Origin of the sequence: Wenyingzhuangia sp. (genome assembly GCF_039768515.1) — a bacterium.
Classification (GTDB): Bacteria; Bacteroidota; Bacteroidia; order Flavobacteriales; family Flavobacteriaceae; genus Wenyingzhuangia.
This window is the reverse complement of record NZ_JBDNAI010000005.1, coordinates 1-56,949: the sequence shown is the minus strand read 5'-3', so window position 1 is coordinate 56,949 and position 56,949 is coordinate 1. Positions and strand designations below refer to the sequence as shown.

The 56,949-nt window shown below is 33.1% G+C and carries 58 protein-coding genes and 1 tRNA gene (1 of these 59 only partly in view); 19 read left to right on the top strand and 40 right to left on the bottom strand.

The features are described 5' to 3' along the window. The 4 genes from ABF281_RS00440 to ABF281_RS00425 all read right to left on the bottom strand — a co-directional run. Positions 1-364, bottom strand: the 5' portion of a protein-coding gene (locus ABF281_RS00440; RefSeq protein ID WP_347179732.1) for a phospholipase. Its footprint begins 281 nt before the window's first position; the window shows 364 of its 645 coding nt (coding positions 1-364); the start codon lies at positions 362-364; its stop codon lies off the left edge, out of view. A 3-nt stretch (positions 365-367) separates the two neighbouring features. Further along, on the bottom strand, positions 368-1,624 hold the full coding sequence (locus ABF281_RS00435; RefSeq protein ID WP_347179731.1) for a dihydroorotase: 1,257 nt from the start codon (positions 1,622-1,624) through the stop codon (positions 368-370). Positions 1,625-1,778: 154 nt separating this feature from the next. Beyond that, entirely contained in the window at positions 1,779-2,519 is a 741-nt protein-coding gene (locus tag ABF281_RS00430; RefSeq protein WP_347179730.1) for a 5'-methylthioadenosine/adenosylhomocysteine nucleosidase, read from the bottom strand. Positions 2,520-2,589: 70 nt separating this feature from the next. Further along, positions 2,590-3,252: an ABC transporter ATP-binding protein gene (locus ABF281_RS00425; RefSeq protein ID WP_347179729.1), complete on the bottom strand. Its 663-nt coding sequence runs from the start codon at positions 3,250-3,252 to the stop codon at positions 2,590-2,592. Positions 3,253-3,525: 273 nt separating this feature from the next. Between ABF281_RS00425 and sucC the strand changes: the two genes are divergently transcribed. Next, positions 3,526-4,722 carry an ADP-forming succinate--CoA ligase subunit beta gene (sucC, locus tag ABF281_RS00420; RefSeq protein ID WP_347179728.1) on the top strand — a complete coding sequence of 399 codons (1,197 nt, stop codon included), beginning with the start codon at positions 3,526-3,528 and terminating at the stop codon, positions 4,720-4,722. Positions 4,723-4,826: 104 nt separating this feature from the next. Here sucC and ABF281_RS00415 read toward each other — a convergent pair whose 3' ends face one another. Next, positions 4,827-5,096: a hypothetical protein gene (locus ABF281_RS00415; protein ID WP_347179727.1), complete on the bottom strand. Its 270-nt coding sequence runs from the start codon at positions 5,094-5,096 to the stop codon at positions 4,827-4,829. 88 nt (positions 5,097-5,184) lie between these two features. Between ABF281_RS00415 and ABF281_RS00410 the strand changes: the two genes are divergently transcribed. Next, positions 5,185-6,108 carry a LysR family transcriptional regulator gene (locus ABF281_RS00410; protein ID WP_347179726.1) on the top strand — a complete coding sequence of 308 codons (924 nt, stop codon included), beginning with the start codon at positions 5,185-5,187 and terminating at the stop codon, positions 6,106-6,108. A 77-nt stretch (positions 6,109-6,185) separates the two neighbouring features. Here ABF281_RS00410 and yajC read toward each other — a convergent pair whose 3' ends face one another. Together yajC and nusB are read right to left on the bottom strand one after the other, a co-directional pair. Then, positions 6,186-6,479 carry a preprotein translocase subunit YajC gene (gene yajC, locus ABF281_RS00405; RefSeq protein ID WP_347179725.1) on the bottom strand — a complete coding sequence of 98 codons (294 nt, stop codon included), beginning with the start codon at positions 6,477-6,479 and terminating at the stop codon, positions 6,186-6,188. 60 nt (positions 6,480-6,539) lie between these two features. Beyond that, positions 6,540-7,478, bottom strand: a complete 939-nt coding sequence (gene nusB / locus ABF281_RS00400; RefSeq protein WP_347179724.1) for a transcription antitermination factor NusB — start codon at positions 7,476-7,478, stop codon at positions 6,540-6,542. Positions 7,479-7,656: 178 nt separating this feature from the next. Between nusB and ABF281_RS00395 the strand changes: the two genes are divergently transcribed. The 4 genes from ABF281_RS00395 (at position 7,657) to ABF281_RS00380 (ending at position 13,394) form a co-directional block, all read left to right on the top strand. Continuing rightward, complete coding sequence (locus ABF281_RS00395) at positions 7,657-9,414, top strand: ABC transporter ATP-binding protein (RefSeq protein ID WP_347179723.1); 1,758 nt, start codon at positions 7,657-7,659, stop codon at positions 9,412-9,414. Between the two features lie 56 nt (positions 9,415-9,470). Then, complete coding sequence (locus ABF281_RS00390) at positions 9,471-9,833, top strand: PUR family DNA/RNA-binding protein (protein WP_347179722.1); 363 nt, start codon at positions 9,471-9,473, stop codon at positions 9,831-9,833. Positions 9,834-9,933: 100 nt separating this feature from the next. Further along, the gene (locus tag ABF281_RS00385; protein WP_347179721.1) at positions 9,934-10,647 is read left to right on the top strand and encodes a heavy-metal-associated domain-containing protein; all 714 of its coding nucleotides are present in this window, start codon (positions 9,934-9,936) and stop codon (positions 10,645-10,647) included. 251 nt (positions 10,648-10,898) lie between these two features. Next, on the top strand, positions 10,899-13,394 hold the full coding sequence (locus ABF281_RS00380) for an outer membrane beta-barrel protein (protein WP_347179720.1): 2,496 nt from the start codon (positions 10,899-10,901) through the stop codon (positions 13,392-13,394). A 60-nt stretch (positions 13,395-13,454) separates the two neighbouring features. Here the strand turns inward: ABF281_RS00380 and ABF281_RS00375 are convergent, their stop codons facing one another. Continuing rightward, the gene (locus ABF281_RS00375) at positions 13,455-14,393 is read right to left on the bottom strand and encodes a calcium/sodium antiporter (protein WP_347179719.1); all 939 of its coding nucleotides are present in this window, start codon (positions 14,391-14,393) and stop codon (positions 13,455-13,457) included. Positions 14,394-14,639: 246 nt separating this feature from the next. Here ABF281_RS00375 and ABF281_RS00370 point away from each other — a divergent pair. After that, positions 14,640-14,713, top strand: a tRNA-Arg gene (locus tag ABF281_RS00370). A gap of 40 nt (positions 14,714-14,753) precedes the next feature. On the opposite strand, the gene ABF281_RS00365 is transcribed toward ABF281_RS00370, so the two are convergent. The 7 genes from ABF281_RS00365 to ABF281_RS00335 all read right to left on the bottom strand — a co-directional run bounded on the left by ABF281_RS00365 (position 14,754) and on the right by ABF281_RS00335 (position 19,467). After that, positions 14,754-15,026, bottom strand: coding sequence for a hypothetical protein (locus tag ABF281_RS00365; RefSeq protein ID WP_347179718.1), 273 nt, complete (start codon positions 15,024-15,026; stop codon positions 14,754-14,756). A gap of 1 nt (position 15,027) precedes the next feature. Beyond that, positions 15,028-15,303: an ATP-dependent Clp protease adaptor ClpS gene (locus tag ABF281_RS00360; RefSeq protein ID WP_347179717.1), complete on the bottom strand. Its 276-nt coding sequence runs from the start codon at positions 15,301-15,303 to the stop codon at positions 15,028-15,030. 20 nt (positions 15,304-15,323) lie between these two features. Beyond that, positions 15,324-16,151 carry a 50S ribosomal protein L11 methyltransferase gene (prmA, locus tag ABF281_RS00355; RefSeq protein ID WP_347179716.1) on the bottom strand — a complete coding sequence of 276 codons (828 nt, stop codon included), beginning with the start codon at positions 16,149-16,151 and terminating at the stop codon, positions 15,324-15,326. Between the two features lie 78 nt (positions 16,152-16,229). Next, positions 16,230-16,988, bottom strand: coding sequence for a triose-phosphate isomerase (gene tpiA / locus ABF281_RS00350; RefSeq protein ID WP_347179715.1), 759 nt, complete (start codon positions 16,986-16,988; stop codon positions 16,230-16,232). A gap of 11 nt (positions 16,989-16,999) precedes the next feature. Further along, a complete protein-coding gene (locus ABF281_RS00345) occupies positions 17,000-17,491 on the bottom strand; it encodes a TlpA disulfide reductase family protein (RefSeq protein ID WP_347179714.1) in 492 nt (163 codons plus the stop codon). A 5-nt stretch (positions 17,492-17,496) separates the two neighbouring features. Then, on the bottom strand, positions 17,497-18,567 hold the full coding sequence (locus tag ABF281_RS00340) for an ABC transporter permease (RefSeq protein ID WP_347179713.1): 1,071 nt from the start codon (positions 18,565-18,567) through the stop codon (positions 17,497-17,499). Positions 18,568-18,702: 135 nt separating this feature from the next. Beyond that, positions 18,703-19,467 carry a TIGR02757 family protein gene (locus ABF281_RS00335; protein WP_347179712.1) on the bottom strand — a complete coding sequence of 255 codons (765 nt, stop codon included), beginning with the start codon at positions 19,465-19,467 and terminating at the stop codon, positions 18,703-18,705. Between the two features lie 129 nt (positions 19,468-19,596). On the opposite strand from ABF281_RS00335, the gene ABF281_RS00330 reads away from it, so the two are divergent. Next, positions 19,597-20,274: a DUF2461 domain-containing protein gene (locus ABF281_RS00330; protein ID WP_347179711.1), complete on the top strand. Its 678-nt coding sequence runs from the start codon at positions 19,597-19,599 to the stop codon at positions 20,272-20,274. 38 nt (positions 20,275-20,312) lie between these two features. Here the strand turns inward: ABF281_RS00330 and ABF281_RS00325 are convergent, their stop codons facing one another. The 8 genes from ABF281_RS00325 to ABF281_RS00290 all read right to left on the bottom strand — a co-directional run bounded on the left by ABF281_RS00325 (position 20,313) and on the right by ABF281_RS00290 (position 27,209). Then, positions 20,313-21,110, bottom strand: coding sequence for a carboxypeptidase-like regulatory domain-containing protein (locus ABF281_RS00325; protein WP_347179710.1), 798 nt, complete (start codon positions 21,108-21,110; stop codon positions 20,313-20,315). Positions 21,111-21,127: 17 nt separating this feature from the next. Further along, on the bottom strand, positions 21,128-22,141 hold the full coding sequence (locus tag ABF281_RS00320) for an endonuclease/exonuclease/phosphatase family protein (RefSeq protein ID WP_347179709.1): 1,014 nt from the start codon (positions 22,139-22,141) through the stop codon (positions 21,128-21,130). Positions 22,142-22,145: 4 nt separating this feature from the next. After that, a complete protein-coding gene (locus tag ABF281_RS00315) occupies positions 22,146-22,979 on the bottom strand; it encodes a rhomboid family intramembrane serine protease (RefSeq protein WP_347179708.1) in 834 nt (277 codons plus the stop codon). A 3-nt stretch (positions 22,980-22,982) separates the two neighbouring features. Further along, positions 22,983-23,708 carry a rhomboid family intramembrane serine protease gene (locus ABF281_RS00310; protein WP_347179707.1) on the bottom strand — a complete coding sequence of 242 codons (726 nt, stop codon included), beginning with the start codon at positions 23,706-23,708 and terminating at the stop codon, positions 22,983-22,985. A gap of 4 nt (positions 23,709-23,712) precedes the next feature. Beyond that, complete coding sequence (gene mutL, locus ABF281_RS00305) at positions 23,713-25,587, bottom strand: DNA mismatch repair endonuclease MutL (protein ID WP_347179706.1); 1,875 nt, start codon at positions 25,585-25,587, stop codon at positions 23,713-23,715. Between the two features lie 12 nt (positions 25,588-25,599). After that, on the bottom strand, positions 25,600-25,881 hold the full coding sequence (locus ABF281_RS00300) for a hypothetical protein (protein ID WP_347179705.1): 282 nt from the start codon (positions 25,879-25,881) through the stop codon (positions 25,600-25,602). A 72-nt stretch (positions 25,882-25,953) separates the two neighbouring features. Beyond that, positions 25,954-26,433: a 6,7-dimethyl-8-ribityllumazine synthase gene (gene ribH / locus ABF281_RS00295; RefSeq protein WP_347179704.1), complete on the bottom strand. Its 480-nt coding sequence runs from the start codon at positions 26,431-26,433 to the stop codon at positions 25,954-25,956. Beyond that, positions 26,433-27,209, bottom strand: a complete 777-nt coding sequence (locus ABF281_RS00290) for a tetratricopeptide repeat protein (RefSeq protein ID WP_347179703.1) — start codon at positions 27,207-27,209, stop codon at positions 26,433-26,435. The genes ribH and ABF281_RS00290 overlap by 1 nt, the downstream gene beginning before the upstream one ends. Before the next feature lie 136 nt (positions 27,210-27,345). Between ABF281_RS00290 and ABF281_RS00285 the strand changes: the two genes are divergently transcribed. Further along, positions 27,346-28,428 carry a DNA replication/repair protein RecF gene (locus tag ABF281_RS00285; RefSeq protein ID WP_347179702.1) on the top strand — a complete coding sequence of 361 codons (1,083 nt, stop codon included), beginning with the start codon at positions 27,346-27,348 and terminating at the stop codon, positions 28,426-28,428. Beyond that, positions 28,428-28,748 (top strand): DUF721 domain-containing protein, encoded by a 321-nt coding sequence (locus tag ABF281_RS00280; protein ID WP_347179701.1) that lies wholly within the window; start codon positions 28,428-28,430, stop codon positions 28,746-28,748. The genes ABF281_RS00285 and ABF281_RS00280 overlap by 1 nt, the downstream gene beginning before the upstream one ends. Here ABF281_RS00280 and ABF281_RS00275 read toward each other — a convergent pair. After that, positions 28,745-31,588 carry a hypothetical protein gene (locus tag ABF281_RS00275; protein ID WP_347179700.1) on the bottom strand — a complete coding sequence of 948 codons (2,844 nt, stop codon included), beginning with the start codon at positions 31,586-31,588 and terminating at the stop codon, positions 28,745-28,747. The genes ABF281_RS00280 and ABF281_RS00275 overlap by 4 nt on opposite strands. Beyond that, entirely contained in the window at positions 31,588-33,798 is a 2,211-nt protein-coding gene (locus ABF281_RS00270) for a DNA mismatch repair protein MutS (protein ID WP_347179699.1), read from the bottom strand. Before ABF281_RS00270 ends, ABF281_RS00275 begins: the two co-directional genes overlap by 1 nt. Positions 33,799-33,870: 72 nt before the next feature. Between ABF281_RS00270 and ung the strand changes: the two genes are divergently transcribed. Next, positions 33,871-34,581, top strand: coding sequence for a uracil-DNA glycosylase (ung, locus tag ABF281_RS00265; RefSeq protein WP_347179698.1), 711 nt, complete (start codon positions 33,871-33,873; stop codon positions 34,579-34,581). Here the strand turns inward: ung and ABF281_RS00260 are convergent. The 5 genes from ABF281_RS00260 to ABF281_RS00240 all read right to left on the bottom strand — a co-directional run bounded on the left by ABF281_RS00260 (position 34,554) and on the right by ABF281_RS00240 (position 39,120). Beyond that, positions 34,554-34,904, bottom strand: a complete 351-nt coding sequence (locus tag ABF281_RS00260) for a translation initiation factor (protein ID WP_347179697.1) — start codon at positions 34,902-34,904, stop codon at positions 34,554-34,556. The genes ung and ABF281_RS00260 overlap by 28 nt on opposite strands. A gap of 44 nt (positions 34,905-34,948) precedes the next feature. Further along, entirely contained in the window at positions 34,949-35,908 is a 960-nt protein-coding gene (locus ABF281_RS00255; RefSeq protein ID WP_347179696.1) for a 2-oxoglutarate and iron-dependent oxygenase domain-containing protein, read from the bottom strand. 3 nt (positions 35,909-35,911) lie between these two features. Next, the gene (locus tag ABF281_RS00250; RefSeq protein ID WP_347179695.1) at positions 35,912-36,628 is read right to left on the bottom strand and encodes a DUF6048 family protein; all 717 of its coding nucleotides are present in this window, start codon (positions 36,626-36,628) and stop codon (positions 35,912-35,914) included. Next, a complete protein-coding gene (locus ABF281_RS00245) occupies positions 36,609-37,070 on the bottom strand; it encodes a DUF6452 family protein (protein ID WP_347179694.1) in 462 nt (153 codons plus the stop codon). The genes ABF281_RS00250 and ABF281_RS00245 overlap by 20 nt, the downstream gene beginning before the upstream one ends. Before the next feature lie 223 nt (positions 37,071-37,293). Then, entirely contained in the window at positions 37,294-39,120 is a 1,827-nt protein-coding gene (locus ABF281_RS00240; RefSeq protein WP_347179693.1) for a DEAD/DEAH box helicase, read from the bottom strand. A gap of 272 nt (positions 39,121-39,392) precedes the next feature. Here ABF281_RS00240 and ABF281_RS00235 point away from each other — a divergent pair, with 272 nt between their 5' ends. The 5 genes from ABF281_RS00235 to ABF281_RS00215 all read left to right on the top strand — a co-directional run bounded on the left by ABF281_RS00235 (position 39,393) and on the right by ABF281_RS00215 (position 43,205). Then, on the top strand, positions 39,393-40,265 hold the full coding sequence (locus ABF281_RS00235) for a leucine-rich repeat domain-containing protein (protein ID WP_347179692.1): 873 nt from the start codon (positions 39,393-39,395) through the stop codon (positions 40,263-40,265). 343 nt (positions 40,266-40,608) lie between these two features. Further along, entirely contained in the window at positions 40,609-41,160 is a 552-nt protein-coding gene (locus ABF281_RS00230; RefSeq protein ID WP_347179691.1) for an RNA polymerase sigma factor, read from the top strand. Positions 41,161-41,166: 6 nt separating this feature from the next. Further along, a complete protein-coding gene (locus ABF281_RS00225) occupies positions 41,167-41,565 on the top strand; it encodes a hypothetical protein (RefSeq protein ID WP_347179690.1) in 399 nt (132 codons plus the stop codon). A gap of 88 nt (positions 41,566-41,653) precedes the next feature. Beyond that, entirely contained in the window at positions 41,654-42,142 is a 489-nt protein-coding gene (locus ABF281_RS00220; protein ID WP_347179689.1) for a hypothetical protein, read from the top strand. Positions 42,143-42,254: 112 nt separating this feature from the next. Further along, complete coding sequence (locus ABF281_RS00215; protein WP_347179688.1) at positions 42,255-43,205, top strand: hypothetical protein; 951 nt, start codon at positions 42,255-42,257, stop codon at positions 43,203-43,205. On the opposite strand, the gene ABF281_RS00210 is transcribed toward ABF281_RS00215, so the two are convergent. Then, positions 43,200-43,442 (bottom strand): VF530 family protein, encoded by a 243-nt coding sequence (locus ABF281_RS00210; protein WP_347179687.1) that lies wholly within the window; start codon positions 43,440-43,442, stop codon positions 43,200-43,202. The two genes, ABF281_RS00215 and ABF281_RS00210, sit on opposite strands and share 6 nt — an antisense overlap. Before the next feature lie 164 nt (positions 43,443-43,606). Here ABF281_RS00210 and ABF281_RS00205 point away from each other — a divergent pair, with 164 nt between their 5' ends. Further along, on the top strand, positions 43,607-45,226 hold the full coding sequence (locus tag ABF281_RS00205; protein ID WP_347179686.1) for an ATP-binding cassette domain-containing protein: 1,620 nt from the start codon (positions 43,607-43,609) through the stop codon (positions 45,224-45,226). A gap of 67 nt (positions 45,227-45,293) precedes the next feature. On the opposite strand, the gene ABF281_RS00200 is transcribed toward ABF281_RS00205, so the two are convergent. From ABF281_RS00200 to uvrB, 5 genes are all read right to left on the bottom strand, one after another. Then, positions 45,294-45,572: a DUF3817 domain-containing protein gene (locus ABF281_RS00200; protein WP_347179685.1), complete on the bottom strand. Its 279-nt coding sequence runs from the start codon at positions 45,570-45,572 to the stop codon at positions 45,294-45,296. A 48-nt stretch (positions 45,573-45,620) separates the two neighbouring features. Next, positions 45,621-46,001 (bottom strand): hypothetical protein, encoded by a 381-nt coding sequence (locus ABF281_RS00195; RefSeq protein WP_347179684.1) that lies wholly within the window; start codon positions 45,999-46,001, stop codon positions 45,621-45,623. Then, positions 45,991-46,380, bottom strand: coding sequence for a DUF423 domain-containing protein (locus tag ABF281_RS00190; protein WP_347179683.1), 390 nt, complete (start codon positions 46,378-46,380; stop codon positions 45,991-45,993). The genes ABF281_RS00195 and ABF281_RS00190 overlap by 11 nt, the downstream gene beginning before the upstream one ends. Then, entirely contained in the window at positions 46,380-46,937 is a 558-nt protein-coding gene (locus ABF281_RS00185; protein WP_347179682.1) for a DUF4494 domain-containing protein, read from the bottom strand. The genes ABF281_RS00190 and ABF281_RS00185 overlap by 1 nt, the downstream gene beginning before the upstream one ends. Before the next feature lie 69 nt (positions 46,938-47,006). Further along, complete coding sequence (uvrB, locus tag ABF281_RS00180; RefSeq protein WP_347179681.1) at positions 47,007-48,992, bottom strand: excinuclease ABC subunit UvrB; 1,986 nt, start codon at positions 48,990-48,992, stop codon at positions 47,007-47,009. A 170-nt stretch (positions 48,993-49,162) separates the two neighbouring features. Between uvrB and ABF281_RS00175 the strand changes: the two genes are divergently transcribed. Together ABF281_RS00175 and ABF281_RS00170 are read left to right on the top strand one after the other, a co-directional pair. Then, entirely contained in the window at positions 49,163-50,929 is a 1,767-nt protein-coding gene (locus tag ABF281_RS00175; RefSeq protein ID WP_347179680.1) for an ABC transporter ATP-binding protein, read from the top strand. A 127-nt stretch (positions 50,930-51,056) separates the two neighbouring features. Next, positions 51,057-52,418, top strand: coding sequence for a DEAD/DEAH box helicase (locus tag ABF281_RS00170; protein WP_347179679.1), 1,362 nt, complete (start codon positions 51,057-51,059; stop codon positions 52,416-52,418). Between the two features lie 20 nt (positions 52,419-52,438). On the opposite strand, the gene ABF281_RS00165 is transcribed toward ABF281_RS00170, so the two are convergent. From ABF281_RS00165 to ABF281_RS00150, 4 genes are all read right to left on the bottom strand, one after another. Further along, on the bottom strand, positions 52,439-52,948 hold the full coding sequence (locus ABF281_RS00165; protein ID WP_347179678.1) for a hypothetical protein: 510 nt from the start codon (positions 52,946-52,948) through the stop codon (positions 52,439-52,441). 607 nt (positions 52,949-53,555) lie between these two features. Continuing rightward, positions 53,556-54,944 carry an NAD(P)(+) transhydrogenase (Re/Si-specific) subunit beta gene (locus tag ABF281_RS00160; RefSeq protein ID WP_347179677.1) on the bottom strand — a complete coding sequence of 463 codons (1,389 nt, stop codon included), beginning with the start codon at positions 54,942-54,944 and terminating at the stop codon, positions 53,556-53,558. Continuing rightward, on the bottom strand, positions 54,944-55,252 hold the full coding sequence (locus ABF281_RS00155) for an NAD(P) transhydrogenase subunit alpha (protein WP_347179676.1): 309 nt from the start codon (positions 55,250-55,252) through the stop codon (positions 54,944-54,946). Before ABF281_RS00155 ends, ABF281_RS00160 begins: the two co-directional genes overlap by 1 nt. A gap of 15 nt (positions 55,253-55,267) precedes the next feature. Further along, positions 55,268-56,365, bottom strand: coding sequence for a Re/Si-specific NAD(P)(+) transhydrogenase subunit alpha (locus tag ABF281_RS00150; RefSeq protein WP_347179675.1), 1,098 nt, complete (start codon positions 56,363-56,365; stop codon positions 55,268-55,270). Between the last annotated feature and the right edge of the window lie 584 nt (positions 56,366-56,949).

Genomic DNA, 56,949 nt, shown 5'->3' with positions numbered 1-56,949 from the left:
CATAACCCAAGATAGCTCCTTGGCTAAAGCCCAACAAGGAAATGTTGTTTTTATCAATCTCATACTTTATTTTAATTTCTTCCAAAAAAAAATTTAATTTTTGGACAGCGTCTTTACCTTCAACTGGATCTGAAAATTTATTTTGATCTGCATCAAAAGTAATACTATACCAAGCATAACCACCAAATGGCAGTGATATGGGGGCTTGTACGCTAATGACTAAGGCGTAATCAGGTAGTTCTGGTGCAAAAGAGAATAAATCTTCTTTGTTACTCCCGTATCCATGTACAACTAAAATTAAAGGAGTTTTTTTTCTTTTCTTGATGGGTTCTTGTACTAAATATTCCAAAGATAAATCGTCCATTCTTTAGGCAAGTGTTAAAATTCCATTGTGGTAGGTTCCATATACCTTTCCTGTTGTTTTTTTACCCAGATATGCACTGTTTTTCGACGTTGACAAAATATCATCACTAGTAAATATTCGACTTCCTTTGGTTGAAAATAAACTTAGGTTTGCTTTCTCACCTTGTTGGATGATAGGAGATTCAAGTCCAAAAACCTCCTGAGGGCTAATGGTTATTTTTTCGATAAAAAGATCTAAACCTAAAATTTTATGTAAGCTTACAAATAGACTTTCTAAACCAATACTTCCGTCCTGTGCAAGGCTGAATTCAATCTTCTTATTTTCGATATCGATAGGATCATGGTCTGATGTAATAAAATCAATAGTTCCATTTTTTAGGCCATCGATTAAACTATTTATATCACTCTGGGTTCTAAGGGGAGGTGTAATTTTGAAATTTCCATCAAAGTTAGATAATTCGTCATCTGTTAGTGTTAAGTGATCTGCACTGACACTGCAAGTTACCTTTAGTCCTTTTGCCTTTGCCTCTTTAATTAATGCTACAGATTTAGAGGTGCTAATGGTTGGAATATGCAGTTTTCCACCGGTATATTCTAGTAAAAATAAATCTCTGCTGATTTGTATTTCTTCTGCTATTGTCGGAATACCTTTGAGCCCTAAATTTGTACTGTTTACTCCTTCGTTAACTACACCCTCACCAGAAATGTTACAGTTGTTTGGATAACTCATCACTAAACCACCAAAGCTTTGTGTGTATTGTAAAGCTATCTTTAAGAGGTTTGCATTTTTAATTCCTTTTTTATAATCGTTAAATGCAATGGCTCCTGCTTGTTGCATGTCATATAACTCGGCAATTTCATTTCCGCTACTATCTTTGGTTAAACTTCCAATAGGATAAATATCAACGGGAGTTCCGATAGATTTTGTTTTTAAAAAGTTAACTATGGATTTTGAGTCCGTCAGTGGTGCACCATTTGAATTTAGACCAATTTTAGTAAATCCACTTTTTGCAGCAACTTCAATACCATGTGCTATCGTTTCTCTGTGTTCATAACCAGGTTCTCCAAAACTGACACTGGGATCAAACCAACCCTTTGATACGGTTAAATCATCAAGGTTTATTTCTTTACAGTAAGCTGGGCAAGTGATAGTTCTGCTAATTTTTGAAATAATACCTCCCTCTATGAGTATGTCCATTTTTTGTTTGTGATAGGGACTCTGAGGGTCAATAATGGTAGCTGATTTTAGTAAAATATTCATGCTTTTTGTTTGGTCAAAATGTTGTTAAATGGAACTAGGGTGTGTTCGTAGGTATGTAGACAAACAAATTTGCTCTGTTGAGCTGACGGGTGTTTCGCGTAAAAGTGTTTAGCGTTGTTTGTCATTGTTTCAAGGTGGTTCAAAGATACAGAAACTAAACTAAATTGCAATAATTTTCTATAATCCCTTTTGCATACCTGCTTGCAATTTGTTTGGTAAAAGTTGGAAAATCAATGTACGCATTGCTATCAGCCTTATCTGATATTATGCGAATAATGGAAAAGTCAATTTGGTATTCGTGGCATACTTGAGCAACTGCAGCACCTTCCATCTCTACACACTCTAGAGAAGGTAGTTCTTTTTGAAGTTCTTCTATCTTGTTGGTATCACTGATAAACTCATCCCCACTTGCAATCATCCCTTTTATTATTTTAGGTTTTTGAATATTATAAATAGCAGCTTCTTCTTTAGAAATAAATTTAAAATAATTACGGTGAAATTGCTTAATACACTTGTAAAAGTTTTGGTTTTCAGTTGAAAAAATGGCGGACTTACCTATTAAAGGGATTTCGAATTTATCAAACAAAGGAGAGGCATCCATATCATGCTGAACAAGAGATGTACCATATACAATGTCTCCAATGTTTAAGCTAGGGTTGATAGCTCCAGCTACTCCTGAGAAAATAATTTCCTGAGGTTGAAAGTTGTTAATTAATGTTGTGGTTGTGATTGCGGCAGCTACTTTTCCCCATTTAGAAAACACGATAACTACTTGTTGACAACCAATTGATCCTGAGTAATATTCTCTATTTCCCAAAACAGTAGTCTTTTTATGTTTTAGAAGACATAAAAGTTCTGAAAGTTCGTCATGCATAGCACTTATGATTCCAATCATATATTTCTATTCTTAAGATTGATGATGTTAATGTTTATGTATTTGTAGCGATTGATCCTTTAGCAAAAGATTAATCTACCAAAATTCCGTCTTTCATGTGTAGTTTTCTATCAGCCATATTTGCTAATCTCTCATTGTGGGTGACGATGACAAAAGTTTGTTTGTATTGGTCTCGTAATTTGAAGAAGAAGTCGTGTAAGTTTTGAGCGCTTTCAGAATCCAAATTTCCGCTAGGTTCATCGGCAAATACGATATCTGGTTGGTTGATTAATGCCCTTGCCACTGCCACTCGCTGTTGTTCTCCACCAGATAGTTGATTCGGTTTGTGATTAGCTTTTTCTGCAACCCCTAAAAAGCTTAATAATTCTAGAGCTTTTTTTTGAGTTGAGGTTTTGTTTTGGTTTCCAATATATGCCGGTATACAAACGTTTTCTATTGCTGTAAATTCTGGGAGTAGTTGGTGAAATTGAAATACAAATCCTATGTGATTATTTCTAAATTTAGAAATTTTTTTATCCTTAAGTGCTAAAGGTGATTGCTGACCTATTGTTAATTCACTACCCTCAATCCTATCAGGTTTTTCAAGGGTACTCAAAATTTGTAACAATGTTGTTTTTCCTGCACCTGAAGGTCCCACGATAGCTACAATCTCTGCTTTATTGATCTGTAAATTAATTCCCTTTAGTACTTTGGAATTGTTGTAAGTTTTTTGAATGTTTTTGGCAATGATCATTGGCTATCCGTCTAATACAACGAAATTACAAAAAAGAAAAGATTCTCTATTCTTTGTTTTGTTTTATTTCTATCAGTCAAGCATTTAAAAATGAATAATGAAAAAGCATTAAGAGGAAACTATTCTACAAATCGACGATATTTAAATCTTTTTGAACTGTTTTTTATCAATTGTTTTTATCATGTGTAAATATTTGGAGAATAATGATTAAAAACTTTGATGAGAATAGCGAATATGTTTACTTTTACATCCAATATTAATTTATATACAATAATGAACTTACACGAATATCAAGGAAAAGAGATTTTAAGTAGTTTTGGAGTAGGAATACAAAGAGGTATTGTTGCTCAAACTCCTGATGAAGCTGTTGCAGCTGCAAAAGAATTAACCGAAAAAACGGGAACCAGCTGGTATGTTGTTAAAGCACAGGTTCATGCTGGTGGACGTGGAAAAGGAGGAGGAGTTAAACTTGCTAAAAATTTAGATGAGGTCAAATCAATTTCTGATGATATAATTGGAATGATGTTGGTTACTCCACAAACTTCTGCAGAAGGTAAATTGGTAAATCAAGTATTGATTGCTGAGGATGTTTATTATCCTGGAGAGAGTGAGACTGAAGAGTTTTACGTTTCTGTATTGTTGGACAGAGCAACAGGTAAAAATATGGTTATGTATTCACCAGAAGGGGGAATGGATATTGAACAAGTTGCGGAAAAAACTCCTGAGTTGATTTTTACTGAAGAGATAGATCCAGGGACAGGTTTATTACCTTTCCAGGCTCGTAATATTGCGTTTAATTTAGGGTTGTCAGGCGCTGCTTTCAAAGAAATGACAAAATTTGTGATGGCACTATACAAAGCGTATGAAAGTTCAGATTCAGCAATGTTTGAAATTAACCCAGTTTTAAAAACATCTGACAATAAAATTTTAGCTGTAGATGCAAAAGTTTCGCTTGATGAAAATGCTTTGTATCGTCATAAAGATTATTTAGATTATAGAGATATTAGAGAAGAACATCCAACTGAAGTTGAAGCAAAGGCTGCAGGTTTAAATTATGTTGCCTTAGACGGTAATGTAGGGTGTATGGTAAACGGAGCTGGATTAGCGATGGGAACTATGGATTTGATTAAACAAGCAGGAGGAGAGCCAGCCAATTTCCTAGATGTCGGTGGTACGGCAGATGCAAAAAGAGTAGAAATTGCTTTTAGAATTATCTTAAAAGACCCCAATGTGAAAGCTATTTTAGTAAATATTTTTGGAGGTATTGTTCGTTGTGATCGTGTAGCACAGGGTGTCGTAGATGCATATAAAAATATGGGGGATAGTATAAATGTACCTATCATAGTTCGTTTACAAGGAACCAACGCTGTTGAAGCTAAAGCTTTAATTGATGCAGAAGAGGGGTTAAATGTAATTTCGGCAACGGAATTCCAAGAGGCAGCTGAAAAAGTACAAGAAGTTTTGGCTTAATCTAATCTTAAACTAAATATAAACACCTCCATGATTTTTTCATGGAGGTGTTTTTTTGTTATGGCATCACATAAAATGACTATTTAAAAGCTTTAATCTAACTTTTATTTTATTTGTAGTGTTATTTCACAGTTGATATTAACTTTTTGATCAGGTGTTAAATGTTCTAATTGTTCAAGAATTCCTTTTTGCTTTTCTTTTAATTTTTCGATGGCGTTAAGAAATGCTTTAGATTGGTGACCCGTTCTTTCACAAACCCCAAAATTTTCTGATGAAAAATGAGATAAATTATTTTTTATCATCGAGTTCAATTGAACTTTTGCTTCTTTTGGAGCTAAGGTTAATTCTATGACTGGAATATTTATATCTTTCATTTTATATAGTTTTATTCTTCACAAATTTCAATATTAATGTTTATATATTTATATTTATACTTTATATGTAAATCATAAATATTAGTTTATGCACTATACGTTACATCAACTTGTTGTATACCTTAAGGTGATCCAGAAGAAAAGTATTACCAAAGCTGCAGAAGAATTACACCTGACCCAACCTGCAGTATCAATTCAAGTAAAAAAATTACAAGAACAATTTGATATACCGCTCATAGAAGTAATTGGGAGAAAAATTCATGTTACTGAGTTTGGTCAAGAAATAGGATTGATTTGTCAAAAGATAGTCAATCAGATGGCTGAGATTAAGGACAAGACCATTGCCTATAAAGGAATTTTAACGGGTAAGATTAAAATTTCAGTAGTGTCTACAGGAAAATATGTGATTCCTTTTTTTTTGACAAGATTCTCTAAACTATACCCAGGTATAGACTTTACAATTGATGTAACAAATAAATCTAAAGTTATTGAAAGCTTAGAAAAAAATAACACCGATTTTGCTTTGGTGTCAACCATCCCAGAAAAAATGAGTATCAATAAAATTGAATTGATGACCAATAAGTTGTTTTTAACACGGAAGTTTAATGCCAGAGAAAATTCTATCAATTTTAACACTTCAGACTTAGAAAAAGTTTCTTTGATTTATAGAGAACAGGGTTCAGCGACTAGACAGGCTATGGAAAGATATATTTCATCAAACCATATAAAAACCAAAAAAAGTATTGAATTGGTTTCCAATGAAGCAGTGAAGCAAGCTGTTATTGCAGGGTTGGGATACTCTATTATGCCTTTGATTGGGATGAAAAATGAACTGTTGAATAATGATATTGAAATTGTTTCAATCCCAAATTTACCTATAGAAACACAATGGAATTTAATTTACCTAAAAGATAAGCAATTGTCACCGAGTAGTTTGGCATATCTTAAATTTATTAAAGAAAATAAGGATGCGATCATTCATAATCATTTCGATTGGTATAGAAATTTTTAAATCATATCACAAAAAAAAAGTGACTATCAAAAGATAGACACTTTTTTTGTGCTTGTAATGTGTCGATAATTGTACCGTTATTTTTTTTCAGGAGTGTTATATTTTTTTGTCAATTCCATTGAAAGTGCGGTTTTTTCAATCAGTAATTTACCAGCGTTTGTTTCAATCATAACAGTTCCTTCATTTACTTCTACTAGTTTTCCGTGTATTCCTCCGGTTGTAATTACTTTGGTTCCCTTGACTAGAGATGCTTTAAATTTCTTCTCATTTTTGCTTCTTCTTAATTGTGGTATGATCATGAAAAACACAATGAAAATTACCATAATAATTAAGAACATTGGACTCATAGGTCCTTCTTGTAATGCTATCATTCTATATAAATTTTGAGTTGTTATTGTTATATTTTGTAAACATATGGGTTTGTTTCTTGATTACAAAGTTCCTCTCCCAATTTTATTTAATCGGTTTGTATCTTGAAAATCTTTCCATACTTTATCTAAAACACCGTTGATAAAAGTGCTGCTTTTTTCAGTTGAATAATCTTTGGCAATTTCTAAATATTCGTTTATCGTTGCTTTAACGGGGATAGATGGAAATTTTAAAAACTCACAGATTCCCATTTTAATTAATATTATATCTAAGTCTGCAATACGATCCATTTCCCAATTTGGGGTTTTATCTTTAATTTCTTTCTCAAATTCCTTTAGGTTTAAAACTACTTTTCTAAATAATTCAGAGGCAAATTCTTCATCATCACTATTCTTGTAAAGCTTACCTAAGACAAATTGTTCTTTTGCTTTTAATTCTTGTATTGTTTTTACCATCCAAGTGTTTACAAACGGAATGTCATCAGCCCAGCTAATATTTTCACCCTCGTAATATTCTGCAAGTTTTTCATCTGGAGCAATAAATTCAGCAAAAAACTTTATAATAAATTTTTGATCTTTTTTGTAAGAGGTCTCTTGATCATTCATGTAGTCTTTAAACAAGTCGCTGGAAATCAAATTGTGATACACAATAGATACATATTTGTCGTCTAAATACCAGTTGTTCAATTTGTTCTCTTCAATATAGTTTTGCAATGAGACACTTTCTTTAAAAATTTTAATGACCCTATTGTCTATAAATTTGCGATTGGGGTTTAATTCTTCTTTTGTAGCAAAATATTTTTTCTTAGATACTTCTTGAGTATTTTCAGCCATTTTGTTAACTCTTACTAACATATCTAGGGATAAGATGTATAGATCGTACATCTTATCAATACTTTGTCTTAAGAATTTCTCTTCTTTAACAATATTATCATTGTTTGAATGAATCATCGCATATACCGATTGCATCACTTTAACGCGAATATGTCTTCTGTTGATCATTTATAAAGAACTTAATGGTTTTGAATGCACAAAAGTAACACTTAATTAAAAATATTTGTAAGATTAATGTATAAAATATCATGGTCGATAAATATGTATGCATCTGCTTAAAAACGGAAGATAAAATAGTAATAATATATTATCTTCGTACCTCTAAATGATGAACCTATCCTTTCCCATGAAAGAATTACAATATATCAATCAGTTTTTTTATAAATATAGATTTCGACTACTTTTGGGGATTGTAATATCTATCGCGTCTAGATATTTAGCTGTTAAAGTTCCAGAAATAGTAAAAAACTCTGTTAATGTTGCTAGTGATTATCACCATGGAAGGTTGACGGACTTGGCGTTTGTTGAGAGTGAGTTATTACACAACATATACTTGATAATAGGCTTAGCGGTTCTCTCAGGTTTTTTTACTTTTTTAATGAGACAGACTATTATTGTGACTTCAAGGTTGATAGAATTTGATTTGAAAAATAACGTCTATCAACAATACCAACGCCTATGTCTTAATTTTTATAAAAAAAATAGAACAGGTGATTTGATGAATCGTATTAGTGAAGATGTGGGTAAAGTTAGAATGTATGTAGGTCCTGCTCTCATGTATACCATCAACATGTTGATTATGTTTTCTGTGGCAATTTATAAGATGATTCAGATAGATATAAAGTTAACCCTTTTCACTTTGATTCCTTTCCCTTTGTTGTCCGTTTCCATTTTTGTACTCAGTAGGAGTATCAATAAAAAAAGCACAATTGTTCAGAAACAGTTATCAAAATTAACAACGTTTACTCAAGAAGTGTTTTCCGGCGTAAATGTTATTAAATCATATGCAATAGAAGGCATAACAAAGCGAGATTTTATTGAAATTGCACAAGACAATAAGCAGAAAAACATCAATTTATTTAAAGTACAAGCCTTCTTTTTTCCGTTGATGATTTTATTGATAGGAATTTCAAACATTATCGTTTTGTACGTTGGAGGTATGCAATATATAGGCGGTCAAATTACCATGGGAGTAATTGTAGAGTTTATCATGTATACAAATATGCTTACCTGGCCAGTTGCTGTTGTTGGTTGGGTAACTTCTACCATACAAGAGGCAGAAGCTTCACAAAAAAGAATCAACGAGTTCTTGAGGCAAGAACCAGAGGTTGTCAATATTGTAGAAGAGTCTCATCCCATCAAAGGAGCTATTGCTTTTGAAAATGTTTCTCTGACCTATTCAGACACAAATATAAAGGCTTTGCATGATATTTCTTTTGAATTGAATTCTGGAGAAACTTTAGCAATCATAGGCAAAACAGGATCTGGAAAATCTAGTGTTCTTAATTTGGTTAGTAGATTACATGATGCGACAACAGGGAATGTGAAAATAGATGATCGTCCTATTGGCAAGTACAATGTTTTTAGTTTAAGAAGTCATATTGGTTTTGTGCCTCAAGACCCTTTTTTGTTTTCAGATTCCATTGCTAACAATATCCGTTTTGGTAAAAAAGATGCTACAGATGAAGAGATGATTGACGCGGCTAAAAAAGCGGTTGTTCACGATAATATTAGCTCTTTCAAAAATGGTTACGCTACCGTATTGGGAGAACGTGGGGTCACTTTATCAGGAGGGCAAAAACAGAGAGTTTCAATAGCAAGAGCAATTGTTAAAAATCCAAAAATTTATGTTTTTGATGACTGCTTGTCTGCAGTCGATACAGAAACAGAAGAAAGAATTTTAAGAAATTTAAAAACAATCAGTAAAAACAATACAAGTTTAATTGTTAGTCATAGAATTAGCGCAGCTCAACACGCAGATCAAGTGATTGTGCTGGATTATGGAAAAATTGTTCAGCGTGGGACACACACTCAATTACTAGATCAAGATGGGATATACCGTGATATGTATAAACAACAACTTGAAGAAAAAGAATTAGAATGATGCTCGCTAAATAATAATTTTTATATTTGATTTTGCTAAATGATAATTTTATAAATATGAAAGAAAGAGAGGACCAAGAAGAGATTTTTTCTCAAATTTTAAGAGCAGGACGAAGAACTTACTTTTTTGATGTAAGAGCAACCAAAGCCGGTGACTACTACCTAACCATTACAGAAAGTAAAAAGTTCACACACGATGATGGATCTTTTCATTATCAAAAGCATAAGATTTATTTGTATAAGGAAGATTTTACAGAATTTCACAAGCAATTAAAAGATGCCACAGATTATATTATTAGTGAAAAAGGTGAGGAGGTTATCAGTGAAAGGCACCAAAAGGATTTTAAAAAAGAGGGTGACGATGATCATCATGAAAGTACAAAATCAGATTTTACTGAAGTAAATTTTGAAGACATATAGCAAAAAACTCAGCTTTTATTTTAAGCTGAGTTTTTATTTTAAGTAAAACAAATGTGATCTTTGTACTCACATTAAATCTATTAACCTAAAGAATAGAATAATGAACAAAACAGTTAACATTGTAGGAATGACTTGCGGTGGATGTGTTGCTGGTGTTGAAGAAAAGTTAGGTGAAATTAGAGGAGTGATTAGTGTAAAAGCCTACCTTGACAAAGGAGAGGTCAGTATTGATTCTAAAACCATAGTATCAATACAAGACATTAGAAATGCTCTTCCAGCAAAATATAGCTTATCCGAAAAAGAATTATCAGCGCAAAAAACAAAAGAGACTTCTGAAGGGTTAAGTAAGCGTAAGCAATTAAAACCCTTGTTTTTAATTTTGATTTACATCAGTTTGGCAAGTAATTTAATTGAATATAATGACTGGTCTTTCAAGCAAGTGATGTTAAATTATATGGGTCTATTTTATATTGTTTTCAGTTTTTTTAAGTTTTTAGACTTAAAAGGTTTTCCTGACTCTTTTAAAATGTATGATCCTATTGCAAAAAAGATCAATGGCTACGGTTGGTTATATCCTTTTATAGAAACCATATTAGGTTTGATGTTTTTGTTTAGGTATAAAGTCGATCTTGCTATTTTAATAACGATTGTTATTCTGAGTGCCACCACTTATGGAGTTGTCAAAACATTATTAGACAAAAAAACCATTAAGTGTGCTTGCTTGGGAACGGTTCTTAATCTTCCTATGACGGAAGCAACATTTATTGAAAACACCATTATGTTGATGATGGCGTTTGCCATGTTGTTTGTTTAATTTCAGAAATAGAAATTCAAGGATAGCTTATGTTTTGTCTGTCAAGCCATATAGTTGCTTTAATTAGATCTCTCTTTACAAGGTAATACCAGTAAAAGAAAAACCCTTTTTCTACCGAACTACAACTTATGTTTGTATTAGAGTTTTCCTTTCTTTCAAATAGAAAAACTATTTTTGTGTTTCATTTTTAATGCCCTACAATAATGATAATAAAACGGTTCAAATCTAGTTTTCTATTTTTTTTAATTTTAATGTTATCTTATACTGGGTCAGCACAAATCACAGGTCGTCTAGTTGATCAAGAAAGTAATGCAGCTCTAGAGTATGCAACGGCGACGCTTTATAATCAAGATGGTTCAATAAACACAGGAGTGATCACAGATAAAAATGGAAAATTTGTTCTAGCCGGTTTGCCTTCTGGAAACTATTTTTTAGAGATGTCTTTTATGGGTTATGAATCACTTAAAATAGACAATATAGTACTAGAGAATAAAGAGACTTTTATTGATTTAGGCTTGCTTAGATTATCAATCCACACGAATCAATTAAGTAAAGTTTATTTAGAAACTGAAGTCCCTTCGGTTTTACATCAAATAGATAGAGAGATTTTTGAGGCAAGTAAGTTTCAGAATAGTGTAGGAGGGAGTGCAATAGATTTAATTAAAAATTTACCTTCTATAACAGTTACCGCAAATGGAGTACTCCGTGCACGAGGTAGCAATAGTTTTTCGGTATTGATTAATGGTAAACCCACACAGGGAGACGCCTCGATCATTTTATCCCAATTACCAGCCAATGCTGTAAAAAGTGTAGAGTTAATTACCGCGCCCTCGGCAAAGTATGACCCTGAAGGAACCGCTGGAATCATTAATATATTGACGAAGAGTTTATCTATCGAGGGAGATTATGCTCAAATAAATATACGTGGTGGTTTTCCACCAATTCAAGATTATAAGACCAAAGAATATCCTCAACGTTTTGGTATTGATGCTATTTATAATACGAGGACAGATAAGCTAAACATATCATTAGGAGCTAGTTATCAAAGAAATGACATCTCAGGAAGGAGGGTAGGAGGTTTGGAGATTTTTGATAAGGCAAATGAACTCCACAGATTTTTACCTTCCGAGGGTGAGCGTAGCTTTGATAAAGTTAGTTATGATACCAGATTATCTGTAGATTATACTCCAAACTATAATAATGAATTTTCTTTAGGGGTTTATGCAGGTAGGAAGCAGAAAGATAGATTGGCAGATATTTATTATGATAATTATAGCATTTCACCAGTTGGCAGTCAAAATAGAGAAAATGAATTTGCTTACTATAATCATAATCTAAGAACTCGTTTAGGAGATTTTACTTTGGCTAGTTTTGATTATACCCATCTATTTGAAAATACATCCAAATTATCAGCGTCAGTATTATATGAGTATACTTTTCTGGGTGGTCCAACAGAAAATGATAATGTTAGTGATATTGACTATTCTACTATTTATCAACAAGAAAAGAACACGAATAATAATCCTTTGAATGGAATACGGTTTAATCTAGATTATAGCTGGAAACCTACAGTTTTTACTTCTATTGAAACAGGATATCAGTATAGACATTTAGATCATATGGGTGAATTTAAATATGAGCGAAAAAATGTTGAGCAAGGGGCTTTTGATTTTAGTTTGGTGCCAGAATTTTCTAGTGATATCCGTTTGAGAAGAAGTATACATTCTACTTATTTTCAATTCTCATCAAAGAAAGAGAATTGGAATTATATAGCAGGAATAAGAGCGGAGTCTATGGATAGAGAATACCAAGAAGAATTGGTTTCTGATACTCAAAAACGAAGCCCATATGATTATGGTTATTTTAAGCTATTTCCATCACTTTTATTGCAGTATTCATTGAATGATAAAACCAAATTGAAGGCTGCTTATAGTAAAAGAGTGCAACGTACAACTACCTTTAAAATGAATAGTTTTGCTGAGCGAGAACATTCAGAAGTATATGAACAGGGAGATAATACATTAAAACCTGAGTTTATTGATTTGTTTGAGGTTGGAATCAATAAGAAGTTCAAAGGTGGAAACACTGTATTTGCCAATACTTATTATAGACAAACTAAAAATGTCATCAATAGGGTAAATACTTTGGCATACGAGTCTAATGGTGAGGTCATTGATCATATTTTAAATAGAGTATATTCAAATGTTGGAAAAAGTAATACTATCGGGTTAGAGGTAGGGGCTACTCTAAAGTCTTCTGAAAATTTTACTACTTTTATTGGAGCCAATCTCTACAGTTATGCAGTTGATGGGGTGATGGGTTTTGAGCATAGAGATGGAAAAACAAGAACATACGATATTGATAGTAAGTCAGCCAATTATTCTTTAAGTATAAATTCAACTTATGATTTTTGGCAAAATGCATCTCTTCAGTTTACACTTAATTATCTTTCTGATAGAGTTACAGCTATGGGAGAGGATTCAAGATTTTATACACCAAACTTAATCCTTAGAAAATTTTTCTTGCAGGATAATCTTGCAGCTACTTTACAGTGGCAAAATATGGATTTGGGTATATTAAATACAAATGAACAGCGTATAACGACTTCAAGAGCTAATGAGTTCTACACAACAACTAACTATATTTATGAAGTAGATATGATTAGTTTAAATTTAACTTATACATTTAACAAGCTAAGAAACAAGTCAAAGTTCATAGAAAGTGAGTTTGGAAAAAAAGAATTTTAACACTACGTATTAGGTATAACAAAAGAGGACTTATTAGTTGTCTTTTTATCTTTTCAAAGCTTATGAATAAAAGACGGTAAAGTAAATGAATGCGCAGTAGATTGCCAATAGTACAATTCCTTCTTTAAACCCAAAAGTTAATCGTTTAGGTAAAAAGCATAGAGGAAGAATTACACCAGCTACTGCTAATAGCCAATATAAATCGTGAGATACAATATGTAAATCCTTTACTCTGATAGGTGTAATGATGGAGGTAATTCCTAAAACAGCTAGAATGTTAAAAATATTAGATCCTATCAAATTTCCTAAGGATATGGCTTTTTCTCTTTTTATTATCGCAATGATAGAAGCTGCAAGTTCAGGAATACTAGTCCCAATCGAAACAATCGTTACGCCAATTATGCGTTCACTTATCCCTATGGTATGAGCAAATCCAACTGCTCCTTTGATCAGTAATTCAGAACCACCCCACAAACCAATTCCACCAATCAGTAATAAAAAGACCGTTTTTGAGAAAGGAGTTTCTGTTGTTTTTAAGTTTTCCTCTTTTGGTGTATTTGCTTTGGTTTTAAGTAAATAAATCAGAAATATAATCAACAAAGCAAACAACAGTATCCCTTCTATCTGGCTTAAAACCAAATCAAACCCAATAAAGATATACAGCAGTAAAGAAGCAAACATCATCATTGGCCAGTCTATCTTGTAGAAAGATTTGGGGATGTCAATTTTTCCTAAACAAGTAGTAAATCCAAGTACTAAAGCCAAATTAGCGATGTTAGACCCTATGACATTTCCCAAAGCCAAATCAGGATAACCTTCTAAAGCAGATTTAATACTTACAATAAGCTCTGGTGCGGATGTGGCAAATGAAACCACTGTCATTCCAATAACAATCTTGGATATTTTTAGCTTAATAGAGATGTTCACAGAGGCTTTTAACAACCAATCTCCTCCAAAAATTAGAAATACCAAACCAATAATGATATACAATACGTTCATGCTATGTAATTTAGTGCGAATATACTTTTAATTCTATCAGCATGAAAAAAACTTTTTTTAGATTTTTAGCCAAACTTAATAAGATTATGTTACCTTCCTATAGCTCCAAACAATTATTTCTTGGGAAAGCCTAAAACATGAGTTAATATTGATTGGTTGGAGGTTTTTTGAAACAAAAATTCTCTTTAAAAACATAAAATATATTTTGTGACATTGTAATAAAGAACTATATTTGCATCCGCAATAGGCCTCGTAGCATAACTGAATAGTGCACTTGATTACGGCTCAAGAGGTTGAAGGTTTGAATCCTTCCGAGGTCACAATTAAACTCCTAATATTAATTTATTGGGAGTTTTTTTATTAATTATAGTCGAGGTATTGCTGAACAATTTTTCGGTGTTCGTTATGGTCAAGCTTAAAATCTTCAATAAGGGTATTTAAGCCATCAGGCTTTTGTTTTCCAATGTGGTTTTTATCAGAGTAGCTCGTAAAGTGTACATTGTAAATTTCATCCTTTAGTTCAAGAATAAGGTATAAATTTTCTTTGATCCAAGCGTGCGATATGAGAGCGAAAAAAGAGGATTCATCCTTACAAAAAGCAGAAAAATTGTAATAATTTAAAAATTGTTCCATTTTATTTAATTTCAGCAGACAGTCCAAGCTCTAATAACTTGGTGCATTTGGGTTTTAACTCTTCATAGCTTCCTGTTTTAACAGCACATTTACCTTTATAGTGAACCAACATAGTACATTGTTCAGCTTGTAGAGGTTCATGTTCACAGACCTCTATCAATGCATCAATGACAAAGTCAAAACTATTTACATCGTCATTGTACAAAACAATTTGATTTTCTTTAATCAATTGTTCAAGAACCTCTATACTTTCAGATTTTTTTTCTATTGTGCTCATAATCAATGTAAAAATATAAATTATTTGTTTAATTGTATTCCTACCCAGTTGTTTTTTGTGTATGTTTTAGCGATGGATAGTCCTAGCTCTTTTGTGCGGGTTTCAATAAAAGGAATGTCTTGAGTATAAAAACCACTTAAAAGTAGTTTCCCTCCGATGTTTAAACAACGATTGTAAGTATCCATATCATTTAGAAGAATGTTTCTATTGATGTTCGCAATGATTATATCATATCTTTGATCGTTAAGCATAGAAGCGTCTCCTTGGTAAGCTTTGATGTTTTTACAATTGTTTTTTTCTATATTTTCTAGAGTATTGATATAGCACCACTCGTCAATATCTATAGCATCGATTGGATAAGCCCCTTTCATTTCTGCAAAAATAGCTAAAATCCCAGTTCCAGTCCCCATATCTAATACACTTTTAGCAGTTAAATCCAATTCAAGTAAATGCTTAATCATCAAGTGAGTTGTTTCGTGATGACCTGTTCCAAAGCTCATTTTAGGTTCAATTACAATCTCAAACTCCATCTTTGTTTTTTCATGAAAAGGAGCAATTATACTTACTTTATCATCAACATGGATAGGGGTGAAATTCTTTTCCCATTCAGCATTCCAATTTATTTGTTCAATGTCTCGATAGGTAAAAGTAATCTCAAATTCATCAGATTTTAAGGCATAAAGATCTGTTAATATGTCTTCATTCCAATCTTTTGTTTGTATGTAAGCTTCTAAGCCTGTTGGTGTTTCTTCGAAGCTTTCAAAGCCTACTTCACCTAACTCCGCAATTAAAATTTCTGTTGCGGGCTGTAGAGGTTTAATTGTAAATGTATAACCTATGTAATTCATTGTTTGTTATGTTTCTAAATGCAAAAATAGCTAAAAGCAAAAGCTTTTAGCTATTTTAAAATATATTTTGTTAGACCCTTAGATTGCTTTTATGATGGCAGCAAAATCGGCAGCAGCCAAAGCAGCACCTCCAATAAGCCCACCATCAACATCGGCTTTAGAAAAAATTTCTTTTGCATTTGCGGGCTTGCAAGATCCTCCGTATAATATAGATACATTATTGGCAATTTCAGCTCCATATTTATCTGCTATGAAACCACGAATAAATGCGTGCATTTCTTGTGCTTGATCTGCTGAAGCAGTTAACCCAGTTCCAATTGCCCATACCGGCTCATAAGCCAACACAATCTTAGACCAAGCGGTAGCCTCTAAATGAAATAAAGCTTCAGAAATTTGTTTTGCAACTACAGCTTCTTGTGTGTTAGATTCTCTTTCTTCTTTAACTTCACCAAAGCAGTATATTACTTCTAAACCATTAGCCAAAGCTGCATCTGTTTTCTTCGCTAACAAAGCTTCATCTTCTCCAAAATATTCACGTCTCTCAGAGTGTCCCAAGATCACAGATTTTATTCCTGCATTTGTTAGCATACTTGCTGAAATTTCTCCTGTGTATGCTCCGCTAGATTCTTGGTGCATGTTTTGAGCAGCAACTTCAATTGCCGAATCTTCAGTTGCATCCAATACTGTTGTTAAGTTTACAAATGTAGGAGATACAATGACTCTGGTGTTTTCCAAAGACACATCTTTTAATTCGTTTACTAATTCTTTTGCTAAAGTTTTAGACTCGGTAACGTTTTTATTCATTTTCCAGTTACCTGCTACAATTTTACTTCTCATTTTATTTGATTTTAATTTTTCAATACGTTTGTAATTCTATCATCGTTAGCTTCAATAGCCCTGTAGATAACGATCTTTCCATTTTCATCTATCAACAAATATCTAGGAATCCAATCTAAATCTATGTTTTTTGCAAATATACTTTTCCATCCTCCTTCTACATAATAATGATCTCCTTTTATACGATAACGTTTGATACCTTTTTTCCAAGAGGTTTCATTTTTGTCTAATGAGATGAATACATAGTTCATATTTGGTTGCTTTTCCTGAAGTTCATTAAGTTTAGAAAGGCCTTTTATGCAGTCAGGGCACCAACTAGCCCATACTTCAATCATTGTTTTTTTTCCTTTATGACTTTCTATAAGGTTCTTGAAAGTTAGGGAGTCGCCGTCAACATTGATTAAGGGTGCTGTTAGTAATGTATGGCTAAAAGCTTTTTTTTCTTTTGAACCACACCCAAGCAATAGGGTGAAAGTAAGCACAGCGATAATTATTCTTTTCATATCAATTATTTTAATTTCACTCTAGGATCAATAATGCTGTAGGAAATATCTACTAAGATATTGAGTACTATAAAAAAGGCAGCAATTGTTAATATACTTCCTGATATTACGGGCAAGTCTGAGTAGTTTAAAGCATTTACGATTTCTTTTCCCAAACCATTCCAATTAAAAATATACTCCACAAATACGGCACCAGCTAGTAGAGAAGCAAACCAACCCGACAATGTGGTTATTACTGGGTTAAGAGCGTTTTTTAGTGCGTGCTTTTTAACGATTACATACGTTGATAAGCCTTTTGCTTTTGCTGTTCTGATATAATCTTTATTTAAGATATCTAGTAATGAATTTCTAGTCAATTGAACGATGACTGCTAAGGGTCTAATTCCCAGAACAATGCTTGGGAGTATTGCGTTTTTCCAAACTACCCTTGTTCCTTCACCAAAATTATCAACTTCCAAAATATTTCCCGTCATGGACAATCCTGTGTATTTATGAAGTACAAAACCAAATAGCCAGGCAAACAATATTGCCGAGAAAAAAGAAGGTAAACTCATTCCTAATGTACTTATAATCATAATCCCCTTATCTAAAAAGCTATTTGATTTAAGCGCTGATATAATACCTAAAAGAAGTCCAAAAACCAAAGCTATGCCAATGGCACTGATGGCTAATAAAAAAGTATTGGGTAATGTTTCTTTTATGATGTTACTCACCTCTTTATCGTTTTTTTGAAATGAATTTTTAAGATTGGGCAACTTCAATACCATTAGGTAGACTTCACGTTCTAAAAGAGTAATTCTTGATTTGTTGAGAGGAAGAAAACTATAATCATTCTCATCAGTGCTATGGAAAGAGATAGGAGATACATCATTTATGTAATTGATATATCTAACGGGTAAGGGGAGATTTAGTCCGTATTTTATTCTGATGTTTTCAAGTTGTTCTTGATCCTCTCTTTGGTCTAATAACATCCTTGATGGGTCCCCGAGAAGGTTAAATAAAAAGAAAAGTAATGTCGCTACGCCAAATAAGCTCAACAACCCTCTAATAATATTTTTAATCAAAAATGAGATCAATGTCAATATATTTTATTCAAAGATATCATTTACCAAACTGATAAACCAAAATGAATGAAAAAGATTTAGAGAGAGATAATTGGATCCTATGCAAGGATCCTTATTCATACAAACTATAGATTTATAAAATGTGGGTTAGAAGTCTTCAAAGACACCGAGACCAAATAGAGCAAAATCGTATTTGACAGGGTCTTTTGGGTCAAGTTTTCTAAGATTGCTGTCTAATTCAGCCAAGGCTTTTGAATCGTTTTGTTTGCGAGTAATCAATCCTAATTTTCTGCTTACATTTCCAGAATGAACATCTAAGGGGCAAGAGAGATGAGCAGGAGAAATCTTTTTCCATACCCCTAAGTCTACTCCAAGTAGATCATGTCTTACCATCCAGCGTAAAAACATATTGATGCGTTTGGCAGCAGAACCTTTTAAAGGGTCCGACACATGTTTAGTAGTTCTGATGGGGTGAGGAATTTCAAAAAACACTTTCTTGAATTCGTGTATGGCAGGTTGTAAGGAATTGTTTTGGATGTTTTTTTGAAATAATAGTTCTAATCCACCATGATTTTCATAGATGTTTTTTAAAGAGGTTATAAAAAATTTAAAATCAGTGCCGTTGAAAGTTCTGTGTTTAAAATCGTTTAACTTTTCTAAGTCTTCTTCTGTATGGTGCATAACAAAGTCATAAGGGGCTTGACCCAATAGATTCATCATTTGTAAACAATTCTTTATGATCATAGGTCTTTTTCCCCAAGAGATAGTTGCAGCTAAAAAACCTGCGATTTCAATATCTTCCTTGTTTGTAAATAGATGAGGGATTTGTACGGGATCACTATCAATAAAATCTCTGTTGTTGTATTGCTTTTCTTTGCGATTAAGAAAATCTTTTAATTGGGTAGAATCCATAAGTTCATTTTAGCAATGATAAAAATACATAATTTGGGATGTTTAAGACTATTGTATATCATAACTTATAATTTGTTTATCCATAGAATGGGTTGTATTTTTATTTTTTATTTATAAATCATAAGTATCATGTCTATTCAACTTCAGTCTTCAATTTTTAATTTTTTAAATGCATTAAAAGAAAACAATAATCGTGATTGGTTTGCAGAGAATAAGTCTTGGTTTGTTGAAGAAGAATCTAAACTAAAATCATTTTTCACAAACGTTATGGATGGGTTAAATGAGCAAGATGTTATTGAAAGTATGAAGGCTTATAGGATTTATAGAGATATTCGCTTTTCTAAAGACAAAACTCCATACAAAATCTATAGGAGTTGCAGCTTTAAAAGATCTACAGATGCCTTAAGAGGTGGCTATCATTTAGAGATTACTCCTAAAGGTTCTTTTTTAGCTTGTGGTTTTTGGCAACCGAATAAGGAAGATTTGTTTCGAATAAGAAAAGAGTTTGAAGCTGATACCGAAGAAATAAATGAAATTATTAGTTCCTCAGCTATTCAGAAATATTTTGGAGGTTTTTACAAGGGAGAGGCTCTAAAAACAGCTCCTAAAGGTTTTGATAAAGAGCATCAAGCTATAGAGTTCATTCGTAAAAAAGATTTTTTATTGTTAAGGAAGTTCACCAATGATCAAGTATTGTCTTCCTCTTTTTTTAGTGAGGTCATGGAGTCTTTTAATGCGGCAAGACCGTTTTTGGATTATATGAGTGATGTGTTGACCACAGATGTAAACGGAGAGTCAATTCTCTAGTTGGATTGCTTTATATAAAATACTGATTTGTTTAAATCTTATTTTTTTGAAGTGTTTCCGTTCTTGACAGCACTATGATTGTCATAACACTCTAGCACGGCCTCGATCAACTGTAAATCGGTTGCTTTTTGTATAAAGTATGCGGAGTAATTACAGTTTGATAATACTTCAGTAAGCTTGTTAAGATCCATCTGTAGGTAATCTAAAATAACTTCTCTATCAAAGCGGGTGGTCAAAATTTTACGGGTATCGTCTTTGTCTTTTAATCTCTTAAGATTTTTAAGTTTTTTTGGTTTGGATCCAAATAAATTGTAAATGTAGTCAGTAGGATTGCTGATGGTAACGCCCCCAGAACCTAGACTGCTCCCAATTTTGTTGTTTTTTACTTCGTATGTTTGGCTGAGACCATTTACATGTATCCTATTGTATTTGTCTGTTGGAATGTTCTTAACATCAATTTCCAACACTCCTATAATCTTGTATGCATGTATTGTAACTTCAGGTAGGTTTTCAGATTGGGGAAATAAATGAACGTTCAGTTCTGTTCCTTTAGAAAGATCTTTAGTTATTTTTAATTTTATGGATTCGTACCCTATGCTCGAAATTAGGATGGTATCATTTTCGGTTACATTCATCTCAAAACCACCTTCTCTATCCGAAACTTCACCATCTATATTGGTTAAATTCAGTAATGATGCACCCTCTATAGCTAAGCTGTCTACTATATTCGTCACTTTACCTTTGATGCTAAAACTAAGTATGTCCTGTGCTGAGCTGTTATAGTTAGTAAACAGAAATAGGGCAAAAGCTATGATTTTTATTGTTTTTGTCATCATGAATAGGTGTTGTGTTTTTATAATTTTGTTTGCCTGTTTAAACTTATTCTCGCCATGATAGGGAAATGATCAGATAAATTTACGTAATATGTAGTAAATTTACCAACCTCCATTGTGTTATCAGGCAAAATAAAATCTATTCGGAAAGGAAAAAAGTAATCATAGGATTTACCAAAACCTGAGCCAGCTTCTGTAAAAGCATCTTTTCTATCTTCCATGATTTCATGGTAGTTCCAAGAGAAGGCTGTATTGTTGAAATCTCCTACGACAATGCTTTTGTGTGGACACTCTTTAATATGATTTTTTAACGCTTTTATTTGTTTTGATTGCTTGTTAAAGACATTCATAAACTTATTAAGTAAGGCCTCACTATCTTTTCCTCCATAATTTTCTTTATTGATGTCAAGTTTGAAAGATTGAAGGTGTACGTTGTAGATTCGGATAGTTTCGTCTAGTATCTTGAGATCTATATAAACAATATTATTACCACCTTTCTTAAAAAGGCTATTCCCTTGTTTTACAACGGGGTATTTTGAATAAATCGCTAAATTAGAATTTTTATATTCATATACTTTAGGCAGGTCAATCTTTAGGTTTGGAGTGTTTTTGTATTCTTGGAAACAAATGATATCAGGATTTTTATTGTTTATAAAACTACAAATATCTTCCTTTACGGTTTTTGAGTCTATGGCTTTGAGTGCATTGAAATGTCTTACGTTATAGGATAAAACTTTAATATCGCTTTGTTTTATAATTTCTTTTTTTTCAATAGCATAGAAGTCGTGTAGATGTGAAATTCCGATAAGAATACAACCTAGTGAAACGATAAAATGAAGTTTTAATTTTACGATCCACAAGATGATAAAGGCAATATTTATGAACAGTAAGATCGGATAAGCAAGGCTTAAGACGGAAATACTTGACCAGTTTTCAGGATCTATGTAAGGTAGTGAATAGGTAAACAGTAGTAATACTACGATCACAAAGTTGAAAAAAAACAAAACTTTATTCCAGAAATTTAACTTCCCCATGATTTTATTTTTTTCCTTGTTGAAATAAAAATTCTTTTTCCTCTTTACTCAAAGAATCATATCCTGATTTACTTATTTTTTCTAAAATATGATTTGTTTTGTTTTGGGCTTCACTCGTAGTTGTAGATGATTTTTTTTTCTTCGAGGCTTTGTAACTTGTTTTTAAATGAGTTTTAGATTTAAAAGGGTTTTGAAAGGATAGTTTATATGGAAAGCGAATGGCCATATAGCCATATAATGCTCCACCTAAATGTGCCAAATGACCACCAGTATTGCCATCATTGAGTAAGATTAAGTCCAGTACAACAAAAACAAGAGAAATGACCCATAACTTGACAAAACCAACAAACCTTACTTTCAATTCAAAATTAGGCATATATGTTGTGATCCCTACTAAAATAGCCATGATAGCTGACGAAGCACCAACCAAGGTTGCTTTTTGATTTTGTAATACTGGAAAATAATTATAGCTCGCTACAAAGGTAATTCCTCCAAAAATAGTCCCCCATAAATAGAAAGAGATCAACTTTTTAGAAGAAAAATAATCGATGAATAAATTACCAATATAGAATAAGAACATCATGTTGAAAAGCAAATGGATAAATCCGCCATGCATAAAACCATATGTCAGCAACGTCCATGGTTTTGAGAAGTATTGGCCAACAGATGCGGGCAGAGATAGCCACTTGTAAAAAATATTGCCTTGAATCCCAAATAGCCAACTTAAGCTACCGAGCAAATAAGTAACCAAAAACAAGGCAATATTTGCCATGATTAGTTTCTCTACGATAGACCCATATTGGTATTTATGTTTTGTTTGAGTATATATATTATTCATTGTCTAATACATTCTATATTGGTTTTTTTTCCAGATGATAGCCATTATCAATCCTATGATTGCACCTCCCACATGAGCAAAATACGCAGTATTTACGGGGCTCAATAACGGTTGTCCAGTAATTCCTGAGATCAAATCAGCAATTACAATTACAGGGATAAAATATTTAGCCTTTACGGGTAAGACAAAATACAAGTAGAGTTCAGCGTCTGGGAAGTTCCAACCATAAGCCGCTAACAATCCAAAAATTGCACCTGAAGCTCCAAGCATTGGGCTAGAAAAAATTTCAGCTCCTTTTCCACTTATAGGAATATCAGGTATATATTTTGCAGCAGAATACATTTCGTAGATTTCATTTCTGTATAATCCATTTTCGATCAAAACATTAAGAATACTCTCAAATTCAAAATATTGATTTCCCATATAAATAAATGCAGCCCCAATTCCTGCAGAAAAGTAAAAAAATAAGAATTTATTTTTTCCCCATAATTGGTATAACGGAGGACCAAAGAAATACAAACCCAACATATTTGATGCAACATGTAATAGACTAGTCTTACTATGCATAAACATGTACGTGAAAAATTGCCAAAATTGAAATTTTGGATGATCAATATAGTGGAGATTAAGAACTGCACCCAAATCTATATTTTGCAAGCTTATGCTAGCAATATAAAGGATAATGTTTATGATGATGAGATGCTTAATAATATCTGGTACTCTATTCATTATTCTAATGGGTGTTAAAAATATGATCTATTTTTTTTCTAGTAATCGTAGTATATATTTTTTTGCTAAAGGGAGATAACTGAGTTTCCTTGCATTCAAATAATTCTTGAATCAATACTTCTTGTTCTACTTCACTTAACTTTGTCCCTGTTTTTATAGCTAAAGTTTTTGCTAATGATTTTGAAATCATGTCTAACTGACTAAAACTGTTTTCTTGTATGTCTTCTTTAAAGTCTTCTATAAGCTGTTCAAAAACTATGCTAATTTGACTCTCGTTAATTGTAGTAGGGATTCCAGATACTATTACATGCTCCTCGGCCAAACACTCAAACAAAAATCCTGTGCTTTCCAGTTCGTCTTTTATTGTTTTTAAAATCTCTAGTTCTTGTTTGCTATAGCTGATGCTAATAGGAAATAATAATTGTTGACTGGAAGCTTCTCTAACAGTTATGTTCGCCAAAAATTTTTCGTACAAGACTCTTTGATGTGCTAAATGTTGATGAATCAAGTATGTACCTGTGTTTAAATTACATAAAATATATTTGTTTTGAATCTGAAATGAATCTTTAACCAATTTTATCTCCTTAGTTTCAAAGAGTTCTTGGTGCAATTCATTTTCAACCACCGGGACATTAGCCAAAGATTCTATACCGTGATATAGAGATTCCCAATTTCCTTCATTGTTTTTTTGACGAACAGAGGGGTTACTACCAGAAAATGGTCTGCTACTTTTGGCTTTTTCGTTTTGAAAAGGATTGAAGTTATTTTCTGTTTTAAAAGGATTAAAGTTAGCGTCAACTTCAATTTTTGGATTTGTTATAGGTTTGTCCTTATAACCATAGGGGGTTTCTAAGTTCTTGTCTTTGGTGAAATCTATCCCAGGTACAATATTATACTGCCCTAAGCTGTGTTTCACTGCTGCCCTTAAGATTTCGTATAATATTTTTTCATTATCAAATTTGACTTCAGTTTTTGTAGGATGAATGTTGATGTCAATCGTATTGGTTGGAACATTTAGGTATAAAAAATAGCCAGGATGAGTTCCTTTTTCTTTAAGCCCTTCAAACGCAGCATTTACCGCATGGTGGAGATATGGACTTTTGATAAATCTTTTGTTAACAAAAAAGAATTGATCTCCTCGTTTTTTTTTTGTAAAGTCGGGTTTTACAATAAAACCAGTTAATTTTATAACATCAGTCTCCTCATGGATGGGTATAATGCGTTCGTTTGTTTTTTTACCGAAAACATGAACGATTCGTTGCTTTAAATTTCCAGGGGGAAGATTAAAGATTTCTGAATTGTTGTGATTTAGAATAAAATGAATATCAGGATGAACTAAGGCAACTCGTTGAAAATCATCAATAATATGTCTAGTTTCGACTGCATCAGATTTTAAAAAATTTCTTCTTGCGGGTATATTAAAGAATAAGTTTTTGACAGATGTGTTGGTCCCTTTTGCGGTCGGTATTGTTTCTTGATTGGTAATCTTACTTCCCTCAATAAAAATTCTAGTTCCTAATTCTTGCCCCTCTTTTTTGGTTTTCATTTCTATCTGAGCGATCGCAGCTATGGATGCCATTGCTTCTCCTCGAAAACCTTTTGTAGACAAGTTAAATAAATCTTCAGCGTCTCTAATTTTAGAAGTAGCATGTCTTTCAAAGCAAAGCCTTGCATCTGTTTCAGACATACCGGTACCGTCATCTATGACTTGAATGAGGGTTTTTCCAGCGTTTTTAATTATGAGATGTATATGTTTAGCGCTAGCATCAATAGCATTTTCTAGTAGTTCTTTGACTACTGAAGCGGGTCGCTGGACAACCTCACCAGCAGCGATTTGGTTCGCTACATGGTCTGGTAATAATTGAATAATGTCAGACATTAGGAATAGGGATTATCTTAGTATGTAAATAGCCGTTATAGAAAGAATCGCGATAATGATAGCCAACCTGTAAGTTGTTTTCCTATCTGCATTAGAAGACGATCTTGATCTATTCCATTCGTGTTTAAGATTATTTTTTGAGAGTGTTACTGTGAACTCGTTTTCTTCATCTTCGTTTCTTTCTCTTTTGTAACGATCTTCTAAAGCAAGTAGTCGCTCTTTACGTTCGTCATAATATCTAGGCTTATAGTTAAATACATAATGGCCTGTGGGTTTGAAAGGTGTTTTAAACATAGCGATAAAGAAAAAGCATTATTGTCAAATTTAAGAAAAATTCGACAATAATGCTTTGTGTTTAATGTCGTATTAACGTTTGTTGAGTGCTGACATTTTAATTGCAGCCACTGCACATTCTACGCCTTTATTTCCTAATTTACCACCAGATCTGTCAAGAGACTGTTGTTTGTTGTCATCTGTTAACACACAGAAAATGGTAGGGACATCATATTTGATGTTTAGATCTTTAATTCCTTGAGTTACTCCTTCACACACAAAGTCAAAATGTTTAGTTTCACCTTGTATGACATTTCCAACAGCTATTACGGCATCTACATTTTTGCCCTCAAGCATTTTTTTACAACCGTAAATCAATTCAAAACTACCAGGAACTTTCCAACTAATAATATCCTCTCGAGCAACACCGTTGTCCAGTAGCGTATCGATTGCTCCTAGAGTTAGATTTTCTGTAATTTCTGGGTTCCATTCAGAAGTTACAATTCCAAATCTAAATCCTTTGACGTTTGGTAAGTCGCCTTTATCGTATACCGATAAGTTTGTTGTAGCCATTAATTAGCGTATTTAGCTTGGTTGATGTATAAATCTATATTTTTGGCTTGTGTAGATTTTGGGAAATTTTCTTTTACGTTTTCAAATAAATCTTGTGCCTTGTTGAAGTTTTTCAAGGTTAAAGCTACTTTACCAGCCTTCATTAAGTAAAGGGGAGCTATGGCATTATTTTGAGTGTTTTCTCCTGCTTTGGTAAAATAAGACAAAGCCTCTTGACTGTTGTTTTTAGCCAAGTGGGCATCACCAATATTACCGGCAACAATAGCGTTCAGTACATTGTCCTTTGTTGAGACATCCTCTAAAAACTCGATTGCTAAATCATAATTTTTTAAGTTGACATGAGAAATTCCAGCATAATATTTAGCTAAATTTCCAGCTTCTGTATTTCCATAATTCTTTGCGATGTCAGCCAAACCAAAATTACCCTCAGCTCCTTCTAAAGCTGTAGTGTATAATGTTTCATTTGAGCTATTATTTGCTTCTACAAAAGATTTTTTAGCAAAGAACAATGCATCCGCAGCTTCTTTTTCTCTTGGAGCAACAACAAATTGTGTATAACCCATATATCCAAAGATTGCGACAACTGATACTATTAACGAGATCAATAGGGGTTTGCTATTTTTTTCAATCCACTTCTCTGATTTGTTAGCGCTTTCTTCTAAGGTATTAAAAACTTCCGCTGTTGTACTGTGTTCTGTATTTCCGGTATTGTCTACAATTATTTCTTCGTCAGTTTCATTTGTTTTTTTGTATCCTCTTTTTTGATAGGTAGCCATTGAAATATATTGTGTTTTAATAATTAATTTAAAATGTGATAGGAACAAAAATAGTTTTTTTAATCGAATATCAAAACACTGAATTAACCAAAAAAATGATAAATTGCGGTTCTGTTCTCAATTGAAAAAAATAAACATGCATCTTCACAAATTATCTTTACTTAATTACAAAAACATCACTTCCGAAGTTTTTGATTTTGATGCTAAAATAAATTGTTTTGTTGGGAACAATGGTGTCGGGAAAACTAACGTACTAGACGCTATTTATTACTTGTCATATACCAAAAGTTATTTCAATGCTGTGGCCAGTCAGAATATCAAACATGGAGAAGATTTTTTCATTATTGAGGGTGATTACCTATTAGAAAATGAAAGAGTAGAGACTATAGTTTGTAGTTTGAAAAAAGGAACCAAAAAAGTGGTGAAGCGTAATGGTAAAGTTTATGAAAAATTCTCTGATCATATCGGTAACTTTCCACTTGTCATTATTTCTCCCTCCGATCGAGATTTAATTGTAGAAGGAAGTGAAACTCGTCGTAAATTTATGGATGGTGTTATTGCTCAGCAGGATAGACGCTATTTACAAACTTTAGTCAACTATAATAAAATTTTAACACAGCGAAATGCATTATTAAAATATTTCGCAGCTAACCGAGTTTTTGATGCTTTAAATTTAAACGTTTATGATGAGCAGCTAAATGATTTAAGTGTGTACATTCATGAAAAAAGAGTTTGGTTTTTAAAAGAATTCTCATCTATTTTTGATGTTTGCTATAAAGAGATTAGCAATTCAAAGGAAGGAGTTTCTTTGGTTTACAAAACACAGTTAGAGGATGCTCCATTGATTGATTTATTTGAACAGAATTTAGGTAAAGATAGAATGTTACAGTACACCTCTGTTGGGATACACAAAGATGATTTGCAATTTGAATTGAACGGTTATCCCATTAAAAAATTTGGATCTCAAGGTCAGCAAAAATCCTATTTAATAGCTTTAAAGCTTGCTCAATTTGAGTTTATGAAGCAATTGACTGGCAAGAAACCTATTCTTTTGTTTGATGATGTGTTTGATAAGTTAGATGAAAATAGAGTATCCCAGGTAATCAATTTGGTGAATAAAGATCAGTTTGGTCAAATTTTCATAACTGACACCCACGGAGAGAGAACAGAGAGTGTTGTAAAAAAGACGAAGCAACCCTACAAAATATTTAATCTATAATGGCTAAAAAGAGAATAGATCAAAGGTCAGTTAGGAGTAGTGAGGCCAATCCTATTAGTGATTTGATGAAAAACTTTATCAAATCCAACAATTTAGAGGCAGGGTTTCAAAAGATTTCTGTAGCCGAGGAATGGGCAAAGTTAATGGGGCCTGGAGTGAAATCCTATACTGAAAGTATAAGTTTAAAGAGTGGAACTTTAGTTGTGAAAATATCTTCTTCAGCGTTGAGGACAGAGTTGAGTTTTGGAAAAGAAAAAATATTAACGATGATGAACGAATCTTTAGGGGAGGAGCTGATAAAAAAAGTTATTCTTATCTAAAATAGGGCAGTAGAAATAAAAATACCATGTACATATTTACGATGGTTAGTGCTTCCAATGTCATTTGTAAGGAGGTAACTCCCTCGGTAACCAATTCCCACTTCAGCTTGTCTGATGTTAAAGAAGGTGTTGTCAAAGATAACTTCAATCCCAACGGAATTCTGTCTGCTTTTGTTGTTTTGTAAATCAGTAATGGTACTGAAATCAGTAAATAAATTCGCTCTGATTCTTTTAAAATAAGAAACACCAAGAACTCCAAAGTCAGGATAAACAATAGGAAATTGATAGTTTATAGAAATTTTTTGAGCTGCTAATGAAGGATTAATTATAAAACCCCTTGCGTAAGAAAAATTATCAGTGTTTAGATTTAAATTAACCCGGTCTTTTCCTTGATCTATTTGTCTATACGCAAATGACATGAAGCAGTTATGACTTTTTATAAATCCAGGTAAAAATATATAGTTTAGAGTGTTGAAATAATATTTATTGATTGCTCCAAACATTGTTCTGTTGTATTCTAACTTTGTTGAAATTCCACCATGAGAACTAATATGTTGTTTTGCCTTTCTTCTAATACTCGATGCGTCAATTGACATTGTACACAAGCCATAATGAAGAGAAGTGTTTTTTACTTCTGTTTCTTGTTTTGTTTCTCTAAAAGTGAAAGTAGACGTTGATTTTTCGTAATACTTAAATCCCAGATTAAAATACATGTTATTGACGTAATTACCTTTAACTTGAGCCAGTGGTATTGTTAAACTAGGGGATACAGAAAAAAGGTTGTAGGCTATGTTTCCTTCGTGCAATATACCAAATTGATCTTCTAATGATTTGTTAAAATTTCGACGGGTATAATCAATTCCCAAATTTAAAGTAGGAAACCATTTTTTGTAAGAAGCCGAAAATCCAATCCCCGAGGAATTAATTTCATTGGGGTAGAAGCTAAGTTCGTTTGAGAGACTAAAATCGTTTAACAAATTTGTTGCCGTTGCTTTGGTAGAAATGATTTCATCGTCTAACCGATAACTCCAATCGTGTAATTTCAAATTTTTAAAAGATGAGGTATATGCTGAAGTGTTGAAATTTGTATGTTTTATTTTTTTTAGCATGTAACCATTTTCAAAAACTACTGTTTTGTTGTTGTTCCAATCCATTTCAATAGGTTCTTTAATCTTAAAGGGAATTGGAGAAATTTTTGAGAATGAGATTTTATTTCCATTTTTTGTTTGCTCGACAAAATATATATTGTCGTGCTTTGTTATTGGTTGGTAGGCACCAACAGCTACATTTGTAATTTGATTGATGATTTGACTACCGTCTACAGGTGTTTGGTAAATGTTTTCTATTCCATTGAAAGAGGCACTATAGTATATAAAGTCTTGGTCAACACGTATGTGATCAATACTATGGTTGGTCCAAGGTGATAATTGGGTTTTATTTCCATCCTGGTCAATCTTAAAGATTGCCAATTGATGATCATTATGGAGTAAATATGCATATACTTCCTCAGCTATGAATTGAGGTCTAGAGGCATGACCTGAAACTTTTAATTGGGTTATCGTATTTCCGTTTCTGCTGTTTAAGACTACAATTTTACTAATGTTTTGGTCGTTTTCAATAGCAATAATTTTAGAGGCATCATTGTTGAAACTAGGAGAGAAATATCTTTTTTTATGGGTGAGTTGTTTTCTTTTTTTAGTAATGATATCGTAAATATAGAGGTTATTGTAGTTGGTGTAATTGTATCTAGGGTGATACTGGATTCCACTGTAAACCAATTTGTTGTTTTGATAAGAAAAATAAGGATCTATGTTGATGACTGAAGTCGTTATTTTTGTTTCTTCACCTTTTGAGTTTATTTTGTAAAATGTTGAGATTTCATCAAAGGTTGTTTTTAATGTGATGATATTTCCTCTTTCATCTATCTGGGGAAAAGCATAAAGAGTTGCTCTATTATTTTTCTTACTTATTCTGTTATAATCACTTACCCCTAGAAGATTTCTTTGTTTCTTCCATTTCATTTTATTTTCGGTAAGCGCCGCATGGTACATGTCAGTGGTTGTAAGCTGAGTTTCTTTTTTTAATTGTTGTGAAAATCCATAAAATGGAAACTTGAATGCCGCTGCTTTACCAGCAATATCATCTAGCTTTGAAGCATCAAAATGATTGCGATAGAAGTTAAGCATTTGATAACCTGTTACATAATGATTTGGTGTGATGTCTTTGTAGGAGCCATTTCTAGTTTTTTGGTAAGTATAAATAGTACCGCTTTTTGAGATAGCTCGTTGTAAAGAACTAAATTTAGGTAACCTACCACGGCCGCTTTTGGTTAACGCAGTTTCCATCACAACTGCATCTCCTTCAAAATACCAGTCGGGAACAGCTAAAATGCTTCCTGCTCCCCAGCCAGAATCGCCAAATATGTAATGTAGCGCTTTTGTTAGTCCTTTTTTATGATTTAAATACTGTTGAACATGCCTATATTCGTGAATAGCTAGGGTACTGATCCAGTTTGTGGTTCCTAAACTGTTGAAGCTTTGTGGTGCAGTATTGTAAAATTCACTTCTGAAAGGGCTTAAGGTTACAAAACCATTAGATTCAACTGTATTTCCTCTCAAAATGATGTCGATAGGTTGTTGATGGTTACCGATAGATGCGTTGTTGTTTTCTTGTATGTACTGAATGGTATTTGCTATTTTTTGAGCATCTTGTTCTTGACCTTTTTTGAATATAATAGTAGCCTGGGGACTTGTTAATTTTTCCCAATGTTGGGGTTCATGTTGATTTTGTGACCAAGCATTCAATGATAAAACAAAGATAATGACAATGAAGTTTTTCATTATTTTTTTCTTTTGGCAGCTACGACCAACTCTATTTTATCTAAGGTAGTAGTTGTTGTAAACATTCCATAATTGATTACTATTTTTTTCTTGTCTATTTTTTCAATGATACCGCTAGCTCTACTATCGATTAGTCTTACTTTATCATTAATTTTAAAGATGTAACTGTTTTTTTTCTCTGTTTCAATCTTTTCTTTTTTTTCTTTTTCTTTTCTGACCTTTACAACTTTTGTGAGTACTTCATTTTCAGTTCTTTTCAAAGCTATTTCTGCCTTTTTCTTTGCTACTTTTTCTTTGGCCTTTTCAGGTTTTGTTTTTTTAATTTTAGGATGGGCTTGGTCATATTTAGACTTTTCAATGATTACCCACTTTTCAAAATCCTTTCTAAACTCTTTTTTGTTGTTGGTTTGGAAGTATTTGTTGATTAGTTCGTTTGTTTTTCTACCAATATTCAAAATTCGTTGATTGGAGTCATATAGAGTTTGAAACCTTTCTAGTTTTTCTTTGAGTTTGTTTTCTTTTTCAACCAATCCATCAGCGTATTCTTTGGCTTTGGAACTTTGCAATTCCATGTCTAATGTGTTTCGTTGTAAATTGCTTCGTTCTTGTTGCAGTTTAGAAATGGTTTTATCAAAACGAACTTTAGATTTATCAATTTTCTTTTTGGCACGATTGATCAAGCTAAACGGGATTCCGTTTTTTTGAGCTACTTCAAAAGTGAATGAACTTCCGGGTTGTCCTATTAACAACATGAACAAGGGCTCTAAAGTTTTACTATCAAAAGCCATATTGGCATTCACTACATTCTCTAATTCATCAGCAAGTACCTTAAGGTTTGTATAATGGGTGGTAATGATACCATAAGCGCCTACATGATAAAATTCCTCTAAAAATATTTCAGCCAACGCTCCTCCTAGTTCGGGATCTGAGCCTGTTCCAAATTCATCAATTAAGAATAGCGTGTTGTTGGTGCATTTTTTTAAAAACGCCCTCATGTTTTTCAATCTATAGCTGTAAGTACTCAATTGGTTTTCTATGGATTGATTGTCACCAATATCTGTAAGAATATGATCAAAAAAGTGAGTTTTACTCTTTTCATGTACAGGGATTAAAATTCCACTTTGAATCATTACTTGTAGTAATCCTATGGTTTTTAGGGTAATACTTTTTCCACCAGCATTAGGCCCAGAGATTACAATGATTTGTTGTTTTTTATTGAGGCCTAGGGTTTGGGGTATGACCGGAGCATCATCCTGTTTGTTTTTTTCAAGTAAAATAGGATGATATGCGTTGATGTAATCAATTTCATGTGATTTTGAAAATACGGGGAGTACCCCATTAATTTCATTTGCATAATTTGCTTTAGATTTCAAAACATCTAAGGAAACCAAGAGGTTTACGTAGTCATTGATCAATCCAGCAAAAGGCCTCATTTCATTGGTAAGGTCCCTTAAGATTCTATCGATTTCTTTTTTTTCTTCTATTGTTAGTTCCTGAACTTGTCGATAGAGGTTTAATGTGTTTTGAGGGGCAATGAACACAATACTTCCTGTTTTAGATGTTCCTAAAACACTACCTTTTACTTTTTTTCGATGGATGGATTGAACCGCTAGAACAGGTTGGTTCTCAATGATTGATTCCCTGATGTCATCAAGATAGCCAGCTTTATTGTATTTAGCAAGTTCAGTGTTGAATGAACTTCCCAGTTGTCCACGTACAGAATTTAACTTTCTTCTAATTTGATTTAAATGAACAGATGCTTTGTTCTGTACTTCACCATATTTGGTGATAATTTTAAAAACAGCATCTACAATGATTTTTGTAAATTCAATGTTTTTAGTCAGTATAGATAATTTGGGATAATACTCTTCAAATTTCTCGAAATAAAGAATGATTTCATTTGAAGTGTTTGAAATATTAGCAATTTTTAAGAATGCTTCTGGAGACAACTTACTGTTTTCTATTTTCAAAAGCTTTAGATCTTTGTCAATATCATCAAAATAATGTCCTGGGATTCTGTTTTCACTTACCAATGAACTCAGGTATTCATTCACCTGTGACAATGCAATCTCTAAGTCTGGTTTGTTTGCAAAAGGAGTGATGTTTAAGATCAACTCTTTTCCTTTTTCTGAAGTACAATGTTTGGAAATACTTTCTAAAATGATAGAGAATTCTAAATCTTGTAAGGTTTTACTGTGTATTTGACTCATGCTAAAATTGTGTACTTACCGTAAATATTGTTATTTTGGTCAGGTTACAAAAATACACATTCAATAATAAATATGCAGACCTTGATACCAAATGATTGGCAAGAAATCTTAAAAGAAGAGTTTACCAAACCTTATTGGATTCATTTGATTGAAAAAGTGACGTCAGCCTACCAAGATAATATTTGTTACCCTCCAAAAAATAAAATCTTTAACGCTTTTAAATATTGTCCATTTGAAAAACTTAAAGTTGTAATTATTGGTCAAGATCCATATCACGGAGAAGGACAAGCTAATGGGTTGTGTTTTTCTTTTGTGGGAAGTCAAAAACTTCCACCATCACTAAAAAATATATACAAGGAGATTCAACAAGATTTAGAAATCGACATGCCAAATGATTTCGGAGACTTAATGGACTGGTCAAAGCAGGGGGTGCTGTTGTTAAATTCTACCCTAACGGTGACTAAAGGAATTCCAAATAGTCATCAAAAATTTAAGTGGAATTGTTTTACCGATGCGGTAATTGAAAAGATATCGAAACAAAAAAAAGGTGTTGTTTTTTTACTTTGGGGAGGATTTGCACAAAAAAAAGAAAAATTAGTTGACCTTAGTAAGCACAAAGTTTTAAAAGCTACTCATCCTTCTCCCTTGGGAGCCAACAAAGGAGGTTGGTTTGGGGGGCATCATTTCTCTAAAACCAATGAATATTTGGAGCGTACTGGCAAAGAAAAAATAAATTGGAAGCTGAAAAACAAGTATCAACCACCAACTCTTTTTACTTTGTAACCTTCTTTGGCTAATATGTCCATAATTTTGTCACGGTGCTTGCCTTGGATTATGATCTCTCCATCTTTAATACTTCCGCCTACACCGCATTTGTTCTTTAGATGCTTGCCTAGTGCTTTTAAGTCTTTCTCTGTCCCAACAAACCCCTTGATGATAGTAACTGTTTTTCCCCCTCTTCCTTTGTTAGAAAAAACAGCTTCTAGTTTCTGTTGACTGTTGGCAGGTGTTTCCATGTCGTCTTCACCATTGTCAAAATATAAATCTTCATTGGTAGAATAGGCAAAAGCTCCTAGTGCAGATAAATCATTTAATTTTTTAGCCATTTAATTCCTGTTTTTGCAAATATAAAAATTGTTGTCTTGACATACTATTTTACCAAACCTAGTTCTTTGAGTCTCTCGAATAAAAATGCGCCCGCGGTAATGTTTTTAAATTGTTTAGGGTTTTCTTCAGAAATACAGTTTTTCAGACAGTTTAATTCCATATTAGGAATTGGATGCATAAAAAAAGGAATTGAGTAGCGGGAAGTACCCCATAGCTCTTGAGGGGGGTTTACAACTTGGTGTACGGTTGATTTTAATTTGTTATTGGTTAGCCTCGAAAGCATGTCACCAACATTAATCATCAATTCATTTGGTTGCGCAATGGCATCAATCCAATTTCCTTCTCTATTTTTCACTTGTAGACCTTTACCCTGAGAGCCCATTAACAATGTAATTAGATTGATATCTCCATGGGCAGCGGCTCTTACTGCTCCCTTGGGTTCAGTTTCAATAGGTGGGTAGTGAATAGGTCTTAAAATACTATTTCCGTTATGTATAAATTCGTCGAAGTAAAACTCATCAATTTCAAGATAAATCGCTAATGCTCTTAAAATATATTTAGCAGTTTTTTCTAATTGTTGATAAACTTCTTTTCCAACTTTATTAAATCTAGGAAGTTCTTCAACAATAATATTTTGAATCAGAACTTTTTTCAACTCATCTGTTAGCAGTTCATCAGGATTTATATATTGTCCAAAATGCCAAAATTCTTTCAAATCCCCTTCTTTTTTTCCTTTAGCACTCTCTTGACCAAAAGAGGTATAGCCTCGTTGACCACCGAGTCCCTCAACATTATATTTTTCTTTTGTTTTTTGAGGAAGGTTGAAGAATTTTTTGATTTCTGTGTACAATTCCTCTACCAGTTCCTCTGACAAAAAGTGGCCACTTAGAGCTACAAATCCTATGTTACTGAATGCATCTCCAATTTGAGTTACAAAACTTGATTTGTCAGTTGGGTTGTTGGATAGAAATTGATTTAGGTCTACGGAAGGAATATTTTGCATGATTTATTTTTTGTAGAGAGGGATTCTGTATGAAATGGTATAATTGAAATTGGCTCCAGTTCCATTTTTAGAAATTTCACCCATTCCTGGGCTATAGGTGTTTTTGAAATTGTTAGGATGATTGGTTGTGATCAATTTACTGACGCTAATCATAAAGCCTAGAAATAAATTTTTAAAAGTTTCTACTTTTAATCCAGCAACTACCTCTAGCCAATGGCTGTTAAGATTTGTATATTTTGTACCAGTAGTTTTCTTGGGGTCAAAATAATCTCCGTATTGTGCGATTTCATATTGATTGATCTCATTGTTAAAGAAACTAGTTCCGTATCGCATTCCTAGGAAAGTTTCATTGTCCATTTCTAGCCAGTTTGTGTAAAGGTTATAGTTAATCCCAACTTTCAAATAGGTTCCTCTAGCAGTATGAGTAAAGTAGTCTTCATTATTTGTGTTTTTGGTATAGCCTATTTCTCCAGCGGCAAATAAACGCGTATTGATTCTCCAATCCGTAACTATTTCCAAGCCGTTATAATCGTCTTCTATGAAAGAAATGGCAGGTTTTGTAAGATCAGCTCCAATGCGTAGACCATATGTTTTTGGATTGTAAAACGCTTTTATACTATCTTTTTTTATGGTATCGTCTTTGGGTTCAAGTGTTTTGATCTGTGAAGTACAAGTAAGAGAGGTAAATACGATGAGTGAACTAATGATAAATTTTAACATGAGCTTCGTTTTCGTTGATGATTTTTGTGGCTACTTTTGTATGGCTGTCTATCCAATTAAGGTTTGTAGTGTTGATGTTTAGGTTGTTAAAAACACTTTTAAAACCGCAGGCTTTTGAGACAAATATATCTTCTGTTGTGTACTCAATCCTAATTTCTTCTTTACTGTTGAGACGATCTAAGATAGAGAAATGATAGGTAACAGATGTGTTTTTAGTATCTAATGGTACAGCTAATGAGTCTGTATTTATTCCCTCGTACAATGTGTCTTTTTCATTCGCCCAAACAATCAAAGATATAGATTTGGGGTTATTTATGTTCTCTTTGTCATAAAAACGTATGATCAATTCTGGAGTGGTCGCATCTACACAAAACTCATCTTGACAACTGTATAATGTTGTGAAAAGAATAGGAATCCAAACGAGTATTTTTCTTGTTTTCATGTCTTCAAATATAGTAGTTTTAAATATAATTTTTGAGATTATTGTGGAATAAGATCATCGTCTTTAGGAAGAGGAGCGAGTGTGTTTTGATCCTACAGCGTTTAAAAATTATTATTTCTACAGGGAGCTATAGGTCTCTAACAGGTTTGATTTTTTTCCATAAAAAAAAGAGGACTGTTTCATGCAGTCCTCTTTTTATTTTATCCAATAGAAGGAAAAAGGTTTAGTCTCTTTTTCGACCCCAAGATTTGTTTTGGATACGTCCAGCTGCTCCACTACGGTTAGCATTATCTCTGTTTCCAGAATCTCTACGTCTTCCTTTGAAGTCTCCGTTGTCTCTTCGTTGTCTATCGTTTCTTTCTCCTCCACGGAAATTTCCACTATCTCTTCGAGGTCTACGGTCTCTTCCTCTACCACCACCACCACTTGAGCGACGTTTTTTTGTGATTTCAACATTCACCCCTCTACCTTCAAATTCAGGAGCGTTGGCTAAAAATGCATCAATTGTTTCTTTTTCAAAATTCTTGTCTAGTTCAAAGAAAGAGAAGGTGTCTAAAATTTCAATTTGACCGATCTCTACATTGTTTGTAATGTTTTGATCGTTGATCAATCCCATCAAACGAGGAGGGGTTAAATTGTCTTTTCTTCCGATATTGATAAAGAAGCGAGACATGTTTTCATCATTTCTTCTTCTACCTCTGTCATCTTGTTCTCTAGCAGGTCTATTGTCGTTAATATCGTTTGCTTTTGCATAGTAAGCTAAGAAAGCATTAAACTCCACAGAAATAAATTTTTGAATCAATTCTTCTCTTGACAGTCCTTCAAATTGTTCGTAAATGTTTTCTAAGTATTCTGTAATAGCCTCTGTATTGATTTCAGTGTTTTTTACTTTTTCAACCAGTTTAAACAATTGAATTTCACAAATTTCTTTTCCATTAGGAATTTCTTTTTTGATAAATTTCTTTTTGATTTTTCGTTCAATAGGTCTCAATTTCCCAACCTCTCTTGAGGTTACCAAAACGATAGAAATTCCTTTTTTACCAGCTCTACCAGTACGACCACTTCGGTGTGTGTATGCTTCATTTTGGTCTGGTAATTTGTGATTGATGACGTGTGTCAAATCATTAACATCTAAACCACGAGCAGCCACATCTGTTGCGACCAACATTTGAATGGTTTTTTTACGAAACTTTTGCATTACGCTATCTCGTTGTGCTTGTGATAAGTCTCCGTGTAGAGAATCAGCATTATAACCATCAGCTATCAATTTCTCTGAAACTTCTTGACATTCGCGTCGAGTTCTACAGAATATGATACCATAGATATCAGGATTAACATCTGCAATACGTTTGATTGCAGCATAACGATTTCGCTCTGATACAACGTAGTATTCATTACTAACATCATCCGATCCTGTATTTTTTGTTCCTGCAGAAATTTCTACAGGTTCATGCATGTAATTACGTGCAATCGCTTCTACTTCTCTAGGGAATGTAGCAGAAAAAAGTAATGTTTGTTTTGTTTCTGGAGTAGATTCTAGAACGGCATCTAAATCGTCTTTGAATCCCATGTTCAACATTTCGTCAGCTTCATCTAAAACCAACCATTGTAAATTACCTAGTTTTAGTCTTCTTCTATTGATTAAATCTACGGTTCTACCTGGAGTTCCCACTACAATTTGTGCTCCTCTATTTAATTTTCTAGTCTGATCTTCAATGCTAGCACCTCCATAGACAGTAACCACTTTTAGACCTCTTATTTTTTTTGAGAATTTTTCTATTTGATCTCCAATCTGTACCGCCAGTTCACGAGTTGGAGATAGGATGATAGCTTGAACGTTGCTGTTTTCTACATCTATTTGTTGGATAATAGGTAAACTAAAAGCTGCTGTTTTTCCAGTACCGGTTTGGGCAAAGGCTTTTAAATCATCAGTAGAAGAGATGACTTGTGGGATTGCTTTTTCTTGAATTTCTGATGGAGTTTCATACCCCATATCAATAAGAGCCGAAAGAATTTCTTCTTTCAAGCCCAATTCGCTAAATGTCGACATGTTAAGTTTGTTTGTGATCCACAAACCCATACGACTAGTTTGCAAATCTGATTATAAAAATGCAAATATACTGTATTTATTTTAGATGATCGTTTTTCCAGTTGGTTAATGCCGTCTAGGAGTTGCTTTTGGTGCTTGTGTAGTGGTATGTATCTTTTTTTTAATCAAAATAGAATAATTCTAAAGTAAAAATGAATATTATTTAATATAAATAAATGTTTTTTGTATATATTTTATAGTTATACTGTTTTAAATGATAAAAATGTAAAAAAATGATAAGAATTAAATTTATTTTAGCCATGTTTTCAATAAGTCTTGGGTTTTCACAAACGAAAGGAGAAACATTCTTTGCGAGTAACGATATTGAATATATAGTAACCAGTAGTACTCCTGCAGAAGTTGAGGCAAAAGATTATGTAGGTGCCACTACTGAGATTACCATCCCTAATACTGTGATTCATAATGCAGTTACTTATAGGGTAACAAGTATTGGAGTTGATGCTTTTACAAACAATAACTTAACCTCGGTAGAAATAGCTTCTAGCTTAACCACTATTGGAGCTTTTGCTTTTTTTAGAAATTCTATCACATCCGTAACCTTTTCAGAGGGTTTGGTTCATATTGGAAATAATGCGTTTCAAGCAAATCTTTTAGACTCAGTGATCTTTCCTAATACTGTAACCAGTATTGGAGCTTCTTCTTTTTTTGATAATCATTTGACCTCGATCTCCCTTCCCGATAGATTAACTAGTATTGGACAAGCTGCTTTTCTAAGGAATGATTTGACTTCGGTAATCCTTCCTGCCCAGATCACTCATATTGGCACTGAAGCGTTCAGATTTAATGATATCAATACGGTTACTTCTTTAAGCATTGAACCAGCAAATTTAGGAGACGATGTTTTTATTTGGGATAACGATAATGATAATAGCGTGATAGATCTTATTATCCCTTCGGGAACTGCAGCGGCTTATGCTACAGCGGGTTGGACTGGATTTAAGAGTGTAACTGAAGATGAAGATTTGAGTGTGGAGGATTTTCAAGTAGAGCAAAACATCGATTTGCATTTGGTTTACGATAATTTGCACATTACCTCCAAAAATAACACTCAAATAAAATCGGTTTATATATTTACGATTTTATGAACTTGTTTGACAACCACCAAATCAAATACCATTTCGGTTTCTCATTTGTCGCCAGGAATTTATTTGGTGCGTATTGACACCAACAGAGGAGTGGTTTCTAAAAAAATTGAGGTACAATAGTTCCGCTATTTATGCTGAATTGTTTGATAACACTGAAGTCAAAGCTGAAATTTTTAATTTTTTTTAGAAAAATTAAGATCACTGGTCTTGTTATAATGTCAATATCGCTCTGCTAGATGTTTATAAGGAAAAACCAATGCCCTTGAAAAAAAAAATATTTTTTAAAACTTTTTATGAAAGTTGAGGTCTAAGTATTTGTAATATTGTAATAATAATTCATTTTTTGAAAAACGAATCAAATTTCATAAAGCGTTTGCTAGGTTCTAAAGAAAGGGATAGAGCTTTCTCTGAGTTGGTCAATACCTATCAGGAACGCTTGTATTGGCATATTCGTAAATTGGTGGGTAGTCACGAAAATGCTGACGATGTATTGCAAAACACTTTTGTTAGGATTTATAAAAGCCTACCTAATTTTAGGCAGCAAAGTTCTTTACACACTTGGATGTATAAAATTGCTTACAATGAGTCGTTGAGGTTCATAGATCGAGAAAAAAACAAGTATTTTTCTTCCAGCCAGGAAATTGAGTCAATGATCTTTACTCATTTTGCAGACCAAGAGTATTTTGATGGAAATTATATTCAGGAGAAGCTTCAAAGTAGTGTACAACAACTTTCGAATAAGCAGAAAAAAATATTTTATATGAAATATTACGATGATCTTAAGTTTAAAGAGATATCAGAAATACTTGAGGTTAAAGAGGGTACAGTGAAAACAATCTACTATAAAGCAGTAGATTTGATCAAACAAATAGTGTTAAATGTTGAGGTAAAGTAAATAGAGATGATAGATTTTAAGAACAAATATGTTTCAAAAAACAAAAAAGGAAGCGAAAGTGCATCTTTTGATCAAGAAGTTGCAGAAAAACACAAATCTAATTTTAATATGGAAGTTCCTTCCGAATATTTTTCTGCCTCCAAACAAAGGATTTTAAATAAGACCGTACAAAGAAGAAAAAAAGCAAGAGTTGTAAAAATTTCTTTTGCTTCTTCTATTGCGGCCTCTTTTTTAATTGGTTTGTTTATGTTTTCTACCCAAAAGGAAAACAATAGCACTTTTGCGATTCATGAGGTTGAACACAAGATATTAATCAATACTCTTTTTGTAGAGGATGACATGTATCTTGAACAGTTAGCTGATGCATACATGCTAGAAGATTTTGAAATTTTAAAAAATTTTTAAAAAAAACATCAGAAATAAAACTTTTTAGAGAACAATGGTTCTAAAGAAATAGAGTAAACAAAAAATTAATCATTTAAAAACACAAAAGATGAAAAAAGTACAGAAAATCACATTAGTTTTAGCAGCACTATTTATTGGGTTAACAACAGTTCAGGCACAAGAAGTTGCAACTGATGTCGTTCAAAGAGAAAGTATTCTATCAGATGCTCAAAAAGAAATGATTCAAGCGCAGAGAGATTTGGTTAAGGCCAACAAAGAAAGTTTTAAAGCGACCTTAAGTGAAGACCAATTGGCTATTTTAGAAAATGAAAGTTTATCAAGAAGAGAAAGACGTCAAGCTTTAAGTGAAACTTTTACAGAAGCTCAGAAAGAGTTGTTAAGTGCTAATAAGGCATCTGTAAAAGAAGCAAAAGAAGCATTTAGAGCAACTGTAAGTGATGAGCAAAAAGAATTGTTACAAGCGATGAGAGCCAATAGAAAAGAAGGAAGAGCAGCAAAAGGAGAGGCAAAGAATAACGCCCGTAGAAAAGCAAGGAGAGATTCAAGAAGACCTCAAGCAGAAACAGTTGAGAATTAAAAAGAGATATTAAAATCGAACATAAAAAAGCTGCATTTTGCAGCTTTTTTTGTGTTTAAATGTCTCGAATTGTTAATTTAAATTTTATCTTTAAATCACAATTTAGTTTTGTATGAAGAATTTTTTTATTGGGTTGTTGGTTTTTTTGAGTTCTATGTTTACATATGCTCAAACAAATGAAAGCGATTCAGAGAGTGATGTAGATACAATCATAGATACTTTGTTCGGTGATGAGGAGGAAAAGGAAATTGAGGATTTGTTACAAGCGCTATTTAAGGAACAAAAAGAATTAGAAGATCTAATGACTTCTTTTTCAGATTTTAAATTTCTCTATATTTCATCTAATTATACCAGTGACACCTATTTTGCTGGAAGAGATATTGGATGGAGTGGCTATAATATAAGACCTCAGATTACTTTTATCAGTGGGAAAGGGTTTTTCGGTGGGATTTCAGGAGCATATTATGATGGAGGTTATTTTGATCCCAAATGGAATTTTACTTCATTGAATGTTGGTTATGGAAAAAGTTTTGGTTCCAAAAAAACATTCAGGTTGAGTGGTAATTATTCACATTTTTTATATTCAAAATCGGGTTCAAATCCTCTGACCAATACGATCTCTCTTGGAGCATCACTAACCAATAAAAGAAGGACGCTCGGCACAAGGTTTTCAATCAACGAATCGTTTGGAACCAACGAAAGTTTATTTCAAATTTCATGGTCCACTTATTTTGCGCTAAATATCTTGAATGAAAAAAAATATCGTCTTCAGTTAAGGCCTAGGCTTGTGATTTCTTGGGCAGAACAAACAGCCTACTTTGATAGTGGTGAGTTTGAGGATATACAGGAAGAAGGTTTATTGTACGAGTTGACTATTTTTGAAGAATCAGAAGTGTTTGATTTGATGAATGTTCAACTTAATATACCGTTGTTATTTAGCACTGAACGATGGGATGTGGAAGTAGGGTTCAACTCTAATTTTCCTTATGAAATTGGGGATGAAAACCAACAAAAGACCAATAATTTCTTTAATCTTTCTATTGGTTATTTGTTAGAGTTATAAGTTGTGAATTTTTTTGTACGTCAACCAATCAAGATATAAATTTTCTGTTTTTGTTCTTGCCCAGGGCATTGTCCTTAAGAACTTTAGGCTACTTTTATAAGTGGGGTTGTTTCCAAAACATTTGATTCCTGTTTCTTTTTCCATCTCTTCCCAACCCAAATTTTCAATGAGTTCTGTAAGAATATCGGCAAGTTTTATACCGTGTAAAGGGTTATTTGGTTGTGATTTTTCTGACATGTAAAAGACTAATTAAACGATTAGAGTTGCAAAATTAATCAATTCCTTATCAAGAAGCGTAAAATTATTGGGTTTAGGATCAAAAGTGTAAAACTAAACTTGAGATACATGACAATAAAATAGACCTGTTTTTGTATTTTTGCATCAAATTAAAAAAAACAATTATGTTAACAGTTTCAAACTTATCCGTGCAATTTGGAAAGAGAGTATTGTTTGATGAAGTGAATACAAAATTTACACAAGGAAATTGCTATGGAATTATTGGAGCCAATGGTGCTGGGAAATCCACTTTTTTAAAGATTATATCAGGTACTCTTGAGGCAACTTCTGGCCACGTAAGTCTAGATCCTGGTAAACGTATGTCTGTGTTGACACAAGATCATTACGCTTTTGATGAGCATACGGTGCTAGAAGCAGTTTTGATGGGTAACAAAGAACTGTATAAGATAAAAACTGAGATAGATGCCTTGTATGCCGATTATACTGATGAAAATGCAGAAAAAATAGGAGAATTACAAGTAAAGTTTGAAGAGATGGATGGATGGAATGCAGATGCTGCTGCAGCTACCATGTTGTCTAATTTAGGAATCAAAGAGGATTTGCATTACACTCTTTTAGCCGATTTAGATGGTAAAACAAAAGTTCGTGTGTTGTTGGCTCAAGCTTTGTTTGGAAATCCGGATGTGTTGATTATGGATGAACCTACCAACGATTTAGATTTTGAAACGATAGCTTGGTTAGAAAACTTTTTGGCTAATTATGAAAATACTGTTATTGTTGTTTCTCACGACCGTCACTTCTTAGATGCTGTGTGTACTCATATTTCTGATATTGATTTTGGAAAAATTAATCATTTCTCTGGAAACTATACTTTTTGGTATGAATCCTCCCAATTGGCAGCTAAACAACGCCAACAAGCCAATAAAAAGGCTGAAGATAAAAAGAAAGAATTAGAAGAGTTTATCCGTCGTTTTTCTGCTAACATGGCAAAGTCCAAGCAAGCAACCTCTCGTAAAAAAATGATTGAAAAATTAAACGTTGATGAAATTCAGCCTTCTAGTAGAAGATATCCCGCTATTATTTTTGAAAGAGAGAGAGAAGCAGGAGATCAAATTTTACAAACCGATAACTTATCAAAAACCATTGATGGCGAAATTTTGTTTAAGGATATAGAAATCAATTTAGCAAAAGGAGATAAAGTATTAGTGGTATCCAAAAATTCTAAAGCTGTTAGTTCTTTTTATCAAATTATCATGGGGAATGAAGCTTCGGATACAGGAGAATACAAGTGGGGAATAACGACAAATCAATCCTACTTGCCTTCTGATAATTCTGAGTTTTTTGTTGATGAAAAATTAGATTTGGTTGACTGGTTACGCCAGTATGCAAAAACAGAAGAAGAAAGAGAGGAAGTTCATTTAAGAGGCTTTTTAGGGAAAATGATTTTTAGTGGAGAAGAAGCGCTAAAAAAATGTAATGTGCTCTCTGGAGGAGAGAAAGTACGATGTATGTTGTCCAGAATGATGATGACAAGAGCAAACGTTTTGGTGTTAGATGAACCTACAAATCATTTAGATTTAGAATCTATTCAAGCCTTAAACAATTCTTTGAAAAATTTTAAAGGAACGGTCTTGTTCTCCACACACGATCACGAATTTGCACAAACGGTAGCTAATAGAATCATAGAGATAACCCCTAAAGGAGTTATTGATAAATATGCCACTTTTGATGAATATTTAGAGGATTCAAAAATCAAAGAATTGAGGACAAAAATGTATCAATAGGATATAGAATAAGTTTTTAAAAAGGCGAATCATTACAAATGATTCGCCTTTTTAATTCCTTTATATTTTATGTTAAATACTTTTTATCAACGTAAAAAGTACCAAAAGGAATTATCGAGCAAACCAATATAATTCCAAAAGCGCTGAGGTTCCAATTTTGTTTTTCTTTCAATAAGAAAGCCATGAGAATATAGGTAACAAACAACAATCCATGTGGCATTCCTAATAGTCTAACCACAATGTCATTTCCTGTAAAATGTTTTAAAGGAGAACCAATACCCAGTAACAGCAGGTATGAAATTCCTTCTAATAGCGCAATAGTTTTAAAGTTTTTTAAGGTGATCATATGGTTTTAATTAGGGTTATATTCTTTTGCCAGTTAAAGTATCTGTGTTTAAGAATTCCTTGATTTTTTTATTTCTATATTTTCGCTTTTGAAGTTGGAAGGCATTAAGCTTATGTTTCTTTTTTTAGCACTTTTTAGTAAAAAAGGGATGATTATAGACGCTCCTGGTAGAAGGATGAAGGGAATACCGATTCCCGCAATCTTAAGCAAATCATAGACGTACCGTTTTAAAAACTTTTCATCTTCTTTACTGATCTTTCCTTTGTGGAATACATATTGTTGGATGATTAGTGTTGTGGTTTTTGTATCTTTTGCTTCACTTTTCAATCCCTTAAAAAATGTATCTAATGCGAAGGTAATCTTAGCGCTATTGATGTCTACAAATTCTCTAAAAATATTTTTGGACCTCTTCTTTTTTTTAGTATTCATATGAATATAAGACTGTTGTGATAAAAAACAGCCATGATAAAAGTAAGCATAATCCACCTAATGGTGTTATGGGACCCAATAATTTTATCGGTTTTTTTTGATTTTTTAACATACAAATCCCATAAATACTTCCTGAAAAAAGGAGGGTACCTATAATAGAGAAGACAACCGATAGTTTTGCTGTGGTTGAATCCATTGGTAAGATTTGGCCAAGTAGGACAAGATACAACGCATGGTACATCTGGTATTTCACTCCAATTTCAAAACTATCTATAAGATCTTTAGGCCATCTTTTTTTTAAGAGATGGCTAGCAAATGCTCCAAGCACAACTGCTATAAAACCAAAGGCTCCTCCGAATATGAATGCGAATTCTTGCATTAATCCTCCAAAGGTTGAGATTTCTCTTCGTTGCTCAATTCCTCCTCTAAAGCTCTATCCTCTATTGGCTCATTATCTGATAAAACCTCTTCTGTGTAGGTTTGAGGAGTCGTCATTTGTGTGGTTTCTTCTTCCTCTTCAAAAAACGGGAAAATATCAATAATTGGGGATTCAGTTATACTTGGAATAGAATAGTCAGACACAGTATCTGTAAATTGTTCTGAGAGGTACTCGTATGCATCCTTTACATCGTTTGCTTGTACCAATACATATGTGTTTGTTCTTCTTTCTAATCCTTTTTCTTCATCCAAAGTAACTAGAGAAACCTTACATTTAAACCATCTGTCTCCATTATCATTAGGGAATAATTCAGAATAATTGGCTACTTTTATATTGGTTATTTTGAATCCTTCAGACAAGTACTTACCCATTTCCTCTGTTGCACGAGCCTCTGCTTCTGTAAAAGTTAAGGCATCAAATAAATAGGGTTGATTGAAAGTTTTAATTCTTTCGTTGTCATCTATTTTGCTGTATTTTACTTTTACTTCGTACCACATAATAATATTTTTTTTTGAGTCACAAATGTAAAAACAAATTTCATTGTTGGTGATACAAATTCAAATAATTTATAATTTGCTTTTCAGTGTTTTGATTTCATCCCTGAATTTCGCTGCAACAATAAAATCTAGAGTTTTAGCCGCTTTTTCCATTGCGCGTTGTTTTTCTCTTATGCGTTCTTCTATCGCTGTCTTGGATAAATAATCAACATCATCTTCTGCAGCTAAATTCTGCTGAATTTCTTCATAATTTGTCCCTTGATGGTCTGTTAAATTATTCCCTAAATCTTTTTTGATTTGAGTAGGTGTAATCCCATTTGCTTCATTGTATGCGATTTGCTTTTCACGCCTCCTAGCTGTTTCGTCTATGGTTAGTTGCATGCTTTTGGTAATTTTGTCTCCATACATGATTGCCTTTCCATTTACATTTCTTGCGGCTCTACCTACAGTTTGGGTAATTGATCTGTGTGATCGTAGAAAGCCCTCTTTGTCGGCATCTATAATTGCTACCAGTGAAACTTCTGGCAAGTCTAATCCTTCACGAAGTAAGTTTACCCCAATTAAAACATCAAACAAACCTTTACGTAAATCCTGCATGATTTCTACACGCTCTAAAGTATCAACATCAGAATGAATGTAACGGCAACGAATCTGTATTCTTGTTAAGTATTTTGATAATTCTTCTGCCATGCGCTTGGTCAAAGTGGTTACCAAAACACGTTCATCCAGCTCAATACGTTTTTGAATTTCTTCGATCAAATCATCAATTTGGTTTTTACTAGGACGTACTTCTATAATAGGGTCTAATAATCCTGTAGGTCTTATCACTTGCTCTACGACAACACCATCAGATTTTTCTAGTTCATAATCAGCAGGGGTTGCAGTTACATAGATGACCTGGTTTTGAATGGCTTCAAATTCTTCAAATTTCAACGGGCGATTATCCATAGCTGCAGGTAGTCTAAATCCAAATTCAACTAAATTTTCTTTTCTCGAACGATCCCCACCATACATGGCGTGTGTTTGTGGAATGGTTACATGACTCTCATCAATGACCATTAAAAAGTCTTCTGGAAAATAATCTAATAAGCAATATGGTCTTTCCCCAGGTTTTCTCCCATCAAGATATCTAGAATAATTTTCAATTCCACTACAGTATCCCAATTCACGAATCATTTCCAAATCAAATTCAGTACGTTCTTTCAGTCTTTTGGCCTCCAGAGGTTTTCCAATTTCATTAAAGTATTCATATTGTTTCATCAAATCATCTTGTATTTGATGGATGGCGCCTTGCAGGGTTTCTGGTGAGGTTACAAATAGATTGGCAGGATATATGTCTAATGTTTCAAAACGTTCAATTACTTGTTTGTTTTCTAGGTCATAAGCTTCTATATCTTCAATCTCATCTCCAAAAAAATGTACTCGATAAGCGTATTCACCATAAGAAGGGAAAATGGTTACCGTATCGCCTTTTACTTTAAAGTTTCCACTTTTCATCTCCTCTTCAGTACGGGCGTATAAACTTTGCACCAGTTGATGTAGAAATTTAGTTCTACTTATATTTTGATCTTTATGGATGGTGACAACATTACTTTTAAATTCAACAGGGTTACCCATACCATACAAACATGAAACAGAAGCAACCACCAAAACATCTTGTCGTCCACAAAGTAGGGAGGAGGAAGTACTCAAACGTAAGCGTTCAATCTCTTCATTGATAGATAAATCTTTTTCTATATATACCCCTGTTGATGGAATAAATGCTTCAGGTTGATAATAATCGTAATAAGAAACAAAATACTCGACAGCATTATTGGGAAAAAAATTCTTAAACTCTGAATATAATTGTGCTGCTAGTGTTTTGTTGTGGGCCAGGACCAAAGTTGGTTTTTTAACCTCTTGAATTACATTTGCCACAGTAAAAGTTTTACCAGAACCGGTAACTCCCAACAGAGTTTGATATTGATCTCCATTGTGCACACCTGTAACCAATTCTTTAATGGCATTTGGTTGGTCTCCGGTGGGTTTGTATTTTGAAACAACTTTAAAATCCATATTGCAAAGTTAGACATTGATTTGATTAGTACGATGTTTCTAAACAATAAAAAAGAGCAATACTTTGAAAAAACACATAATAAAAAGATACTTTTTTTGATTTCCTTTTAAGCATCACAATACTCGATTAAAAATAGGAATAGGTTACCTTTGTGATAAATTCCAAGATCATGAAATCCTCTACTCGAAAGACTGTGCAAGAAAAAAAAAGTAAAATGACTATGGCAGCAGCCTTTAAGACTATTATTTGGCCAAGAAGAAAATTGGTCTTAATAGGATTAATTTTAATTGTTTTAAGCCGTTTGGCCAGTTTGGTTTTACCTTGGAAAACCAAAGTGTTGCTTGACGAAGTGATACCGAACAAAGACTTTAATGAATTGTATCATTTGTTAGGTTTGGTCGCTGGAGCCATTTTGGTACAATCTGTAACCTCTTTTTTATTGACTAAAATTTTAAGTGTTCAAGCACAGTATTTGATTTCAGAATTGAGAGCAAAAGTACAGAAGAAAGTATTGTCTTTGCCAATTGCTTTTTTTGATAATACCAAATCAGGTGCTTTGGTTTCTAGAATTATGAGTGACGTTGAAGGAGTTCGTAATTTAATTGGTACGGGCTTGGTACAGTTGATTGGAGGGACGATAACAGCGATTATTTCATTATTCCTATTGCTAAATATCAGTTGGTCGATGACGCTTTTTGTACTGATACCAGTCGGTGTTTTTGGTTTCATAGCGCTAAAAGCCTTTGCCTACATTAGACCCATTTTTAAACAACGACGAAAAATAAGTGCTGAAGTTAATGGCCGTTTGACCGAAACATTGGCTGGTGTTCGTGTGATCAAAGCGTTCAATGCGGAAGATCAAGAAAATAGAGTGTTTGAAAAAGGAGTAGATTTGTTGTTTCAAAATGTTAAAAAGAGTTTGACTGCTACAGCATTGATGACCAGTTCTTCAACTTTTTTGCTGGGGATTGCTTCTACCGGAATCATGGGAATTGGAGGGTATAAAATTATTGAGGGCACATTGACCATTGGAGATTTTATTTCATTTACTTTATTGTTAGGTTTTATGATTGCTCCCATTGTACAGATGAGTAATATTGGAAGTCAGTTGACCGAGGCACTTGCTGGCTTAGACAGGACAGAAGAGTTGATGAACCAACAGGCTGAGGATGAAGATGAGCAAAGAAACATTACCTTGAAAGCGTTTAGAGGAGATTTAGAGTTTGATCAAGTTTCTTTTGCTTATGAGGAAAACAAAGACGTGTTGACCAATATAAATTTCAAAGCCCCTTCGGGTTCAGTTATTGCTTTGGTGGGGAGTTCGGGTTCAGGTAAATCAACCATTGCAGGATTGTCTGCTACTTTCTTAAATCCTAAATCTGGAGTGATTACTGTTGATGGTCAAGATATTACTAAAGTTAAACTCAATAGTTTTAGAAAACATTTGGGAGTGGTGTTGCAAGACGAATTTTTGTTTGAAGGAACAATTAAAGAAAACATTTTATTTCCAAGACCTAATGCCACTGAAACTCAACTACAATATGCTGTAGAGGCAGCATATGTCAATGAATTTACCGATAGGTTTGAAGATGGATTGAATACGTTGATAGGGGAGCGTGGTGTAAAATTATCAGGGGGTCAAAGACAACGTATTGCTATTGCCAGAGCTATTTTGGCAGATCCTAAGATTATTATTTTAGACGAAGCCACTTCTAATTTAGATACGGAAAGCGAAGTTTTGATTCAAAAAAGCTTGGCTCAATTGACGAAAAACAGAACTACGATTGTGATTGCTCATCGACTGAGTACCATTCGCAAAGCAGATCAAATCTTAGTTGTAGAACAGGGTCAGATTGTTGAACGAGGAACTCATGATGAATTGATAAAGATTCAAGGTCGTTATCATGATTTGTATACCTATCAAGGTAAAATTTAATAAATAAATTTTAGGATCGTTTGTGTTTTCTAGATAGAAAGCAGCCTTCCAATTCTTTAATGATGATTTATCAAGAACTGTGTTTAAAGGCAAACACTTTGTTATCTTTGCCAAAAATTATTTCTTTATGTCAAAACTGTTTTCAGATTTAGGAGTTTCCTCTACGATGATCAATACCTTAGCTGGAATTGGAATGGTAACCCCCACAGAGATTCAAATTCAAAGTATCCCCGTCATTCTTAATCAACAGGATGATTTTGTTGGATTGGCCCATACCGGTACAGGAAAAACAGCTGCTTTTGGTTTGCCGTTGTTACAACAGGTTGAGGTTGAAAGCGAGTATATTCAGTTAGTAGTTTTGGCACCTACAAGAGAATTAGGAAAACAGATATACACCAATTTGGTTTCATTTGGTTCAGATATTACATCTTTATCGATCGCTGAAATATGTGGGGGAACTGCGGTCAAACCTCAAATTGAGCGTTTGGAACAAAATACACATGTAGTCGTTGCAACACCAGGTCGTTTGATAGACTTGATTCAAAGAGGCAAAATAAACCTAAAGGGAGTACGTAATTTTGTCTTGGATGAAGCTGATGAAATGGTTTTGTCATTAAAAGAAGGTTTAGACAAAATTGTGGAGGTCATGCCAAAACAAAAACGAACCTTATTATTTTCTGCAACTTTACCTGGCTCAGTTAAGCAGTTGGTGCAAAACTATTTGTCAAAACATGTAACCCAAGTTGGTACTGAATTACATTATACGGTTCATCAAGGAGTAGCACATCATTATGTTGTCGTTTCCCCTATTGAGAAATTCAACGTGCTCCTTCATTTTTTATCTGGGCAAGAGGGAAAGCAAGGAATTATTTTTTGTAAAACAAAAGCGGCAGTCAATAAATTAGCAAAGAATTTAGCCATCAACAAAATATCCTCAGGAGCAATTCATGGAAGTTTGACACAAGGAATTCGAGATCGAATTATGGAACAATTCAGAGAAGGATACATCAATACTTTAGTTGCTACTGATGTTGCTGCTAGGGGAATTGATGTTAAAAACACATCCTATGTAGTACACTATCACCTGCCCGATGCGATGGAGACTTATATCCACCGAAGTGGTAGAACTGCAAGAGCAGGTGCTAAGGGAATGTCCCTAGCCATATTGCAAGAGGATGAAATAGAAAAAATGAAATTTTTAGGGCAAGAATATGAAATTGATTTGCATGAATACGCAAAACCTTCAACTCAACATATAGAGGAAAACAACACTGTTGTGTGGGCAAATAAAATCTTTAAAACCAAACCCAATAAGAATATATCTGAAGCGGTGAGAGCGAGTGTTAAAGACATATTTCATCATTTGACTAAAGAAGAATTGGTTGATAAAATTTTGGCCAATTATGTTTTAGAACATAAGACATCAGATGTGTTGGTCAAAGATAATCCTATTCAAAGTAAAAAAAAGAAAAATAAAAGGCAACGATAGAGAATTAGTTTTGAAGACGATTATTCTTTCTCAACTTGAGCTGATTTTAATTTTTCATGATATGCATCAATCCTTGCATAAGCAGTACCATCAATCAACAATATAACGATTAGCATTGCAATTGTAGTTATGCTGATCGCACGCCAAGTAGCTCCATTTAGAAACACGACAGACAAAGCGGCTACAATAATGAGTATTGGTATCGTTTTGAAAACAATTGTGCTATATTCTTTTAGCGTTGCCTCCACACGAGTAACTTCAGAGGCAATGAATTCAGAAGCATCTTTTTGATATGCCATTTCAAACTGAGTAATCCTGGATTTGTTGGTAAAAAACAATCCAACTCCTATGGTTAAGAGCAGAGCACCAGCCACCAACATAGGGATTATATAAGCTTTTGCGATATCGGATTTTCCTAGTTGCCAAAAGCCAATGCTTCCTGCCATGAAAATGATTCCGAATAGAATGAAGAATGGAGTAGAAAATAGTTCAGCTTTTGCCCAATCTGTTGCTGTTTTTAAGATGTCCATTTATTATTGAGTTGTATCACAAGTGAATTGCTTGTGGTTGTTGATTTTATCCAGCAATCAAAATTAGGAAAAAGATAGGAACGAAGATTAATTTTCATTTGAATATTTATCTATAATGTTTTACTCATGAATACGGTCTTGGCTATGAGTAGTTGAGTTGCGTGTGTTAGTCCTTAACTTTTCAAGTACACACAAAACTAAAAATCGGTGAGGATTTTCAGAAGTATGAGAAAACAAGCAATTACTTATAGCTATTGTTAGGCACTGGCTACTTTCTTCCTTTAATTCTTTTCTTCCAAAATTTCCATATGGTTTCCCTAAATTTATTATAAGTTGGACATTTACAAACCATAGGAATGTTTGTCAGTCGGGTATTCACATGTTTCTTTTATAGGTGTTTCGTAAATTCTTAACTCGTGATAGTCATTTTTATATAAGAAACTATGTCGTTTTCACTCATTTTAAGAATTATATCCAACAAAAATTACTTAAGCATTAAATTCTTAATTTTCTTACATTCTATTTTTTCTTATTTGGTTGTATCCAAATTCCTATTTCAGATATTACATCGAAATTGTAGCCAAAAATAAATTATGAAAACAATATTTTACATATTCTTTAATTCGGCTACTAAATCAGTTAAAACTTTTTTAGCATCACCAAATAACATAGAAGTTTTAGAATTATAAAATAGTTCATTTTCAATACCTGCATAACCAGCTTTCATACTTCTTTTATTTACGATTACATGTTTTGCATTTTCTACATCAAGTATTGGCATTCCATAAATAGGACTTGATGGGTCATTATGAGCTGCAGGGTTTACAACATCATTTGCACCAACAACTAATACAACATCCGTATTGTTAAATTGAGGATTTATATCTTCCATTTCAACCAATCTGCTATATTCTACATTAGATTCTGCTAACAATACATTCATATGTCCTGGCATTCGTCCCGCTACTGGATGGATAGCGTATTTTACAATTACGCCTTTATTTGTTAATAATTCTTCTAATTCATGAATTACATGTTGTGCTTGAGCTACTGCTAATCCATAACCAGGAACTATTACTACATTTGTAGCATAATTCATCATAATTGCAGAATCACTCGCAGTTGTACTTTTTATAGATCCTAAAGCTTTATTTGTACCCGCAGGTCCAACATTTGCGGTAAATGAACCAAAAATTACAGAAAACAATGTTCTATTCATTGCTTTACACATGGCTACAGTTAAAATAATTCCTGCAGATCCAACTAAAATACCACCAACAAGCATCACCATATTATCATACAAAACTCCTGTGATTGCTGCTGCGATACCTGTTAAAGAATTCAATAAAGATATAACTACAGGCATATCTGCACCACCAATAGGCAATACAAATAAAATACCATAAACTAATCCTCCAGCTAATAGTGCATATAATAAAATAGGGGTATCAATATTGCCAACTACTACATATGTTGCTACCGTAATAATACCAATAATTACTAAATTATTTACAATGTTGTATTGTGGAATCTTTATAACACTCTTAACAGAACCGTTTAATTTTCCCCAAGCAATTAAACTTCCAGAAAAAGTAATGGCTCCAATTACAATTGCTGATAAAATTGTAGCAATAATAGTGGTACTAGTTGTTTTTATATCAGAATTCCCAAATTCAACAATTCCAATTAAAGCAGCACTTGCTCCACCAAATCCATTAAATAATGATACCAATTCTGGCATCTTTGTCATTTCAACTTTTATGGCTATTAACCAACCCATAATCGATCCTAATAAAATTGCAATTCCTATTAGTACATAAATTATAGTTGGTACTTGTAAATCGTGAATAAAAATAGTTCCAAGAATTGCTGCAATCATACCTCCAGCCGCAATTAAATTTCCAGATTTCGCAGTATCTGGATGACCTAACTTTTTTAAACCAACAATAAATGTTACTGTGGCTATAAGATAAATAATACTTAATAGAACACTCATTATTTCTTCTTTTTAAACATTTCTAACATTCTGTTGGTAACCGCAAAACCACCAACAACATTTAATATTCCTAATACTACAGCAGTAAAACCAAGCCCTAATGCTAAATAATCTTTAGGGTCTGAATGTAGCATTACTAAAATTGCACCAACAATTACTACACCACTTAAAGCATTTGCTCCAGACATTAAAGGTGTATGTAATACAGCAGGAATACTTTTTATTACCTCAACTCCAACAACGATTGCTAAAATTATAATGTATGTAATTTGCAAATTGTTATTTATAAATTCTATTAGTTCTTTCATGTGTCTTTATTGTTTTTATTTTTGACGTTGGATTCCATTTTGAATTATGAGGGTTTCATTTGTTATTTCTTCCTCTAAATCCCATTTGAAATTTAAATCTTCAGTAAGATGAATTATAAAGTTATACATATTTTTAGCATATAACTCACTTGCATTTGTAGCTACACTTAATAGAGAAACAGAAGTTCCTACTACTTTTACTCCATTTACAATTACAGTTTCATCCAATTTACTAAATTCGCAATTACCTCCTTGATCTGCAGCTATATCAATAATTACAGCTCCATTTTTCATTTGCTTTACTTGCTCTTCTGTAATTAATGTAGGCGCTTTTCTTCCAGGTATATTGGCTGTAGTAATGACTAAATCTGCTTGAAATAATGATGTATTTACAGCTTCTTTTTGCCTTCTCACATAGTCTTCAGAAGCTTCTTTTGCATAACCTCCTTCAGATTCTTCCTTGTTATTTTCTACCGAAATAAATTTGGCTCCTAAAGATTCTGCTTGTTCCTTTGTTTCTGATCTAATATCTGTAGCTTCAACAACAGCTCCCAATCGTTTAGCCGTTGCAATTGCTTGTAAACCAGCAACACCAACACCATAAATTAAAACTTTTGAAGGTGTAATGGTTCCCGCAGCAGTCATCATTAAAGGAAATATTTTGGTCATTTTATGTGCTCCTAAAATAACGGCTTTGTAACCAGCTAAATTATTTTGAGAACTTAATACATCCATATCTTGAGCTCTAGAAATTCTAGGCATTGCATCCATAGAAAAAGCTGTTGCACCTTTTTCTGAAATTGCTTTCATTAATTCTGGATTAGATTTATGAAACATTTGACTCATTAAAATATGATGTTTCTGAATCAATTTTAAGTCTTCATTATCGAAAGGGTTTATTTTTATAAGGAGCTGGGCATCAAATACTTTTTTTCTAGAAGTTATTGTTGCTCCAACTGCTTCATAATCTGAATCTTTATACAATGAATTAGATCCAGCACCACTTTCTACTAAAATCTCAAACCCTTTATCAAGCAATTTCTTAGCTATAAAAGGAGATAGTGAGACTCGATTCTCTCCTTTTTGTAATTCTTTTACTATTCCTACTTTCATTTTATTAACTTAGTTTAAGTTTTAATTTGGTTAAATAATTTACCCCCAATTTAATAATTATTTATCAATCCGTTGTGGATTTTAAGTAATGTTAATTTTTAGCTTTCAAAAAGTTGCTTAAATCTATCGATAATTTACTTATTTTTTTATGATTTTTTACATAGAGACAGTATTCGTATAATTAAATATTTCAGATTTTAATTTCATTGGCACTGAGGACCTCAGTACTTGGCACATTAGTTTCCTAGGTGTCTAGTCTTTAAATATGACTAAAGGTAATTGTCATAAACATTACCATACTAAAGGGTGACTACATTTTTAGTAGCTTTTAAATTATAAAAAAGTGTCATTCATAATATTACCCCGTGAAGTTTAATTAGATGATCAAATGCCTTTATCAATCTTAGCTCTAAATCTTTGGGAAAGTCATTCTTGGACTTGTCTAATGGAATTATACTTTTTGTAAAAGTCTTAATCGTTATTTAACCAGTGGTTGGGATAAGGAATGTTACCTACTTCAATGTATTTATTTATTAAAAATTTTGTTTTTTTAATAAATACTGGTTCAGTCAATTGTTTTTAGA

Excerpts from the sequence above, each read along its gene's own strand:
- ABF281_RS00435 (WP_347179731.1), bottom strand. The coding sequence starts at position 1,624 with ATGAATATTTTACTAAAATCAGCTACCATTATTGACCCTCAGAGTCCC.
- ABF281_RS00430 (WP_347179730.1), bottom strand. The coding sequence starts at position 2,519 with ATGATTGGAATCATAAGTGCTATGCATGACGAACTTTCAGAACTTTTA.
- ABF281_RS00425 (WP_347179729.1), bottom strand. The coding sequence starts at position 3,252 with ATGATCATTGCCAAAAACATTCAAAAAACTTACAACAATTCCAAAGTA.
- sucC (WP_347179728.1), top strand. The coding sequence starts at position 3,526 with ATGAACTTACACGAATATCAAGGAAAAGAGATTTTAAGTAGTTTTGGA.
- ABF281_RS00415 (WP_347179727.1), bottom strand. The coding sequence starts at position 5,096 with ATGAAAGATATAAATATTCCAGTCATAGAATTAACCTTAGCTCCAAAA.
- ABF281_RS00410 (WP_347179726.1), top strand. The coding sequence starts at position 5,185 with ATGCACTATACGTTACATCAACTTGTTGTATACCTTAAGGTGATCCAG.
- yajC (WP_347179725.1), bottom strand. The coding sequence starts at position 6,479 with ATGATAGCATTACAAGAAGGACCTATGAGTCCAATGTTCTTAATTATT.
- nusB (WP_347179724.1), bottom strand. The coding sequence starts at position 7,478 with ATGATCAACAGAAGACATATTCGCGTTAAAGTGATGCAATCGGTATAT.
- ABF281_RS00395 (WP_347179723.1), top strand. The coding sequence starts at position 7,657 with ATGAAAGAATTACAATATATCAATCAGTTTTTTTATAAATATAGATTT.
- ABF281_RS00390 (WP_347179722.1), top strand. The coding sequence starts at position 9,471 with ATGAAAGAAAGAGAGGACCAAGAAGAGATTTTTTCTCAAATTTTAAGA.
- ABF281_RS00385 (WP_347179721.1), top strand. The coding sequence starts at position 9,934 with ATGAACAAAACAGTTAACATTGTAGGAATGACTTGCGGTGGATGTGTT.
- ABF281_RS00380 (WP_347179720.1), top strand. The coding sequence starts at position 10,899 with ATGTTATCTTATACTGGGTCAGCACAAATCACAGGTCGTCTAGTTGAT.
- ABF281_RS00375 (WP_347179719.1), bottom strand. The coding sequence starts at position 14,393 with ATGAACGTATTGTATATCATTATTGGTTTGGTATTTCTAATTTTTGGA.
- ABF281_RS00365 (WP_347179718.1), bottom strand. The coding sequence starts at position 15,026 with ATGGAACAATTTTTAAATTATTACAATTTTTCTGCTTTTTGTAAGGAT.
- ABF281_RS00360 (WP_347179717.1), bottom strand. The coding sequence starts at position 15,303 with ATGAGCACAATAGAAAAAAAATCTGAAAGTATAGAGGTTCTTGAACAA.
- prmA (WP_347179716.1), bottom strand. The coding sequence starts at position 16,151 with ATGAATTACATAGGTTATACATTTACAATTAAACCTCTACAGCCCGCA.
- tpiA (WP_347179715.1), bottom strand. The coding sequence starts at position 16,988 with ATGAGAAGTAAAATTGTAGCAGGTAACTGGAAAATGAATAAAAACGTT.
- ABF281_RS00345 (WP_347179714.1), bottom strand. The coding sequence starts at position 17,491 with ATGAAAAGAATAATTATCGCTGTGCTTACTTTCACCCTATTGCTTGGG.
- ABF281_RS00335 (WP_347179712.1), bottom strand. The coding sequence starts at position 19,467 with ATGGATTCTACCCAATTAAAAGATTTTCTTAATCGCAAAGAAAAGCAA.
- ABF281_RS00330 (WP_347179711.1), top strand. The coding sequence starts at position 19,597 with ATGTCTATTCAACTTCAGTCTTCAATTTTTAATTTTTTAAATGCATTA.
- ABF281_RS00325 (WP_347179710.1), bottom strand. The coding sequence starts at position 21,110 with ATGATGACAAAAACAATAAAAATCATAGCTTTTGCCCTATTTCTGTTT.
- ABF281_RS00320 (WP_347179709.1), bottom strand. The coding sequence starts at position 22,141 with ATGGGGAAGTTAAATTTCTGGAATAAAGTTTTGTTTTTTTTCAACTTT.
- ABF281_RS00315 (WP_347179708.1), bottom strand. The coding sequence starts at position 22,979 with ATGAATAATATATATACTCAAACAAAACATAAATACCAATATGGGTCT.
- ABF281_RS00310 (WP_347179707.1), bottom strand. The coding sequence starts at position 23,708 with ATGAATAGAGTACCAGATATTATTAAGCATCTCATCATCATAAACATT.
- mutL (WP_347179706.1), bottom strand. The coding sequence starts at position 25,587 with ATGTCTGACATTATTCAATTATTACCAGACCATGTAGCGAACCAAATC.
- ABF281_RS00300 (WP_347179705.1), bottom strand. The coding sequence starts at position 25,881 with ATGTTTAAAACACCTTTCAAACCCACAGGCCATTATGTATTTAACTAT.
- ribH (WP_347179704.1), bottom strand. The coding sequence starts at position 26,433 with ATGGCTACAACAAACTTATCGGTATACGATAAAGGCGACTTACCAAAC.
- ABF281_RS00290 (WP_347179703.1), bottom strand. The coding sequence starts at position 27,209 with ATGGCTACCTATCAAAAAAGAGGATACAAAAAAACAAATGAAACTGAC.
- ABF281_RS00285 (WP_347179702.1), top strand. The coding sequence starts at position 27,346 with ATGCATCTTCACAAATTATCTTTACTTAATTACAAAAACATCACTTCC.
- ABF281_RS00280 (WP_347179701.1), top strand. The coding sequence starts at position 28,428 with ATGGCTAAAAAGAGAATAGATCAAAGGTCAGTTAGGAGTAGTGAGGCC.
- ABF281_RS00275 (WP_347179700.1), bottom strand. The coding sequence starts at position 31,588 with ATGAAAAACTTCATTGTCATTATCTTTGTTTTATCATTGAATGCTTGG.
- ABF281_RS00270 (WP_347179699.1), bottom strand. The coding sequence starts at position 33,798 with ATGAGTCAAATACACAGTAAAACCTTACAAGATTTAGAATTCTCTATC.
- ung (WP_347179698.1), top strand. The coding sequence starts at position 33,871 with ATGCAGACCTTGATACCAAATGATTGGCAAGAAATCTTAAAAGAAGAG.
- ABF281_RS00260 (WP_347179697.1), bottom strand. The coding sequence starts at position 34,904 with ATGGCTAAAAAATTAAATGATTTATCTGCACTAGGAGCTTTTGCCTAT.
- ABF281_RS00255 (WP_347179696.1), bottom strand. The coding sequence starts at position 35,908 with ATGCAAAATATTCCTTCCGTAGACCTAAATCAATTTCTATCCAACAAC.
- ABF281_RS00250 (WP_347179695.1), bottom strand. The coding sequence starts at position 36,628 with ATGTTAAAATTTATCATTAGTTCACTCATCGTATTTACCTCTCTTACT.
- ABF281_RS00245 (WP_347179694.1), bottom strand. The coding sequence starts at position 37,070 with ATGAAAACAAGAAAAATACTCGTTTGGATTCCTATTCTTTTCACAACA.
- ABF281_RS00240 (WP_347179693.1), bottom strand. The coding sequence starts at position 39,120 with ATGTCGACATTTAGCGAATTGGGCTTGAAAGAAGAAATTCTTTCGGCT.
- ABF281_RS00235 (WP_347179692.1), top strand. The coding sequence starts at position 39,393 with ATGATAAGAATTAAATTTATTTTAGCCATGTTTTCAATAAGTCTTGGG.
- ABF281_RS00225 (WP_347179690.1), top strand. The coding sequence starts at position 41,167 with ATGATAGATTTTAAGAACAAATATGTTTCAAAAAACAAAAAAGGAAGC.
- ABF281_RS00220 (WP_347179689.1), top strand. The coding sequence starts at position 41,654 with ATGAAAAAAGTACAGAAAATCACATTAGTTTTAGCAGCACTATTTATT.
- ABF281_RS00215 (WP_347179688.1), top strand. The coding sequence starts at position 42,255 with ATGAAGAATTTTTTTATTGGGTTGTTGGTTTTTTTGAGTTCTATGTTT.
- ABF281_RS00210 (WP_347179687.1), bottom strand. The coding sequence starts at position 43,442 with ATGTCAGAAAAATCACAACCAAATAACCCTTTACACGGTATAAAACTT.
- ABF281_RS00205 (WP_347179686.1), top strand. The coding sequence starts at position 43,607 with ATGTTAACAGTTTCAAACTTATCCGTGCAATTTGGAAAGAGAGTATTG.
- ABF281_RS00200 (WP_347179685.1), bottom strand. The coding sequence starts at position 45,572 with ATGATCACCTTAAAAAACTTTAAAACTATTGCGCTATTAGAAGGAATT.
- ABF281_RS00195 (WP_347179684.1), bottom strand. The coding sequence starts at position 46,001 with ATGAATACTAAAAAAAAGAAGAGGTCCAAAAATATTTTTAGAGAATTT.
- ABF281_RS00190 (WP_347179683.1), bottom strand. The coding sequence starts at position 46,380 with ATGCAAGAATTCGCATTCATATTCGGAGGAGCCTTTGGTTTTATAGCA.
- ABF281_RS00185 (WP_347179682.1), bottom strand. The coding sequence starts at position 46,937 with ATGTGGTACGAAGTAAAAGTAAAATACAGCAAAATAGATGACAACGAA.
- uvrB (WP_347179681.1), bottom strand. The coding sequence starts at position 48,992 with ATGGATTTTAAAGTTGTTTCAAAATACAAACCCACCGGAGACCAACCA.
- ABF281_RS00175 (WP_347179680.1), top strand. The coding sequence starts at position 49,163 with ATGAAATCCTCTACTCGAAAGACTGTGCAAGAAAAAAAAAGTAAAATG.
- ABF281_RS00170 (WP_347179679.1), top strand. The coding sequence starts at position 51,057 with ATGTCAAAACTGTTTTCAGATTTAGGAGTTTCCTCTACGATGATCAAT.
- ABF281_RS00165 (WP_347179678.1), bottom strand. The coding sequence starts at position 52,948 with ATGGACATCTTAAAAACAGCAACAGATTGGGCAAAAGCTGAACTATTT.
- ABF281_RS00160 (WP_347179677.1), bottom strand. The coding sequence starts at position 54,944 with ATGAGTGTTCTATTAAGTATTATTTATCTTATAGCCACAGTAACATTT.
- ABF281_RS00155 (WP_347179676.1), bottom strand. The coding sequence starts at position 55,252 with ATGAAAGAACTAATAGAATTTATAAATAACAATTTGCAAATTACATAC.
- ABF281_RS00150 (WP_347179675.1), bottom strand. The coding sequence starts at position 56,365 with ATGAAAGTAGGAATAGTAAAAGAATTACAAAAAGGAGAGAATCGAGTC.